Raw genomic sequence first — 57,347 nt, 5'->3', positions numbered from 1 at the left:
CTTGATCCGGGGCTGCAACGGCGAGCGCAGAGCTCATTGCAAGTGCGCTGAGCAATGAAGTTGATAGGCTTATCTGCATGCTTTTCCCTTTGTTTGTTCTGGCAATGAGTCATTGCCAGGCATGATGACCCGTGCACTCCGTCAGAATGATTGCCCCATGATTACCAAGATGTAATGTGCCAAAACGGTCAGTCGCGCTAGTCTATGCCCCAGTTCTGGAGGAAGAGATGCGTATCCTGGTCGTTGAAGATGAAGCGAAAACGGCGGATTACCTCCATAAAGCCCTGACTGAGTCGGGCTATGTGGTTGAGGTCGCCTTGGATGGCCTGGAGGGCCAGTATTTGGCACAGGAAAGTGAGTTCGACCTGATCATCCTGGACGTCATGCTACCGGGCCTGGACGGCTGGCAATTGCTTCAGATTATTCGGCGCAAGTGGCAAACCCCGGTTCTTTTTCTGACCGCCAGGGACTCTGTGGAGGATCGGGTCAAGGGGCTTGAGTCGGGGGCCGATGATTACCTGGTCAAACCTTTTTCCTATGCCGAGTTGTTGGCGCGCGTACGTACCCTGCTGCGCAGGGGGCCGCCGCGTGAGGTCGAGCAGTTCATCGTTGCAGACCTGAGCCTGGATCTGTTGCGGCGTAAAGTTACGCGCAGGGGAGAGCGCCTTACCTTAACCAACAAGGAGTTTGCGCTGTTGCACCTGCTGGTCAGCCGTGAAGGGGAGGTGCTATCACGCTCGTTGATAGCTTCGCAGATCTGGCAGATGAACTTTGACAGTGACACCAATGTGGTCGACGTCGCAATACGACGACTGCGCGCCAAGGTTGACGATCCTTACCCGCTCAAGTTGATACAGACAGTGCGCGGCATCGGCTACATGCTTGAGGTGCAATCCTGAAACTTTTTCCGCGCGCCCTGAGCTTGCGCCTGGCGGTCATGTTCGCGTTGGTCAGTGTGCTGCTGCTGGGCGCCATTGGTTTTTATCTTTATCAGTCGTTACAGCGAGAAATCGCGTGGCGCGATGACCAGGCGCTGCTCGGGCGCCTGGAGCGCATGCAGGCATTGATCTACGACAGCGTCAGCGTCGAGCAACTCAGAAATCGGCCCAAGCTATACGAAAATATGCTGGGCAATCGCGACAACCTGCTGTGGATTATCGATGACACAGGCCAGGTACTGATCGAAATCAACCCTGTGAGCATGAGCTTGCCCACGTTACCGACTGCCGCCCAGGTTCAGTTGGGTGATGGTGACACTTCGGTGCCAGTGCGGCTTGCCTGGCAGCATGTCATGCAGGGGGATCGCGGCTTGACCCTGATTGCTGGCAAGTTGTTGAGCGAGCGCGAGCAGATGCTGGGGGCTTACCGAGTGAAGCTCTGGCTCGCGATGTCCGTCGGCGCATTGCTGGCTTTTGTGCTTGGCGGGTGGGTCAGTCAACGTGGCTTGCGCCCCGTGCGCTTGCTAGCAAAGCGTGCTGCTGCAATTGATGTACACCATCTGAATCTGCGGCTTGACGAGTTCAACGAGTTGAGCGAACTGCAAGTGCTCAGCCATGCGCTCAATCAAATGCTTGCACGTCTTGAGGATGGGTTCGCGCAACTTTCACGATTCTCAGAGGATCTTGCCCACGAGATGCGTACGCCGCTCACGAACCTTATGGGCCACACCCAACAATCCCTGAGGCATGGTCGTTCAATTGAAGACTATCAAAACTTGCTGGTTTCCAACCAGGAAGAGTATGAGCGTCTGGCGCGAATGATCGACAGCATGTTGTTTCTCGCTCGTACCGAGCAGTCGCATGCGTCTGTCAGTGATGAACTCATCAACCTGCATGATCTAGTGGAGCAACTGTGTGAGTATTTTGAAGGCGTGGCGCAGGAGCGTGATGTCACACTGATCAACCAGACCCGTGATCAACTGTGTGCTGATCCTGCGTTGATCCGTCGAGCATTGGCCAACTTATTGGCCAATGCGCTGCGTTACGGTTCTTCTGCAACGCCAGTCACTATCAGCAGTGTGGCATGGGAGGACAGGATTGAAGTCACGGTACACAACCAAGGCCAGCCGATCTCAGCACAACATCTACCTCGACTGTTTGAGCGCTTTTACCGGTGTGACCCGTCACGCAATCAGCCGGACGACTCCGGTGGGCTGGGGTTAGCAATCGTTCGCTCAATCATGCAATTGCATGGCGGTCGGGTAACCGTAGACAGCAGTCAATCAGGGACGAACTTTCGCTTGGAGTTTCCTATTCGAAACGCTTGAGCAGGTTTACTTAACTGCACCAATCGCATCTTCAACCGCACTCCTTGGCAAAGTACGCGGCGGCCTTTTTTAATATGTCTCGCTCTTCAGTGACCCGCTTGAGCTCAGCCCTCAGACGTCGAAGTTCAGCCTGCTGATCATCGCTTTGCTGTCGTTCTCCCTGCGGTTTGCTGTAGCGCTTTATCCACGCATAAAGGCTTAGCTATCCGCCGCAATTGGACGCGTCTTGCTCGCGCCATCGGCCTAAGATGATTCTGTCAAGATGTGTCTACCGGACGGTTACGGATCACTGGCGTAGCAACGAGAAATATGGCATTAATCCAGGCGTCATAGCCTAGATAGGAGCTTTTTGAGGGATTATGGAAGCAACATTAGCTGAAATCGATAGAGATGGCTGGGAGTTGGACGACGCCGAGGCTATCCACAATGAATACCCTACAAGCTTCTGGCTTCCTCCGAGAGATGCTAGAAATAGCCTTCAAGCACAACAGCTAGTTAAGCTGATTTTTAGAATCGTTACCACCGATGAACGTGGAGTAAAAGAAGTCAGCGTCGAGCGCATGTGGGTCGTCGTTAAGGGTCGAGTCGGAAATCTGTATAGCGGGCAGCTGGATAACGATCCTTATTGCACTGATGGGATTAAGGCGGGTATGGAGGTTTACTTTCTACCAAATCACGTTATCGATATTTATGAACAGTGATAGCCATAGGGATAGCTCGCAGGGAGTGCGCGTCCTTTCAAAACGCGATTGGTGCAGTAGGGGGCTCAAGGATCATGATCAGGGCGGTCTGGTGGTTGAGCCAAATACACGATTTAACATAATATACATTATGCGTAATTACATACACGTCCATTAGGGTCGTCGCACGCCAGATTTCAAATCTCACAGAGCCCATTTTCCCTCTGCCAATGGCACCCCCTGAATTTCTCATCTTTACTCGCCTCATGGACGCCACTACCCAATGAGGCTTTGCATGAAGCAACTCACTGCTGTGCTCTTATCTTCGTTGCTGCTATCGGGCTGCGATGTCAGCTTCAACAAGAACCCGCCCAAGGTCATCGCATCCGAACCAGCCACCGAACAACAACAGCGCGATGTGTTTAACGCTACGGTCGAGTTTTTACGGCTGCTTGATTCAGGCAGTGTCGATCAGACTTGGCCGGTTGCCAGTCCGTTGCTCAAGGCGACGACTTCCGAGACGGTCTGGACTGCCGGGATCAAGGCCATGCGTATTGGGCTCGGTACGTTTGTGGCGCGTGATTCCGCACAGATCGGTTTCACTACCCAGATGCCAGATGCTCCGGCTGGAAGTTATGCCGTTGTTGAGTGTGTCACCACGTTCAGCAGCGGGCCCGCAACGGAAAAGGTGGTGCTTCGCGAAGATGATAGTCAATGGCGTGTAGCCGGTTATTCCGTTAACAAGCGTTTGTTCAACCTCGGTGACAGTGACAAGAAAGCCCCCTGACCTATCTGCTCTTATATTCAATATAATTATAACTAAACTAAATAGTCATTTAGTTTAGTTATAATGAGTAAGCCCCGGACCTACAACCGAAACCGATCCACCGACTGCGAAAGCTCCCCCGCCAACGACGACAATTCGTCCGTCGTCGATGCCGTCGCGGCGATCACCCGGCTGTTACTCTCCGACATGCCCGCAATCATCTCCACCTGGTGCGCAATTTCATTGCTGGCCAGGCTTTGCTCGCCGATCGTGCGGGAGATGTCATTCACCAACTCCGTGGTATTCAACGTGGCTTGCAGAATCTCGCGGATCGCCCGTTCGACTTCTGCCGTCACAGCCATGCCTTTGTCCACCTGGGCCACGCCCTCCTCCATGCTGGTGACCGCTTCCCGGGTGTTTTGCTGGATACGCCCGACCATGCTGGCGATTTCCTGGGTCGATGCGCTGGTGCGGCCGGCCAGGCTGCGTACTTCGTCGGCGACCACGGCAAAACCGCGGCCTTGTTCTCCGGCGCGGGCGGCTTCGATTGCGGCGTTAAGGGCCAGCAGGTTGGTTTGGTCGGCGATGCCTTTGATCACCTGGATGATGCTGAAGATCGCTTCTGACTCCTTGTCCAGCGTGCGGATAACCTGTGCCGACTGCTGCGCTGAGCGGGCAATGCCATCCATGTCACTGACGACCTGGTGAATCACCCGGCCGCCGTCCTTGGCCAGGGTTTCAGCCTGGTTGGCCATCGCCAGCGCGCGGCCGGCATGGCGGGTGATTTCCTCGATGCTGGCGGTCATTTCACTGGCTGCCGCGGCCATGGTGCTGGCAGCCGCGCTTTGTTGCTGGCTGCTGCCGGCCACTTCATGGCAGCCGTGGCTCAGTTGCTCACTCTTGCCGTTGACACCGTGGGCGTTGCTGCGCACCACTTCGATCATGCCGCGCAAGTCGCGTTGCATGGTGGCAAGGCTGCGAATCAAGGCACTGGCCTCATCTTTGCGGTTGGGCTCGACAATCGGCTCGCTCAAATTGCCCCGGGCGATACTCGCGGCGATGCGGCTGGCTGACTGCAGCGGGCCCATGATGCTCTGGATTACCCAGCGGCCCTGAGCCAAGAGCAACAACAGGCTGGCGATCAATACCGCGCCCAAGGTGAAGTTGGCGTTCGCAATGGTCTGCCGTGTGCCCGCGCTTGTCTGCTGGGTGTTGCTTTCGATCAGTTCGCTGAGGCTGGCCATTTGATCTTCAAGCCTGCTGAAGGCGGCATTGAAAGTCGCCAGTTGCTCGCGGGCGGCCTCGGGATTGTCCAGGGCCAGGGCAACAATGCGCTCGCCGGTGCTTATATAAGTGTCGAGGCTGGGTTTGATCTTTTCCAGGCTGGACCGGAGCGTATCGCCCAGCGGCAGCTTGAGATTATCCGCCAAGACCTGGCGAAAGTGCTCGGCGTGTTCCTGCAAGGCGCTGTTGACCTCGGCTGGGGTGCTGGTGCTTTTGCCCAGCCCCACCAACATGGCCGACAACACATCGGCGCGCAGGGCGTCGTGCATCATGTCGGCTTCCATGTGGTTGCGCAGTACCGTCATGCTCACTTCGTTTTCTTGCACGGCGTTGCCCATCCGCGCATTTCCCACATAACTGGCCAGGCTCATGATCAAGGCCGTTGCCAACCCTGTCGCAATCAACAACATCAAGCGGAGTTTGATCGTCATGCTGGTATCCCCATGCCTGGCTGCCAATTGGGCTGCGCCTGTACTGTTATCGGCATCAACTGCTTGTTATTGAAGCCCAAGTTTGCGGATCTGCACGAATCCCTTAAGCTGACCGACCCTTGCTCCACGCGGAATCGCCCATGTCTCGAAGCATCGCCCACCTTGCCCTGTTACTGGGCCTGATCACGGCTGTCGGCCCCTTCGCCATCGACATCTACCTGCCCGCCCTCCCCACCCTCGGCGCCAGCCTGCACGCCTCGCCGGCAGCGGTGCAGATGAGCCTGACGGTGTTCTTCATGATCATCGGCGTGTGCCAGCTGTTCTACGGGCCGATCAGTGATGTGTTCGGGCGCAAGCCACCCATTTATGCCGGGCTGGTGATCTTTGCGATAGGCAGTGTGGGCTGCGCGTTGGCGCCGACCATTGAAGTGCTGATCGGCTTTCGCGCCGTACAAGCGTTTGGCGCCTGTGCCGGGATGGTGATTCCCCGGGCGATTGTGCGCGACCTGTACACCGGCCACGAAGCCGCGCGCCTGATGGCGTTGCTGATGCTGGTGATGAGTGTGTCGCCGATTCTGGCACCATTGGCCGGCAGCCTGGTGATTTCGATCTGGAGCTGGCGCGAAGTGTTTGCCGTACTCGCCCTGGTGGCCGTGGCGTGCCTGGTGATGACCGTTGTGCAACTGCCCGAAACCCATCCCGCCGAGCGACGACTGGGGAAAAACCTGGGCAACGCGTTTGGCAGCTACGGCGCGCTGCTGCGTGATCCGGTGTTTACCGGCCTGTCGGTGGTCAGCGGTTTTGGCTTGGCCACGTTCTTTGTGTTTATTGGCAGCGCGCCGTTCGTGTACATCGAGTATTTCGGCCTGACACCTACGCAATTCAGCCTGTGTTTTGCCCTGAACGCGGCGTCGTTCTTTGCCATGAGCCAGCTGACTGCACGTCTCAGCGCGCGCTTTGGCTTGGCGCCGTTGATTCGCGGGTCGGTGATTGCGGTGACGGTGGTGTTGGCCGCATTGGCAGTGACTACGCTGTGGATCGACAGCCTGGCCGTGATGATGGCGCTGCTGTTTATTGGTTTCGGGTTCCTCGGCTTGTTGCTGCCGGCGGCCGGAGTGTTATCCCTGGAGGATCATGGCGCGGTGGCGGGTTCGGCGTCGGCGTTGCTGGGGGCGATCCAGATGATCGTGGCGGCGGTGTCGATGACGGTCGTGGGTGTGTTCGCCGACCATACGCCGGCGCCGATGTTGATTGGCATCGCACTGTGTGCGGTGGCGGCGATGCTCACCACACTGTGGACGTTGCGCCGCTTGCCGGCGCATTTGGCGAGTGCGCCGCCCTCCTCCTGATTCAATGTGGGGATACCATCCCTTGTGGGAGTGGGCTTGCTCGCGAAAGCGGTGGATCAGTTAAAGGTGCATTGACTGACTCACCGCTTTCGCGAGCAAGCCCGCTCCCACATTTGGATCTTCATCCCTCCAGAAAAATGGCGGTGGTTATCTACAAATCAAACCGATCCACCGCCCGCCGCCGCTCGTTGTCCTCGCGTACGTCGTAGCTGGCAGTGGTCTGGATATTGGTGTGGTGTGCCAGTTTCTGCGCAATCGACAGGTCGTGTTCTTCAATCACCCGCGTGATAAACGAACGGCGGAAGTCATGGGGCATGATCTTCACCCCCACTTGCTCACCGCGCTGACGGGCGATGTAGTAGATCGCATGCTTGGTGATGCGCTCCCGGGTGATATGGCTGCCACGGCGAATGCGGTTGAACAGGAAGCTATCGTCCTGCTCGCCTTCCTTGAGGTGCTCGCGACGAAAATCCAGCCAGGCCTGCAACTTGGCAAAGGCCCAGGCCGGTGCGTATTTGATCAGCTCCTTGTTGCCTTTGCCGATCACCCGCAAGCTGCGTTCTTCGAAATTGACCTGCGCCAGGTCTAGGTTGACCGACTCCGACTTGCGCATGCCCGAGCCGTACAGGATGCCGATCACCGCCGCATCGCGCAGGCCCTGGGGGCGTGGGTCGGCGGCGCAGACGTCCATCATTTCGCGGATCAAGGTGCGGCGCAGGTTGCGGCCCTGGCTCAGGCGTGTGCCCGGTGCGGCCTTGACCGTGCGCATGCGCAACAGGTGTTCCTGGCTGATCAGGCTGAGGCGCCAGGCTTCATTCATCACGCCGCGCACGGCGTTCACATACAGCGATGAGGTGTTCGGCGCGTAGCCATCCTCGCGCAGGGCAGCGACCAGGGCGATCACGTGTTCCGGCTGGAGCAGGTGCCAATCGATCTCTTCGAGGTTGATGTCCTCGAAGCCCAGGCGGTCGGCGGCGTCCTGCAGCACGTAGCGCATGGTCAGTTGGCTGGAGGGCGCCAGGCGAGTGAGGTAGAGGGTCAGCGGGTTGCGAATGGACTCAGTCAAAATAGATCAGCCTTTGGATTAAATACCTCGAACAAGCCTTTGTTTAATCGAGATATTTAGTGAATTGGCGAAGGCTGAGTCTAACGCAGGAATGGCGGCGGCACAAAATCAGGGTGCAGTGTCATCGTCCTCTACAGCGTCTTGCGGTTGGGTCTGGGTCTGGCTCCATTCAGTGTCCTGCTTCTGCATCAACGCGAACCAGTGCTGGCGCATAAAGGTCAGGTACGCCTCCGGCGCCTTGGCAAAGTCTTTCTCTTCGCTGTAGCAACCCGGCAACGGCAATTCGGTGCCCTGCTCCTTGTACTGGCTGACCAGCGCCTGCTGCGCGGCGACGCTGCAATCCTTGGGCAGCGGCATGCCACGCAGTGCGCCCGCGTCTTCGTCCCACCAGCTGGCGCCATAACGGTCGACGCCGCGCAGGCGGTATTTCTGTGACTTGCCCACGTGCATGATCAGCTTGAATTCATTGGGGCTGACGTCACTGGTGCAGGTGCGCGAATAGCCCACGGTGGCTTGGGTGATGCCATCGCCAGTCAGGTCGGTGACCTTGGTCGCAGCCCTGTCAAAGCGTAGCGAGGCGTCGAACTCACAATGCTGCACGTCGTCGTAGAGCATCCAGAGGCGCTTGGGACGGTTGCCATCGATCAGGTATTGGGCCGCGTAGACAAACGCGGACTGGGTGCCATCGTCATCGCGCTCGCTGACCTGCTCGGCGAGCACCAGCAGGTTTTTGCCCTGGTGGTCGTCCCAGGTATAAGCGGCGATCTGCTTGCCACGCACTTCCACGCCGTCCGGCACTTGGTCGATGCTGGTGAGCGCTACCCCATCGTCGGCCCGCACCGTGGTGACACACGCCACGGTCATCAACAACCCCATCAACACTGGCCGTAAAAGCTGCACGCTATTCATCCGATTACCCTGGCAAGAGAGTGCTTACTTTACCGGCACTTGCGGGGTCTTGCAGAGAAGATTCTTCAATAAATGGCATTGTGCAGGGTTTGAACGAATGCCCTACTCAAGCGCCGGATCATGTAGCTGAACCCTGGCTGTCTACCTGTCAAATAAACGAGTTTTTCATCCGCCTTTCATATTCGTTCAACATTTTTACGCTTAGTCTTTAAGACAGAACTTCAGAACAAACCGCGCAACACCGGCTAACCTGTTGATTATGCTTTCACTTTGGTACTGCATTGGCCTCGGCCAAATAGATTTTTGCCTGATGATCGCTGCTGTTTTCACGCGCCAACCTGCTCTAACCCCGAGGTCTTGAATCTTTGAAACCCTACCCTATTCATTGCGTGTCGATCGTTATCCCGGTCTACAACGAAGAAGAAAGCCTGCCTGAACTGCTGCGTCGCACCACCGCAGCCTGCAAGCAACTGGCCTACGAATACGAAATCATCCTGGTGGATGACGGTAGCCGCGACCAATCCGCGCAAATGCTCGAAGACGCCGCCGCCGAAGATGGCAGCAACGTGGTGGCGGTGATCCTCAATCGCAACTACGGCCAGCATGCCGCGATCATGGCCGGGTTCGAGCAGTGCCGTGGCGAGGTGGTGATTACCCTCGACGCCGACCTGCAGAACCCGCCGGAAGAAATCCCGCGCCTGGTGGAGCAAGCCGCCCTGGGTTACGACGTGGTCGCCACCGTGCGCAACAACCGCCAGGACTCGGCCTTCCGCCGCTGGCCCTCGCGCCTGATCAACCTGGCCGTGCAACGCTCCACCGGCGTGGCCATGACTGACTACGGCTGCATGCTGCGCGCGTACCGCCGCACCATCGTCGATGCCATGCTCGCCTGCCGTGAGCGCAGCACCTTTATCCCGATCCTGGCCAACGGCTTTGCCCGCCACACTACGGAAATCCTCGTGCACCACGCCGAACGTGAGCACGGCGAATCCAAATACAGCGCCATGCGCCTGATCAGCCTGATGTTCGACCTGCTGACGTGCATGACCACCACCCCGCTGCGCCTGTTGTCCATCGTCGGCTTCAGCCTGGCGGGCCTGGGTGTGCTGTTTGCGTTGGCGTTGATCGTCATGCGCCTGGCCTTTGGCGCTCAATGGGCCGGCGACGGCATGTTTGTGCTGTTTGCGGTGCTGTTTGTGTTCACCGGTGGCCAGTTCATCGGCATGGGCCTGCTGGGTGAATACCTGGGCCGCATGTACAGCGATGTGCGCGCCCGCCCACGCTTCTTTATCGAAAAAGTGCTGCGCAACACCCCGGCAGCACCGGCGCCAGTCGTCATTGTTGACGGCCTGGTGTCCTCCCATACCACTTCTACTTCTCCTTCTGATCAGGTTTCGTCATGAATTCAAGCGCCGTTGTCTTCGCCTACCACGATATTGGCTGTGCAGGTATTGAAGCCCTGCTGACTGCCGGCTACGACATTGCCGCGGTGTTTACCCACGCCGATGATCCCAAGGAAAACAACTTCTACGGTTCCGTCGCCCAACTCTGCGCCCGCAACGGCATCCCGGTGCACGCGCCGGAAGACGCCAACCACCCGCTGTGGATCGAGCGCATCGCCAAGCTGAACCCGGACTACATCTTCTCGTTCTACTACCGCAACCTGCTTAGCGAGCCGCTGCTGGCCACCGCCCGCAAAGGCGCGTTCAACCTGCACGGCTCGCTGCTGCCGAAATACCGTGGCCGCGCGCCGGCCAACTGGGTGCTGGTCAACGGCGAGACCGAAACCGGTGTGACCCTGCACCGCATGGTCAAGCGTGCCGATGCCGGTGCGATCCTCGCGCAGCAAAAGGTCATCATCGACCGCACCGACACCGGCCTGAGCCTGCACGCCAAACTGCGTGACGCGGCCACTCACCTGCTGCGCGACGCACTGCCGCAACTGGCCGCGGGCAAACTGAGCGAGACCGCCCAGGACGAAAGCCAAGCCACCTACTTCGGTCGTCGCACCGCCGCCGATGGCAAGCTGGAGTGGAAAAAGCCGGCTGAAGAACTGTTCAACCTGGTGCGCGCCGTGACCCAACCTTACCCGGGCGCCTTCTGCGCCGTGGGCGAGCACAAGCTGATCGTGTGGCAAGCGGAAGTGGTCAAGGGCAATGAAGGCCTGGCTCCAGGCCGCGTGATCAGCGTCAACCCGCTGCGCATCGCCTGCGGTGCAGACTCCCTGGTGGTCAAGTTCGGCCAGCGCAACGACAACGGCCTGTACCTGGCCGGCCCGTCCCTGGCCAACGAACTGGGCCTGGTGGACGGTTCCGTGCTGCGCGGTGCCGAGTCCGGCCGCAAGCCGCGCCGTACCCGTGTACTGATCCTCGGCGTGAACGGCTTTATCGGTAACCACCTGTCCGAGCGCCTGCTGCGTGACGACCGTTACGAAGTCTACGGCCTGGACATCGGCTCCGACGCCATCGAGCGCCTGCGCAGCCACCCCAACTTCCATTACGTGGAAGGCGACATCAGCATCCACACCGAGTGGATCGAGTACCACATCAAGAAGTGCGACGTGGTCCTGCCGCTCGTGGCCATCGCCACGCCAATCGAATACACCCGCAACCCGCTGCGCGTGTTCGAACTGGACTTCGAGGAAAACCTCAAGCTGGTGCGCTACTGCGTCAAGTACAACAAGCGCGTGATCTTCCCGTCGACCTCCGAAGTCTATGGCATGTGCCAGGACCAGTACTTCGACGAAGACACCTCCAACCTGGTGGTCGGCCCGGTCAACAAACAACGCTGGATCTACTCGGTCTCCAAGCAACTGCTGGACCGCGTGATCTGGGCCTACGGCGCCAAAGGCCTGAACTTCACCCTGTTCCGTCCGTTCAACTGGATGGGCCCACGCCTCGACCGCCTGGACTCGGCGCGTATCGGCAGCTCCCGCGCCATCACCCAGTTGATCCTCAACCTGGTGGAAGGCACGCCGATCCGCCTGTTCGACGGTGGTGAACAGAAGCGTTGCTTCACCGACATCGCCGACGGCATCGAAGCCCTGGCACGCATCATCGATAACGACAATGACGTGTGCAACGGCCAGATCATCAACATCGGCAACCCGGAAAACGAAGCCAGCATCCGCCAGTTGGGCGAAGAGCTGCTGCGTCAGTTCGAAGCGCACCCGCTGCGTGGCAACTTCCCGCCGTTCGCCGGTTTCCGCGACGTGGAAAGCAAGGCGTTCTACGGCACGGGCTACCAGGACGTGGCACACCGCAAGCCAAGCATCGAAAACGCCAAGCGCCTGCTGAACTGGGAGCCGACCGTGGAGATGAGCGAAACCATCGGCAATACGCTCGACTTCTTCTTGCGTGAAGCCATGCTTGAAATAGCGGATAAAAAGTAATGCAGGCAGGTCTTCGCATTGATGTCGATACCTACCGTGGCACCCGTGAAGGTGTGCCACGGCTGCTCGAAACCCTGGATGAAGCTGGGGTGAAGGCAACGTTCTTCTTCAGCGTCGGGCCGGACAATATGGGGCGCCACTTGTGGCGTCTCATCCGCCCGCAATTCCTGTGGAAGATGCTGCGTTCCAATGCCGTCGGCCTGTATGGCCTGGATATCTTGCTCGCCGGCACGGCCTGGCCGGGCAAGCCGATTGGCCGTGACCTGGGGCATCTGATGCGCCAGGCCAAGGCCGCCGGGCATGAAGTCGGCCTGCACGCCTGGGACCACCACGGCTGGCAGGCCAATACCGGGCGCTGGAGCGAGGCACAGCTGGTCGAACAGATCCGCCGTGGCGTCGACACCCTCAGCGACATCCTCGGTGAACGCATCGACTGCTCAGCGGCCGCCGGTTGGCGTGCCGATGAGCGTGTGGTGCAAGCCAAGCAAGGCTTCAACTTTCGCTACAACAGCGATTGCCGGGGCACCAGCCTGTTTCGTCCAACCTTGGCCGATGGCAGCGCGGGCACCCCACAAATTCCGGTAGACCTGCCGACCTTCGACGAAGTCGTCGGGCCGGTGGTGGCTGCCAAAGACTTCAATACGTTCATCCTCGACCGCTTTGCCGAGTCGAAGCTCAACGTCTACACGATCCACGCAGAGGTAGAAGGGATTCTGATGGCCAATGATTTTCGCCAGTTGCTGGCCCAGGCAGGGCAGCGCTGCATCGACTTCAAACCCCTGGGCGATTTGTTGCCAGCGGACCTGACCACCCTGCCCCAGCAACAGTTGGTACGTGGCGCCTTGCCCGGGCGCGAGGGTTGGCTTGGAGTGCAGCAGGCATGATCCGGCGTCTGGCGTTGCCTCTGCTGCTGTTGGCCTTCGGCGTGTTTTACCTGTTGCCGCTGGCCACCCATGGCCTGTGGATCCCCGATGAAACCCGCTACGCGCAGATCAGCCAGGAAATGCTGCTGACCGGCAAGTGGGCCTCGCCGCACTTCATGGGCATCCGCTACTTTGAAAAACCGGCGGCGGGTTACTGGATGATTGCGCTGGGCCAGGCGATCTTCGGGCAGAACCTGTTTGGCGTGCGCTTTGCCTCGGCCTTGAGCACCGGCTTGAGCATCCTGTTGGTGTACCTGGTGTCGCGCCGGTTGTGGAATGACCCGCAAAAAAGCCTGATCAGCACCGTGCTGTACATGAGCTTTGTCAGCGTCGCGGCCTTGGGCGGTTACGCCAACCTCGATCCGCAGTTCACCTTCTGGGTCAACCTGACCGGCGTGGCCTTGTGGTTCTGCTTCGACAGCACCACCCGCAACGGCCGCCTGGCCTCCTGGGCGCTGTTGGGTTTTGCCTGTGGCATGGGCTTCATGACCAAGGGTTTCCTCGCCTGGCTGTTGCCGGTGCTGATCGCCCTGCCCTACGCCATTTGGCAAAAGCGTTTCCGTGAACTGCTGGGCTATGGCCTGGTGGCCGTCGTCGTCGCGATTGTGGTCAGCCTGCCGTGGGCATTGGCCGTGCACCTGCAAGAGCCGGATTACTGGAACTTCTTCTTCTGGCACGAACATATCCAGCGTTTTGCCGGTGACGATGCCCAGCATGCCGAACCGTTCTGGTACTACCTGCCGCTGCTGGTGGCGTTCTCGCTGCCGTGGGTGGCGCTGCTGCCGTCCACCGTCAAGCAGGCGTGGCTGGATAAGCGCCTGCCGAAAACCGCATTCCTGCTGTTGTGGCTGCTGATGCCCCTGGCGTTTTTCAGCCTGGCCAAAGGCAAACTGCCCTCCTACATCATGCCGTGCCTGCTGCCGCTGGCGTTGTTGATGGGTTCGACCCTGGCCGACACACTCGCCGCGGGCCGCAGCCGTGCGCTGCGTATCAACGGTGGGTTGAACCTGGTAGTGGGCATCGTCGCGTTGCTGGCACTCACCTGGTTCCAATTGAAAAAGCCGGTGTACGAGCCGGGCCAGGAAACCTTCAGCCTGGTGCTGGTTTTCATCTTCCTGTTCGGCTGGATCATCGCCAACCTGCTGCAGGCCGCGCGCCCGTTGAAACTGTGGGCGGCGCCAGTGATTGGCAGCTGGTTGCTGGTGGCGCTGGTACCGGCCGCGCTGCCTCATTCGGTGGTCTACAACAAGACCCCGGACCAATTCATCATCGACCACCTGCAAGCCCTGCGCCCGGCCACGGCGTTGCTGAGCAACGACCTCGGTGCGGCGTCAGCGCTGTCCTGGCGCCTGGCGCGTCCGGACGTGACGCTTTACAACACCGTCGGTGAAGTCAAATACGGCCTGGCCTTCCCCGACAGCGCTGCGCGCAAGATCGACACCACCCAAGTGCAGCAGTGGATGAGCGATGCGCGCAAAAAAGGCCCGGTCGGTGTGGTGATGCGGGTTAAAGGTGACGATGAAATGGCCGAAGTTGCCTTGCTGCCCAATGACGGCCAGCGCTTTGAACAAGGCAACATCGTGATTCTGATCTTCCCGCAGGCTGCGCCATGATCACCCTGCTCCTGTTATTGGCCGCCTGCCTGCTGACGTGCATGGGCCAGGTCGCGCAGAAATTCGCTGTGGAAAGCTGGCGCGACCTGCCGCACGGCTGGGGACTGAAACTGCGCTCGCCGTGGCTGTGGGCCGCCTTGGTGTGCCTGGGCCTGGGCCTGCTGGTGTGGTTGCTGGTGTTGCAGCGCCTGGAAGTCGGCATCGCCTACCCCATGCTCAGCCTCAACTTTGTGCTGGTCACACTGGTGGCGCGGTTTGTCTTTCATGAACCCATCGATGGCCGCCACTGGCTGGGCGTGGCGCTGGTGATTGCCGGTGTCGTGCTGCTGGGGCGTCAGGTATGAGCCGCGTGCAAGGTTTTGCCCTGGCGTTGGGCAGCGTTGGTTTGGTCAGTGTGGCCCAGTTGGGCATGCGCTGGAGCATGACGCGCCTGCCGCTGCCCCACGAATGGCTGAGTGCGTTCAGCAACAACAGCATCGACCTCGGCGCCCTTGGCGCGGTGCTGCTGGCGATCTTCGCTTATGCGCTGTCGATGCTCTGCTGGCTGGGCGCGCTCAAGCACCTGCCGCTGGGCCGGGCCTATTCGCTGCTGAGCATCAGCTACGCGCTGGTGTACCTGCTGGCCGCCAGCCTGCCGGTGTTCAACGAACATTTTTCGCTTTCAAAAACCCTGGGGGTGGCGTTGGTCATCCTTGGAGTTCTGGTTATCAACTCTCGTCGTGCTAGCACCACAAGTCCCAGGAATGTCCCATGAAAATCAGTGTATTTGGTAGTGGTTACGTCGGTCTGGTGCAGGCCACCGTATTAGCCGAAGTCGGTCACGATGTCATCTGCATGGACGTAGACAAGAACAAGGTCGAGTCGCTGCAAAAAGGCCATGTGACGATCTTTGAGCCGGGGCTGGCTGCGATGGTCAAGGAAAACCTGGAAAGCGGGCGACTGCACTTTACCCATGACGAAAAACTCGCGGTCGAACACGGTGAAGTGCTGTTTATCGCCGTGGGCACGCCGTCGGACGAAGACGGTTCGGCCGATCTGAAATACGTATTGTCAGTGGGCGACGCCGTGGCCCGTCACCGTGTGGCCCCAGTGATCCTCGTGGAGAAATCCACCGTGCCCGTGGGCACCGGCGACACCCTGCGTGCCCATATCGAAAAGGCCCTGCACGTGGCCGGCCGTCACCTGGAGTTCGATATCGTCTCCAACCCGGAATTCCTCAAGGAAGGCTCGGCAGTTGCCGACTGCCGCCGCCCGGACCGTATCGTCATCGGCTGCGAGCGTGAAGAAGTGCGTGAAGTGATGCGTGACCTCTACGCCCCCTTCAACCGCAACCACGACCGCATCATCTTTATGGACCTGCGCAGCGCCGAGCTGACCAAGTACGCCGCCAACTGCATGCTGGCGACCAAGATCAGCTTTATCAACCAGATCGCCGAACTGGCCGAACACCTGGGTGCGGACATCGAGGCCGTACGCCTGGGTATCGGCGCCGACTCGCGCATTGGTTACCACTTTATCTACCCGGGTTGCGGTTACGGCGGCTCGTGTTTCCCCAAAGACATGCGCGCCCTGATCCACAGCGCCAAGCAGGCCAACTGCTCCAGCGACCTTTTGGAAGCCGTGGAAGCGATCAACCAGCGGCAGAAGAGCAAGCTGTTCGAGCGCGTCAACGCGTTCTTCAAAGGCGATCTCAAAGGCAAGACCTTTGCCGTGTGGGGCCTGGCATTCAAGCCCAACACCGACGACATGCGCGATGCGCCGAGCCGTGTGCTGATGGAAGCCTTGTGGGCGGCCGGCGCCAACGTGCGTGCCTTCGACCCTGAAGCCATGCAGGAAACCCAGCGCATCTACGGCGATGACCCACGACTGATGCTGATGGGCACCCCGGAATCGACCTTGGGCGGCGCCGATGGCCTGATCGTCTGCACCGAATGGCAGCAATTCAAGGCGCCGGACTTCGACCTGATCCACTCGCGCCTGAAAACCCCGGTGATCTTCGACGGCCGCAACCTGTACGACGGCGAGCGTCTGGCGCGCAAAGGCTTCCAGTACTTCCCGATCGGCCGTGGCGATTCCTGCCAACTGCCAATGCCGCAGCAACAGTGGGTGGCGCAATCGGCAGATCAATCGGCCTATCAGGTCGTGGAAGCCTGAGACGTGAACAAAGCGCCCTTCATAGACGCCACGGTGCGCCGCCAGTCCCTGCTGTTGGGGCTGCTGGCGCTGCTGCTGTTTATCGCCGGCAACTGGCACCAGGCGATCATCGGGTTTGACTCGCGCTTCGTGCTGTTTGCCCAGGAGATGCTGCGCCATGGCCCGAGCTTTTTCCCCACCACCTACGGCCAGCCGTATGCTGATTACCTGGCGACCTCGACGCTGCTGACCTGGTTGTTCTCGTTGCCGCTGGGCCAGGTCACCAGCTTGACGGCGTGGTTGCCTACGGCGATTGCCTCGGCGCTGATCGTGATCCTGGTGTACCGCCTCACGGCGCCCTACTCCCCGCGCTGGGGCCTGCTGAGCGTGGCGATGCTGTTGCTCAGCAGCACCTTCGTCAGCGAAACCCGTGCCGTGTCCCTGGACCAGATGCTCGCCGCCGTGACCCTGGCGGTGTTTTACCTAGGCTATGCCCATGATCACTTCGGCGCTGGCAAACGGCTGCACTGGGTGTACCTGCTGCTGATTGCAGGCTTTGCGATCCGTGGGCCGATTGGCCTGGTAATCCCTACCGGCGTGCTGTGCAGCTACTACCTGATCAACCGGCAGTGGCGGCAACTGTTCAGCGTCGGCTTGCTCGCACTGGCGCTGCTGATGGCCTGTGTCGGGGTGTTGTTGCTGCTGGCCAAGCTCAGTGGTGGCGAGGTGTTCATGCAGGACGTGATCCGCATGCAATTCCTCGGGCGCATGGACGGCAGCGAAGGCTCCAGCGGCGTGCTGTATTACTTCACCAGTTCCATGGGCAACTACGCGCTGGCGTATCCGATGGCCTTGTTGGTGCTGCTGGCGGTGGCCTTCGGTGGCAAACGCGCGCCGGAGCCGGCCTTGCAGCTGGTGTTGTACTGCGCGGCTGCGGGCTTGCTGGTGATGCTTGGCCTGTCGATCCCCCAGGCGAAGAAAGCGCGTTACGTGCTGCCGATGCTGCCGATGGCGGCAATCATTGCGGCGTACCCGTTCCAGGTCACCCAAGGACGCGTGTATGCCTGGCTGCGCGGTGTGCTGCTGGGCCTCTGGACCCTGTTGCCATCGCTGCTGATCATTGGCCTGCTGGTGGCGCGCCGCCGCTACGCCGAGCAGGTGGGCGACTTGCGCCTGATCTTTGGCATGCTGGGTGCGTTGCAGCTACTGGCGTTGCTGGCGTGGTTCAAGCCACGGCTGCGTCCGGCAGGGCCGGCATTGGCGGCGGTACTGGCGTTATGGACGACCTACATCGTGGTGGTCGAACCGCTGGCGCGCACGCTCTACGACACGCGCACCTTCAGCCTGGCGGTCAAGGCGCAGATCAACCAGCAACCGGCGCCCGTGGTGCTGCACGGCCTGGGCAAAGACGCCAAGGCGATCAAGTTGATGGTCAATCTCGAGTGCGACCGTGTGCCGTTGTTCACCCAGTCAACCACCGACCTGGCACCATTGCAGGCCCCCGCCTGGTTGGTGATGAGCGAGGACGACTACGCCGGCTTGAAAGACCCCCGCCTGCGCGCGCTCACCCCGACACTGGTGGGTGAATTCGACAAGAATCCCTATGTGCTGCTGCATCTGGCAGCCACGTCACAGCCCTGATCCAGCCGGCTTCGGCCGGCCCCTCACGAAAGCTCCTACACAGCTATACGTAATGACTGGTGCCTTTTGCCATTCCCGCTCATGGATCCAAAATGTAAACTCGGTCGCCAATTGCGGTAACTATTTACTACCAACGGAACATGCCAAGGACGCTTCCCGCCGTGCACTCAAACGCGGCGGGCTTTATTGAAAGGACCACGCCGTGACCAATGACTTATTGCCTGCCCCCTCCTCACTACCGGTGCCCGACCCGGTGCATGCCGGCCTGCACCGCCTGATGGGCTTGCGTGACGCGGTTGTCGCGTTGAATGGCCCCCTGTCCGATGACCCGGGGCTGCGCGACAACCTGCACAAGCAGCTGCTGAGCGAAGAGAACCATGATCGCATCTTGGGAGTCGTCAGCCACTCGTCTGCGCCTATCACCTATTAAACTTCAATTTTATTGCATTTAACCTGCATTAATATGCAGTGGCGTCGCTCCATCGAGGTGGGCACACTGCGCGGGTTCCTCCCCCAAATGTGGAACTTTCAAGGGCTTTTCCGGGAAACCAGGCAAGCCTTTTTTTTCGCCTGTTGTTTATGGATCTATCGCAATGCTCGCTCGCTGGTTACCTGCTGCCATCAACACCCGTCCCGCCGAATGGAGCCGTGCCGCCATCGGCATGGCCTTGGGCACCCTGCTCAGTGTATGGGCGTGCGCCCAGGTATTTGGCATGGAGGTCGCGCTGCACCTGCTCGGCCCTTTGGGGGCGTCGGCGGTATTGTTGTTTGCGGTGTCGTCCGGTGCGTTGGCCCAACCCTGGTCGATTGTCGGCAGCTACCTATGTGCTGGTGTCGTCGCGCTGCTGGTCGCCCGTGTACTGGGGCGAACGCTGGGCAGTGCGTGCCTCGCCGCGGGCATGACGGTGATCTTGATCTGCTGGCTGCGCTGCCTGCACCCACCTGCGGGTGGGCTGGCCATGACGTTGGTGCTGGCGGACCCCGCCTCTATCGCCCTCGGCTGGCAGGAACTGGGCGCGGTGATGCTCGGCGCCGGCGCATTGCTAGGCTGCGCGCTGGCTTACAACAACGCCACACGCACGCGATATCCCAAAGGTTTGCTGGTGCCGCCTCCAGCGGTGGTGGGCAGCACAGCGACGGTCATCGACCCCGAGGTCACGGCGGCCGACCTGAAGCTGGCCCTGGCGGAAATGGAACAGTTCTACGATGTGCAACCGTCCGAGCTGGAGGCGTTGATCCACGCGGCGCAGGGCCATGCACGGCGGCGTAGCATTGGTGAAGTGCTCAGCCGCCGTGCATAAATGCAACAACGACCTGCATGATTCCCCGGTGTACTGGGCAAATTTGCACTGGTAGGATCGCAAGAAGGTTCGTCCCCGAACATCTTGATAAAGAACAATAAAAGCAGGGAGTTAGCGATGACTGCTCAGGTTTCATCCGAGGCAAGCCACACCGACCATCTTCAAGCCGACATACACGCCGAAGTCCGCAACCATATCGGCCACCTGACCCTCAACCGCCCCGCCGGCTTGAATGCCATTACCCTGGACATGGTCCGCAGCCTGAGCCACCACCTGCACGCCTGGGCCGACGATCCCTCGGTGTATGCGGTAGTCCTGCGCGGCGCCGGTGAAAAAGCCTTCTGCGCGGGGGGCGACATCCGCTCCTTGTATGACAGCTTCAAAAGCGGCGACACCCTGCACGAAGACTTCTTCGTCGAGGAATACGCCCTCGACCTCGCCATCCACCACTACCGCAAACCCGTCCTCGCCCTGATGGACGGCTTTGTCCTGGGCGGCGGCATGGGCCTGGTGCAAGGCGCCGACCTGCGCGTGGTCACCGAGCGCAGCCGCCTGGCCATGCCGGAAGTGGCCATCGGTTACTTCCCGGACGTTGGCGGCAGCTACTTCCTGCCGCGTATTCCCGGCGAGCTGGGGGTTTACCTCGGGGTCACCGGCGTGCAGATCCGTGCCGCCGATGCACTGTATTGCGGTTTGGCCGACTGGTACCTGGACAGCGCCAAGTTGGCTGACCTCGACCAGAAGCTGGACCGCCTGCACTGGCACGAATCGCCCCTCAAGGACCTGCAAGGCCTGCTCGCCAAGCTCGGCGTACAGCACTTGCCGGATGCGCCGCTGGCCGCGTTGCGCCCGGCCATCGACCACTTCTTCGCCTTGCCGGACGTGCCGAGCATCGTCGAGCAGCTCCAGCAAGTCACCGTCGCCGACAGCCATGAATGGGCACTGACCACCGCAGCCCTGATGCAAACCCGCTCGCCGCTGGCAATGGCCGTGACCCTCGAGATGCTGCGCCGTGGCCGCCACCTGCCACTGGAACAATGCTTCGCCCTGGAACTCCATCTGGATCGTCAATGGTTCGAGCGCGGCGACCTGATCGAAGGCGTTCGCGCATTGATCATCGACAAGGACAAAGCGCCACGCTGGAACCCTGCCACGGTGACTGAGCTGGATGCGCACCATGTCGACAGCTTCTTCGGTGACTTCAAGTTGGTTGGGAGATAAGCCATGCAAGATATTGAATACACAGAAGAACAAGTGATGATCCGCGACATGGCGCGCGACTTCGCCCGGGGTGAAATCGCGCCCCACGCCCAAGCCTGGGAGAAAGCCGGCTGGATCGATGATGCCTTGGTCGCCAAGATGGGCGAGCTTGGTTTGCTGGGCATGGTGGTCCCGGAAGAATGGGGCGGCACCTACGTGGATTACGTCGCCTACGCCCTCGCCGTCGAGGAGATTTCTGCGGGTGACGGCGCTACAGGGGCGCTGATGAGTATCCATAATTCAGTGGGTTGCGGCCCAATTCTCAACTACGGCTCCGATGAACAGAAACAGACCTGGCTGGCCGATCTGGCCAGTGGCCGGGCGATTGGCTGCTTCTGCCTGACCGAACCCCAGGCCGGTTCCGAGGCGCACAACCTGCGCACCCGTGCCGAACTGCGCGATGGCCAGTGGGTAATCAATGGCGCCAAGCAGTTTGTCAGCAACGGCAAGCGCGCCAAGCTGGCCATCGTGTTTGCGGTGACCGATCCCGACCTCGGCAAAAAAGGTATCTCCGCGTTCCTGGTGCCCACCGACACACCCGGTTTTGTGGTGGATCGCACGGAACACAAGATGGGCATCCGCGCCTCGGACACCTGCGCCGTCACCCTCAACCAATGCAGCGTGCCGGAGGCCAACCTGCTGGGCGAACGTGGCAAGGGCCTGGCCATCGCCCTGTCAAACCTCGAAGGCGGCCGCATCGGCATTGCCGCCCAGGCTCTGGGCATCGCCCGCGCGGCGTTTGAAGCGGCATTGGCCTACGCCCGTGATCGGGTGCAGTTCGACAAGGCGATCATCGAGCACCAGAGCGTGGCCAACCTGCTCGCCGACATGCAAACCCGTTTGAATGCCGCGCGCTTGCTGATCCTGCACGCCGCGCGCCTGCGCAGCGCCGGCAAGCCGTGCCTGTCGGAAGCCTCCCAGGCCAAGCTGTTTGCCTCGGAAATGGCGGAAAAGGTCTGCTCGTCAGCGATGCAGATTCATGGCGGCTATGGGTACTTGGAGGATTACCCGGTGGAGCGTTACTACCGGGATGCGCGGATCACGCAGATTTATGAGGGGACGAGCGAGATTCAGCGGATGGTGATTGCTCGCGAACTGAAGAACTATCAGCTGTAACTGACACACCGCAAAACAGTCAGATAAATGATCGTTCCCACGCTCTGCGTGGGAATGCATCCCCGTACGCTCTGCGTCCGTTCTTGCAGGCGTGACGCAGAGCGTCATCGGCGGCATTCCCACGCAGAGCGTGGGAACGATCAAGCTGGGTTACTTGTCCTTGAACTCGGGCGCGCGCTTGGCCACAAACGCTGCCATGCCTTCCTTCTGATCCTGCGTCGCAAACGCCGCATGGAACACCCGACGCTCAAAGCGCACGCCTTCCGACAGGCTGACTTCAAACGCACGGTTCACGCTTTCCTTGACCATCATGCTGATGGGCACCGATTTGCCGGCGATCAGCGTGGCGACTTTCAGCGCTTCTTCCAGCAGTTCATCGGCCGGCACGATACGCGCGACGATGCCGCAACGCTCGGCTTCCACCGCGTCGATAAAACGCCCGGTCAGGCACATTTCCATGGCCTTGGCCTTGCCCACGGCGCGGGTCAGGCGCTGGGTGCCGCCCATGCCCGGCAACACGCCGAGGTTGATTTCCGGCTGGCCGAACTTGGCGCCATCGCCGGCCAGGATGAAGTCGCACATCAACGCCAGTTCACAGCCGCCACCGAGGGCGAAGCCGTTCACGGCAGCGATGATCGGCTTGCGGCGGTTGGCCACGCGGTCGCTGTCGCTGAACAGGTCGTCGAGGTAGATCTGCGGGTAGGTCAGCTCGGCCATTTCCTTGATATCGGCGCCGGCGGCGAAGGCTTTTTTCGAGCCGGTCAGCACGATGCAGCCGATTTCAGGGTTGGCTTCCAGGCCGTCCAGCGCCTGGTTCAGTTCGCTGACCAGTTGCGCATTCAGCGCGTTCAGGGCTTGTGGGCGATTGAGCGTAATCAGCCCGACGCGGCCCTGGACTTCGAGCAGGATGGTTTCGTAACTCATGTATCGGCTCCTTAGAGATTGCGTGAGATGACCATGCGTTGAATATCGCTGGTGCCTTCGTAAATCTGGCAGACCCGCACATCGCGGTAGATGCGCTCCAGGGGGAAGTCGCTCAGGTAACCGTAACCGCCCAGGGTTTGCAAGGCGGCCGAGCAGACTTTCTCGGCCATTTCCGAGGCGAACAGCTTGGCCATCGAGGCTTCCACCAGCGCCGGCTTGCCGCTGTCACGCAGGGCGGCGGCGTAATGCACCATCTGCCGGGCGACGGCGATTTGCGTGGCCATGTCCGCCAGGCGGAACGCCACGGCCTGGTGTTCGATCAGCGCCTTGCCGAAGCTTTCGCGCTCACGGGCGTAGTCTCGCGCGGCTTCAAAGGCAGCACGGGCCATGCCCACCGATTGCGAGGCGATGCCCACGCGCCCGCCTTCGAGGTTGGCCAGGGCGATCTTGTAGCCTTCGCCCTCCTCGCCCAACCGGTTGGCCACCGGCACCTTGACGTCTTCAAAGAGGATCTGGCAGGTGTCGGACGCATGCTGGCCGAGCTTGTCCTCGACCCGCGCCACGGTGTAGCCGGGGGAATCCGTGGGCACGATAAACGCGCTGATCCCACGCTTGCCCGCCGCCGGGTCGGTGACGGCAAACACAATCACGATCCCGGCGTTTTGCCCGGAGGTGATGAACTGTTTGCAGCCGTTCAGCACGTAGTGGTCACCTTCCAGGCGCGCACGGGTTTTCAGGCTGCTGGCGTCGGAACCGGCCTGCGGCTCGGTCAACGCAAACGCACCGAGCATGGCGCCGCTGGCCAGGGGCGTGAGGAATTGTGCTTTCTGCTGATCGTTGCCGAACTTGAGGATCGGCACGCAACCCACCGAGTTGTGCACGCTCATGATGGTCGAGCACGCGCCGTCGCCGGCAGCGATCTCTTCCAGGGCCATGGCGTAGGCCAGGTAGCCGGTGTCGCAACCGCCCCACTGTTCCGGCACGAGCATGCCGAAAAAGCCCAGTTCAGCCATTTCGCCGATGGCTTCCTTGGGAAAGCGATGCTCGCGGTCCCACTCGGCGGCGAAAGGTTTCAGGCGCTCCTGGGCAAATTGCCGGGCCGCGTCGCTGATTTGCAGTTGTTCGTTATTGGGCAACATGGGGTTATGTCCTTAATACAGGCATTCGACGGCCATGGCCGTGGCTTCACCACCGCCGATGCAAATCGCGGCGACGCCACGCTTGAGGCCTTTTTGGCGCAGGGCCGCGAGCAAGGTCACCAGGATGCGCGCACCGGACGCGCCAATCGGGTGGCCCAGGGCGCAGGCGCCGCCGTGGATATTCACCTTGCTGTGGGGGATTTCCAGCTTGCTCATGGTCACCAGGCTGACCACGGCGAAGGCTTCGTTGATTTCGAACAGGTCCACCTCGTCGAGGTTCCAGCCGGTCTTGCTCATCAGCTTGCGAATCGCCCCCACCGGAGCCACCGGGAACAGCCCCGGCTCGTCGGCAAACGCCGCGTGCCCGTGGATCACCGCCAAGGGCTTGAGGCCGCGTTTGTGCGCCTCGGATTGACGCATCAGCAGCAACGCCGCTGCACCATCGGAAATCGAACTGGAGTTCGCCGCCGTGACCGTGCCGCCGTCGCGAAACGCCGGTTTCAGGCTGGCAATCTTGTCCAGCTTGGCTTTCGGCGGTTGTTCGTCGTGCTGGATGGTTTTCTGTTCCTTGCCCACGGTGACCTGCACCGGGACGATTTCCGCGTCAAAGCTGCCGTCGCTGATCGCTTGTTGTGCGCGGGTCAGGGAGGCGATGGCGAACGCGTCCTGGGCTTCACGGGTGAAACCGTTGTGCTCGGCGCAGTCTTCGGCAAAGGTGCCCATCAGGCGGCCTTTGTCATACGCATCTTCGAGGCCGTCGAGGAACATATGGTCAAGTACGCGGCCATGGCCCATGCGGTAGCCGCTGCGCGCACGGTCCAGAAGGTATGGCGCGTTGGACATGCTTTCCATGCCCCCGGCGATTGCCACCCCAATGCTGCCGGCCAGCAGCGAGTCATGGGCCAGGATCGTCGCTTCCATGCCCGAGCCGCACATCTTGTTGAGGGTGGTGCAGCGGGTGGACTTGTCCAGCCCGGCGCCCAGCGCCGCTTGCCGCGCGGGCGCCTGGCCGAGGCCAGCCGGCAGTACGCAGCCGAACAGCACTTCATCCACGGCATCGTGGGCGATACCGGCGCGTTCTACCGCCGCACGAATCGCGGCGGCACCCAGTTGTGGCGCGGTCAGGCCCTTGAGGTCGCCCTGGAAGCCGCCCATGGGCGTGCGCACGGCGCTGACAATTACGATGGGATCAGTCATGGTTCAAACTCCTTACTTCGCGGCCATGCGCAAGGCACCGTCGAGACGGATCACCTCGCCGTTGAGCATGCTGTTTTCAATGATGTGACGCACCAGCGCGGCGTATTCGACCGGTTTGCCCAGGCGCGGCGGGAATGGCACGCCGGCGGCCAGGGAGTCGCGCACTTCCGGGGTCATGCCGGCCATCATCGGCGTTTCGAAAATGCCCGGGGCAATGGTCATCACGCGGATACCAAAGCGCGCCAGTTCGCGGGCGGCGGGCAAGGTGAGGCTGGCAATCGCGCCTTTGGAGGCGGAATACGCCGCCTGGCCGATCTGCCCGTCGAAAGCGGCCACCGAGGCAGTGTTGATGATCACGCCGCGCTCGCCATCGGCATTCGCTTCGGTTTCGGCGATGGCCGCAGCCGCCAGGCGCAGCAGGTTGAAGCTGCCGATCAGGTTGACGTTGATCACCTGGGCAAAGCTGGCCAAGGCGTGGGGGCCGTTCTTGCCGAGGATCTTTTCGCCACGCACCACACCGGCGCAGTTGACCAGGCCGTGCAAACCGCCAAACGCGGTAACGGCAGCTTGCACCGCTGCTTCGGCGGCGGCTTCCTGGCTGATGTCGGCCACGGCGCTGCGCGCGTTTTCACCCAGCTGCTTGGCCTTGGCCGCGACGGCGTCGGCGTTGAGGTCCACCAGCATGACCTTGGCGCCAGCGGCGACCAGCATCTCGGCGGTGGCCGCGCCGAGGCCCGAAGCGCCGCCGCTGACCAGGAATACCTTGTTTTCAATCTGCATCATTGTTTCCTTAAAAGTGGATCAGGCCACCGCCGCCTTGGCGATTTCCTGGTTACGCAAGATAAAACGTTGCAGCTTGCCGCTCGGGGTCTTGGGCAAGTCGCTGACAAATTCGATTTCCCGCGGGTAGGCATGGGCGGCGAGGCGTTTGCGCACATGCAGGCGCAGTTCCTCGGCCAGTTCCGGGGTGGCGCGGTATTGGCTGTTGATCACCACGAAGGCTTTCACCAGTTCGGTGCGCTCGGGGTCCGGTTTGCCCACCACCGCCGCTTCGATCACCGCCGGGTGTTCCACCAGCGCGCTTTCCACGTCGAACGGGCCGACGCGGTAGCCTGAGGTGGTGATCACATCGTCACTGCGCCCGACAAAACTGATGCTGCCGTTGGGGTTCAACTCCACCGTGTCGCCGCTCAGGTAGTACTTGCCGACAAACGCCTTGGTCTTCACGCCGTCATACCCAGCGAACCAGCACATCGGCGACTGTTCGCGGTCGATGGCGAGAATGCCCGGCTGGCCCGCTGGCAACTCCTGATAGTCATCGTCCAGCACCACGATGCGGTGGCCTGGCGAGGCAAAGCCGGCCGAGCCGACATGCACCGGATGCTCCAGGCCATGGTGGTTGCACAGCACCATGCCCAGTTCGGTCTGGCCGTAGTGGTCATGGATGGTCACGCCCAGGTTGTCGGCGAACCAGCGGATCACTTCCGGGTTCAGCGGCTCGCCGGCGCTGCTGACGATGCGCAGCTTGCCCTTGATCGAATGGGCAAACTGCTCGCCGCCGGCAATCAACAGGCGGTAGGCGGTGGGCGAACCGGTGAGGTTGGTGATCCCGTATTTGTTGATCACCCGGCAGGTGCTTTCCAGGGTGAAGGGGCCATCGTAGAAGGTGATCGGGTGGCCCATGGACAACGGGCCGGTCACGCCGAAGTAGATGCCATAGGCCCAGCCTGGGTCGGCGACGTTCCAGAACGCGTCGTCGGGGCGCAGGTCCACGGCGTCGCGGGTGTAACTCTGGAACGCGACGATGGCCTTGAGCGGCACCGACAGCGCTTTCGACGGGCCGGTGGTGCCCGAGGTGAACATCAGCAGGAACGGGTCGTCAGCGCCCAGCAGCACCGGCTCACACGCATTGGAATAGTTGGCCAGCTCGGCCCAGAAACTGAAATCGCCGCGTACCAGGCCTTCGCCCTTGGCGCCGGTGACCGTGACGATGGTCGGGCAGCCTTCGACTTCCGCCAGTTTGGGCCGGTTCACCGCGTCGGTGACCACCAGCGCCGCGCCGGAGCTGTTCAGGCGATGCTCGATGGCCTTGGGCCCAAAGGCGGTGAACAACGGTTGATAGACCGCGCCGATGCGCCAGGTGGCGAACACCACCACCAGCAATTCCGCGGTGCGCGGCAGCAGCCCCGCGACTTTATCGCCGCGCTTGACGCCCTGGGCCAGAAGGAAATTGGCGAAGCGTGCGGCCTGGTCCTGCAAGTCGGTAAAGGTCGAGGTGGCGCTGCGGCCGTCCTTGCCCTCCCAGAACAACGCGATGCGCCCGGGCAGCGCGTGGCGGTCACAGCATTCCACGCAGGCATTGAGGCCTTGCAGGGTGCCGGCCAGTGCGGCGGCAACGGTATGCGGGTAGTCAAATCCGGTGGTGGCAGCCAAGTAGTCACGCATCGCTTCAAATCCTTCTGTGTTTTTTATTTTCAGGACGTAAACCACGGAAATAGTCGCTCTAGCGCGCGCCAGCAGCAATGGTCAAAGCCATCAACATGGCTGACTGGTTTGGCCAGTCATCGACCCCGCCGATCAACCGGTCAGCCCAAGCGATTGGACGCGTTGGCAGCGAGCTTCTAACCTGAGGGCCTGCGCCACCAAAGAAGCTCCCCAGCCGATGATTGTCCGTCCCAAGCCCAACCTCGTGGGCATCCTGTTTTCCCTCAAGGGTTCGATTGCCAAGCGCATTGCCTTGCGCAGCCTGCTGGTGACGTTGCTGGCATCGGTGATCGTGCTGGTGGAAACCTGGCACCCGGCCTACTTTTCCAAGGTCAATGCCACGCCCTTTACGTTGCTGGGCCTGTCGCTGTCGATCTTCATGAGCTTTCGCAACAACGCCTGCTACGACCGCTGGTGGGAAGGCCGCAAGCAATTGGGGCAGATGATCATTGATGTACGTTCGCTGATCCGCGAAACCCAGGTGCTGGGGGATTCGCCTGAACGTGCCGGGCTATTGCGCGGCTTGTGTGGTTTTGCCCATGGACTGGTTGCGCGTTTGCGCCATGAAGATGAAGCCTTGGCGATCAAGCCCTGGGCGGCGGTGGCGGCGACGCACCCGAACCTGCCGGACAGCGTGCTGCAACAATTGGGCGCACGTTTTTCCGAATTGGCCGAGCGCGGGGTGATCAGCGAGTGGCGCTATACCCAGCTGGAAACCCGCCTGGTCAGCCTGAGCCAGGTGCAGGCGTCGTGCGAGCGGATCAAGAGCACGCCGCTGCCCTTCCCCTACACCCTGCTGCTGCACCGCACCATCTACCTGTTCTGTATCCTGCTGCCGTTTGCCATGGCTGAGCCGCTGGGTTGGTTGACGCCAGTGTTCACCGCCATCGTCAGCTACACCTTCTTTGGCCTCGACGAAATCGGCGATGACCTGGAAGACCCGTTCGGTTTCGACGAAAACGACCTGCCGTGCAACGCCATCCTGCGCACCCTGGAGCGCGAGGTCCGCGCCGCCCTCGGTGAAACCGACTTGCCGGCGCCCCTGGAACCGGTGGAATACGTGCTGACCTGACGCAGGTTTGACACCTGCCCTGCTCTGGCCGAAGCTGACGGCTTTGTAATACTTGCGGACGCCTGCATGTCTAAGTCACGCCGTTACTCCATCGTCGGCCTGTGCGCCCTGCTGTTGATTGTGCTGATCACTTGGTATTTCTCCCGTTCCAGCCAGGTGGCCGTGCCGCCGGCGATTGCCCATGGTTACTCCAAAGCCCTGAAACAGGCGCGCAACGGCGAGCCTGGGGCGGCGCGCGTGTTGTATCAGCAATTGGGCCGGCCGGACCTGTCCCCGGAGCGCCGCGCCGCGCTGCACGCAGAGTTGCCCAATTATCCTAGCCCGCAAGCCTTGAAGCTGGCCGACAAGGACCTGGCGAGCGATTCGCCGCAGGTGCGTGAAGCGGCAATCCACAGCATTGTCGGCCTGGTGCCCAGCGGCCAGCGCACGCTGTTGCTCGGTCCGGCACTCGACGACCCGGAACAAAGCGTGCGCTTTGCTGCGGCCAACGCCCTGCTTGGCCTGTCGCCCGACACCCTGGGCCTGTACTTCGGCCCGTTGCAGCAAGTGCTCGACGAGTTCGTCAAATACCTCAAGGCCCAGCCCGAAACCGCCGAGGGCTGGATTCAACTGGCGCAGCTGTACATCCACAGCGCCCTGCTGACCGATGCACAAAACGCCCTGGAACAGGCCATGCGCTTGCAACCCGACAACCTGCAAGCGGTGGTCGCACAGATCGAGTTGCTGGATAAACAAGGCAAGAGCGAGGAATCCCGCCAACTGCTGGCGCGGCAACTGGCGGCGCACCCGGACTCGGCCTATCTGCAACATGCCCTGGGGCTGTGGCTGCTGCACCATGGCGAACGCCCGTACGCGTTGCTCGGCCTGTCCAAGGCCGTGGAGCTGGAGCCGGACAACCAGGATTATCGCTACGACCTGGCCACCACCCTCCACGCCCAGAACGAACTGGAAGCCGCGCAACGTCAGTTGGAAGAGATCCTGCAACGCCATCCGGCCAATCGCAAAGCGCGGGTGCTGCTGGTCAATTACTGGAAGGAAAGCGGCCAGTTGCAGAACGTTCAAGTGTTGCTCGCCCAATTGGAACAGCAAAATCCCGACGACCCGGCCTTGCAGCAAGGCCTGTAGCGCTCTCGAAAAAAATCGTTGAACGGCTACGGGCCATCACGGTCAAGTAAATATGGCGCGCCCAAGGCGGCGCGTTCCTCTATTGATCCGTGACCCGAGGGCACTTCTTGTCTACATCCAACGAGCTGTTCAGTGAAAAGGCGGCCACCGGTATCGAAGGTCTGGATGACATTCTTTCCGGCGGGCTATCGCGCAGCCACCTGTTCTTGCTGGAAGGTGAACCCGGCACCGGCAAAACCACCGTCGCCCTGCATTTTTTGCAGGCTGGTGCGAAAAACGGTGAAAAGTCGCTGTACATCACCCTGTCCGAGACCGAGCGCGAATTGCGCCAGGGTGCCAAGTCCCACGGCTGGGACCTGGACGACAACATCCATATCTTCGAACTGACCCCACCCGAAAGCCTGCTCAACGCCGAGCACCAACAAAGCCTGCTGTATTCGTCCGACCTGGAGTTGGGCGAAGCGACGCGGCAGATATTCGAGGTAGTGGAGCGGGTCAAGCCGACCCGCGTGGTGGTCGACAGCCTGTCGGAGATTCGCCTGCTGGCGCAAAGCTCCCTGCGGTATCGCCGGCAGATTCTCGCGATCAAGCACTATTTCGTGCGTTATGACGCCACCGTGCTGCTGCTGGACGACCTGACCACCGAATCCCTCGACAAGACCGTGCACAGCGTCGCCCACGGCGTGATCCGCCTGGAAGAACTGACCCCCAACTACGGCGCGGAACGTCGCCGGGTGCGGGTGGTGAAGTACCGCGGGCAGAAATACCGCGGCGGTTTCCATGACTTCACCATCATGCAGGACGGCGTGCATGTGTTCCCGCGCCTGGTGGCGGCTGAACACCGGGGCGGTTACAACCGCCAGACCCTGACCAGCGGCATCAAAGAGTTGGATTCGTTACTCGGCGGCGGTATCGAGACCGGCTCCAGCAGCCTGATCCTCGGCCCGGCCGGTACCGGCAAATCGCTGATCTCGATGATCTTCGCCGCCTCGGCCGTGGCCCGAGGCGAAAAAGCTGCGCTGTTCATCTTCGACGAAGAACTGGGCCTGCTGTTTGAACGCATGAAAAACATGGGGATCGACCTGGAGGCGCTGCAAGCCACGGGTAACCTGCTGATTGAACAAGTGGACGCGGCCGAGCTGTCTCCCGGTGAGTTCTCCCACCGCGTACGGCGCTGCGTCGATGACAGCGGTATCAAAACCGTGGTGATCGACAGTATCAACGGCTACACCGCTGCGATGCCGGAAGAAAACGCGCTGATCCTGCACATGCACGAATTGCTGCTGTACCTCAACCGCCGCGGTGCAGCGACCTTTATGACGGTCGCCCAGCACGGGCTGGTGGGCGATATGCAGGCGCCGGTGGATATCACTTACCTGGCCGACACCGTGATCCTGTTGCGTTACTTCGAAGCGATCGGTGAGGTGCGCCGGGCGATTTCGATCATCAAGAAAAGGACCGGCTCCCATGAATCCACCATTCGCGAATACCGCATCGGCAGTCGCGGCATGACCGTGGGCGAGCCACTGAACAACTTCCAGGGCGTGCTGCGCGGGATTCCCACGTATATGGGCGCTGGCTCGCCCTTGCTCAAGGACATGGGCTGATGCCGGGCCTTTCGCCCTTCTCCGAGCGCGCAATCATCCTGGCGCCGATGGGTCGCGACGGCTCATTGGCGCTGATGATGCTCAAGGAAGCCGGTTACGGTGGCATCGTCGCCAGCGACCTGGGGGCGCTGTGCGGTGCGCTGGAACAAGGCGCCGGTTTGGTGATCGTGGCGGCCGAAGCGTTGCTTGGGGTGGAGCTGGAACCGTTGCTGGAGATCCTGCACCAGCAGCCGGCGTGGTCGGACTTGCCGATTGTGTTGATGACCCATCACGGCGGCAGCGGACAGAACGGTTCCTCGCAACTGAGCCCCTTGCTGGGCAACGTGACGTTCCTGGAGCGGCCTTTTCACCCGGTCACTCTGATCAGCCAGGTGAGCACGGCCTTGCGTGGTCGGCGCCGCCAATACGAAGCCCGCGACCGCTTGATCGACCTGAGTGAAAGCGAGCTGCGCCTGCAACGCACCCTGGAAACCCTCGAACAGCAGGTAGAAGAGCGCACCGCGCAGTTGCGCCACAACGAAGACGCCTTGCGCCAATCGCAAAAGATGGAAGCGGTTGGCCAGTTGACCGGTGGCATCGCCCACGACTTCAACAATATGCTCACCGGTATTATCGGCAGCCTGGAGCTGCTGCGCCGGCGGGTATCGCGGGGCAAGCTGGATGACCTCGACAGCTTGATCGACCTCGGCGTGACCTCCGCCAACCGCGCGGCGGGCCTGACCCATCGACTATTGGCGTTTTCACGGCGCCAATCCCTGGACTCCAAGCCCGTGGAAATCAACCAATTGGTCACGGCCATGGGCGAGTTGCTGCAACGCAGCATCAACGAAAGCATCGCCCTGGATATGAGCCTTACCGATGCACTGTGGACCGCCGAAGCCGACCCCAACCAACTGGAGAGCGCCCTGCTCAACCTGGTGATCAACGCACGGGACGCTATGCCCAATGGCGGCAACCTTACTGTCGAAACCAGCAACCGCCACCTCGACAGCGTGTTCACTGCCGCTTACGGCACCTTGAAGCCGGGTGACTACGTGGAACTGAGCGTCAGCGACACGGGCTGTGGCATTCCCGAGAGCGTGATGGGGCGGGTCTTCGATCCGTTCTTTACCACCAAGCCAATCGGTCAAGGCACGGGCCTGGGCCTGTCGATGATCTACGGGTTTGCCCGCCAGTCCCATGGCCATGTGACGATCCATAGCGTGGTCGGCAAGGGCACCACCGTCAGCTTGTTCCTGCCGCGTTTTGTCGGTGAAATCGTCGCGAACCAGACGGCTGATCCGACATTGCTGCCCCTGGCCGTTGCGGGCGAGACGGTGTTGATTGTCGAGGACGACCCGGCGGTGAGAATACTGGTCAGCGCCGTGCTCAAGGAGTTGGGGTATGCCTTTGTCGAAGCCGGTGATGCCAACACGGCGGTGCCGATCATCGAATCCGAGCAGCGTATCGACCTGTTGATCAGCGACGTCGGCTTGCCCGGCATGAATGGCCGGCAGCTTGCGGAAATCGGCCGGCAGATCCGCCCGGAACTCAAGGTGTTGTTTATCACCGGCTACGCAGAGCATGCGGCGGTGCGCGGTGGTTTCCTTGATCCGGGGATGCAGTTGATCACCAAGCCGTTCACCTTTGACCTGCTGACGGCAAAAGTGCGGGAGATGATCAGGCAGTAGGCGCCTGGGCACGTTGCTGCACATGGCGCAGCGGCACACACCTTACCGTCAGGGTTGCGCCAACCCTGACGGTCCTCACACTCAGGCCAGCAGCCGCTGGATATGCTCGTGCAGCGTATCCAGGTCAAACGGCTTGGCCAGGATCGGCGCATTGCGCGTGATCGGGCTGTTGCAGTCGAGGATTTCCTGCGGGTACCCACTGATGAAAATGACCTTCAATTCCGGGCGCAGCTTGATCGCCGGTTCCGCGATCTGCACCCCGGAAATGCCGCCGGGCAGGCGGTAGTCGGTGACCATCAGGTCCAGGTGTGGCTTGGACGCGAGGATTTCAAAGGCCTGCTCCCCATCGATGGCCTTCAACACGCGATAGCCCAGGCCGGCCAGGTACTCACCCAGCACAAACATAATCGATTCGTCGTCCTCGACGATCAGTACAACATCTTGTGCATCTTCACTCATGGGAAGCCTTTGTCCGGTCAATTGCTGCAATTACGACCATGGGGTCACGCAGAGGTTGCGTCGAGCTGACGATTGATTTCATTGCGCAGCCTCAAGGGGCAGGCACACGCGAAACAAAGCGCCCTCGCCTATCTGGCTTTCGACCTCGATGGTACCGCCGTGGGCCGAAACGATCTGCTCGGAAATAAACAGCCCAAGCCCCAGGCCTGCCGCCACTTGGCTGGCGGACACACGCTCGAACTGCTGGAAAATACGCTTCTGGTTGTCTTCGCTGATGCCGATACCACGGTCGCGCACTTCTACTCGCGCTTCCCCGTGCTCGCTGTAGACCCGCACGTCCACCGGGCTTTTGGCCCCGTAGCGCAATGCGTTGGTCAACAGGTTGGTGACCACTTGCTCGATACGGAACTCATCCCAGTGCCCCTCCACCGGCCCCACGGCATCCAGTTGCATGGAGGAGCCGGCCGCTGCCACTTGCTGGGCGAAATTTTCCACGAGGTTGCGCACCAGCTGTGCGAGGTCGAAGCGCGCCGGGCGGATCGACAGTTTGCCGGTACGGATACGTGACACGTCGAGCATGTCCTCGATCAAGCGGATCAGGCTCTGGATCTGGCGTTCATCGCGGTCAACCATGGCGTGCATCTTGTCCAGGGTAAACGCCGCGGCGTTATCCCGAGCCAGATGCATCTTGCGCAGCTGGGTTTCGAGGATCAGCCCGTTCAGGGGCGTACGCACTTCATGGGCAACGATCGACATAAAGTCGTCACGCATACGCACCGCTTGCTCCAGCTCGGCCTGGGTGGCCTGCAGGCGCGTGAGCAACAGCTCTTGCTCACGCCGGCTGCGCTCCAGGGCTTCGACCTGTTGCTTCATTGCTTTGCTCTGGCGGTACAGGTCGACAAAGATGTTGACCTTGCTCTTCACCGCATGGATATCCAGCGGCTTGTGCAGGAAGTCCACGGCACCGCTTTCATAGCCTTTGAAGGCGTAGTTGAGTTCGCGGCCTGCGGCGCTGACGAACACAATCGGGATGTTCTTGGTCTTTTCGGTGCCGCGCATCAACTCGGCCAGCTCAAAGCCATTCATGCCGGGCATCTGCACGTCGAGGATCGCCATGGCGAACTCGTGCTCCAGCAACAGCGACAAGGCCTCGTCGGCACTCAATGCCTTGAACACCTGGCGATCCTCACGCTTGATCAGCGCTTCGAGGGCCAGCAGGTTTTCCGGCAGATCATCGACGATCAGCAGTTTGGCCTGGACAGTACTTAACATGGGGAATATTCCAGGGAAGCCAACAATGAGCCAATCTGGCTCAGCGAAAGAATGTGGTCAGGAGTATGCAGTGCCAGGGCCGCGCGAGGCATGACGGCCACGCGTGCTTCTGTGGGGTCTTGCACCACAGTGGTTCCACCTTGTTGCTTGACGTGGGCCAGGCCCCGGGCGCCGTCTTGGTTGGCGCCGGTCAACAGGATGGCCAACAAGCTGCTGCCATAGGTATCGGCGGCGGACGCGAACAGAAAGTCGATCGCGGGTCGCGAGTGATGCACGCGGTCTTCCTGGCTCAGGGACAGGCTATGATCGTGCTCTACCGACAGGTGATAGCCAGGTCCGGCAAAGTACAGGGTGCCGGGCTTTATCAGCTCTTTGTCGCGCGCTTCTAGCACCGGCATGCTGATACGCCGGTCAAACACCTCGGCCAGTTGGCTGCGACGTTCGTCAGGCAGGTGCAGTACGGCAATGATCGGCACGCCAAAGCCCTGTGGCAGGTCGCCGAAAATACTCAGCAACGCCTCTACGCCGCCGGCAGAAGCGCCGACGACGATGGCTTCAATCCCGCGAATCGGGCCTGTTGCAGCGTCGTTCATGATTTTCGGTAGATCCGTTCTTGCTTGACCAAGGGCTCGAATTGCTTGCTGTAGGCGGAAAAGTCCAGGGTCTCTTTGCTGCCCAGTACCAGGAAGCCGCGATGACACAGCGACTCATGAAACAATCCAAAGGCGCGATCCTGCAATTTTTTATTGAAGTAAATCAGTACATTACGACACGATATTAATTGAGTTTCTGAGAAGACGCTGTCGGTCGCCAGGCTGTGATCAGCGAAGGTCACGTTCTCGCGCAGGGTCTTGTCAAAGATCGCGTAATCGTAAGCCGCCGTGTAGTAGTCGGCAAATGAACGTTGCCCTCCGGCCTGCTGGTAATTGGCGGTGTAGGCGCGCACGTTCTCCAGGGAAAAGATGCCCTGCTTGGCTTTGTCCAGGGACGCCGGGTTGATGTCCGTGGCATAGATGATCGTACGCTCCAGCAAGCCCTCTTCGCGCAGCAGGATGGCCATGGAGTACACCTCCTCCCCCGTGCTGCAACCGGCGATCCAGATCTTGATTGACGGGTAGGTCTTGAGCAGCGGCACCACTTCCTGGCGGATGGCGAGGAAGTGCGACGGGTCGCGAAACATCTCGCTCACCGGGATCGTCAGGAATTGCAGCAACTGCATGAACGCCGCCGGGTCGTGCAGCACCCGCTCCTGCAACGCCGAGATGGTCGCACAGTCGAACTGGCGCAACGCATGGGCCACGCGCCGTTTTACCGACGCGCCAGAATAGTCGCGAAAGTCATAGCTGTACTTGAGGTAAATCGCCTCGATCAACAGGCGCAGCTCGATATCGCTGCTTTTATCCAAAAAACTTCGCTCCACTTAAATGCGTTCCATCTTCGGTAGCCATACGCGAATCAGTGAGAACAGACGGTCCAGATCAATCGGCTTGGCCAGGTAATCGTTGGAGCCCGCCGCGAGGCAGCGCTCCTGATCGTCCTTCATGGCCTTGGCCGTCACCGCGATGATCGGCAGCTTCTTCCAGCGCGGGTCCTGGCGGATCAAGGCGGTGGCCTCGTAACCGTCCATCTCCGGCATCATCACGTCCATCAGCACCAGGTCGATATCGTCCACTTCATTGAGTTTGTCGATGGCTTCACGGCCGTTCCGCCCGATCACCACCACGGCGCCTTTGTGCTCCAGGGCGCTGGTCAGGGCGAAGATGTTGCGTACATCGTCGTCCACCAACAGGATCTTGCGCCCTTCAAAGACCTTGTCGCGGCTGCGGGCGGTCTTGAGCATCGTCTGGCGATCATGGGACAGCTGGGATTCGACTTTGTGCAAAAAGAGTGTGACTTCGTCCAACAGGCGCTCCGGTGAACGGGCGCCCTTGATGATGATCGAGCGCGAATACTTGCGCAGCTCGGCCTCTTCGTCGCGGGTCAGGTTGCGCCCGGTGTAGACGATCACCGGCGGGAACGAGCAGATGTCCTCGGTGGCCATGCGCTTGAGCAGCTCGTTGCCGAGCATGTCCGGCAATTTGAGGTCGATGATCATGCAGTCGTAGACATTGCTGCGCAGCAGGTCCAGCGCGGCCTGGGCGTAGCCAACATCGGTGATTTCAATGTCATCGTCGCCGATCAGGCGGGCAATGCTGTCGCGTTGCAGGTCATCGTCTTCCACCAGCAGCACGCGCTTGACCTTCTGGGTCAGCTTGGCTTCCAGGCGGGCGAACACGTCCTTGAGCTCTTCGCGGGTGGTAGGTTTCACCGCATAACCGATGGCGCCCATGTGCATGGCGGCTTCGACGCGGTCCTCAACGGAGATCACGTGCACCGGGATGTGTCGGGTATTGGCGTGTTCCTTGAGGCGTTGCAGCACCGTCAAGCCGGAATGGTCCGGCAGGCGCATGTCCAGCAGGATCGCGTCGGGAATATATTCTTCGGCCAGGCTGTAGCCTTCATCCGCGCCGTGGGCCACCAGGCAGTTGTAACCCAGCTCGTGGGCCAGGTCGAAGAGGATGCGGGCGAAGTTCGGCTCGTCTTCCACCACCAGGATGCAGCGGGTGGTGAACGGTGCCTTGTCACGGTCATCGGCGAAGCGCGGGATCAGGTTGGCATCGGCTACCGGCAGCGGTGAAATCTTCGCCGGCGTCGGTGCGGGGGCCACGACGACCTGGCGTGGCTGCTCGACCGGCTCAGCGTCTTCGCCGCGCTCGACGTACTGCTCCGGCAGCACCAGGGTAAACAGGCTGCCCTTGCCGGGCTCGCTGGTCACGCTGATGTAGCCGCCGAGCAGGTTGGCCAGGTCGCGGGAAATCGACAGGCCCAGGCCGGTGCCGCCATAACGGCGGTTGGTGGTGCCGTCGGCCTGGCGGAAGGCTTCAAAGATACTTTCCTGCTGGTCTGGCGCAATGCCAATCCCCGAATCACGCACGGTAAAGGCTATGCCCTCCCCCGGCGCGCGGGAGACGGACAAGCTGACCTCGCCCTGTTCGGTGAACTTGACGGCGTTGGACAGCAAGTTCTTGAGGATCTGCTCCAGGCGTTGGCGGTCGGTATACAGCATGACCGGTGTACCGGCCTGTACCTCGACCTGGAAGCCCAGCTTGCGGTCGGCCGCCAGCGGTTCGAACATGCCGCGCAGGCCATCCACCAGGCGCGCGACGCTGGAGTTCTCCGGACGCACTTCCAGTTTGCCGGCCTCGACCTTGGAAATATCCAGGATGTCATTGATCAGGTTCAGCAGGTCATTGCCGGCGGAATAGATCGACTCGGCAAACTTGACCTGCTCGGCGCTGAGATTGTCCTGGGGGTTTTCCGCCAGCAGCTTGGCCAGGATCAGCGAACTGTTCAGCGGCGTGCGCAGTTCGTGGGACATGTTGGCGAGGAATTCGGATTTGTATTTGCTGGAGCGCTGCAGCTCGTCGGCGCGATCTTCGAGGTCGTGCTGGGCCTGGCTGAGTTCAACGTTCTTGCGGTCCATGGCGTCGCGTTGGTCGGCCAGGGTCTGGGTCTGCTCGGCCAATTGTTCGTTGGTCTGCTCCAGCTCCGCCTGCTGGGTTTCCAGGTGAGCCTGGGATTCCTTGAGGATGCGCGACTGCTCTTCCAGCTCTTCGTTGGCGGTCTTGAGTTCTTCCTGCTGCACTTGCAGCTCTTCGTTGAGCTGCTGGGTCTCGGCCAGCACTTCCTGCAAGCGTTGGCGATAGCGGGCGGCCTCGATGGAGGTGCCGATATTGCCCGCGATCAATTCCAGCAATTCGACGTCACGTTCATCCAGCGGGCGCAGGAAACCCAGCTCGATCACCCCGTTGACGCGCCCATCGTCGCTGGTCGGCACCACCAGCACACTGCGGGTCGAGCCTTCGCCGAGGCCGGAGCTGACTTTGAAGTAGTCCACCGGCACATCGTCCAGGCGAATCAGGCGATCCAGCTGGGCGGCCTGCCCAACAATGCCTTCGTCGTTGTAAATCGCTTGCTCCAGCTGCTCCTGTTCGCGGGAGAAACCGTACGTCGCAACGCGCTTGAGGCCCCCATGTTCTTCACGCACGTACAGCGCAGCCACTGCCGAGCCCATGTACTGGGCAAAGAATTGCAGGATATTGCGACCCAGCATGTTCAGGGTCAGTTGGCCAAGCACCTGTTCTGCCAGTTCGGTCTGGCCATTGCGCAGCCAAGCCTGCTGTTCCAGGCGCCGAGCGATCTTCTGCTGCGACGCGAGGTTGTCGCCATAACTCTTTGATAGTGAAATTAAATTCTTCCTGCCGGTATACGCCAGAACACCACTTAGCCCCAGTACAAACGCCAGGTACAGGATGACGCTGATAGTGGTCGTGCGGGTGACTTCCTCGTTACGGGTGATGCGGAACTGCTGCTCCATCGCCACCGCGTCGTCGTACTCCTTGCGAATCTCATCGGTGAGGCGCTTGCCTCGGCCGGCTTTTACCGCACCGCGGTAGTCGCCGCTGGTGCGCTGCATCTCGATCATCGACTCGGCGTACTTGTTCCACTCGGTCTGCAAGGCTTCCAGACGCTTGAGGCGATCCACCTGCTGGGGGTTGTCCGCGACCAGATCCTGCAAATTGCGCAAATCGGCAATGATCCGTGGCTTGGCGACTTCATACGGGTCGAGAAAATGCTCGTCCCCCGTGATCAGGAAACCGCGCATGCCGGTTTCCAGGTCCACCGTCAGTTTTGAGGACTCGTTGAGGTTATTGATGACTCTATCGGTGTGCTCCACCCACTGGATCACTGTCAGCAGATACGTAATCAGGCAGCCGAAAAACACGGCGCTGAGCACGCCCACGCCCAAGGGCAGCGCCACATTTCGGCTCAATAGGTTACGGAAGCTTTTTTCATCGACGGACGACGCAGGTGTCATGGGCATGCCTTGGCCAAGAGCGGAAAAACCGGGAGTTTGCCGCAAAGATCGCCCATAGACTACGTTTGCTGCAGATATTTGCCGCAATTGTTTTTCTTCCTTACATACAGCATATGGCCGGAATGGAACGCGGGAGCCCTGGCGAGCGACCCAAAAAATAGCGTCTAAGGAACAGGGAACCTCCTTTTGGAAAGACGCAATCGTTCCATAAAAAAGGTACCCGCATATGCTAAATCCTATTGCACAAACATCGACATCCAGCACTTTCCCTACGCCGATGCTGGCGTCAAACCGACACACCCGGTCCGCCAACGACGCAACAGACAACCCTACCCAAACCTCACCGCTGAAGACCGCGCTGGGACACAAGGAAAACCTTAAAGCCCTGGGCCTCAAGCTGACTGAAATCGCTGCCAGGCTGGGCGACAGCGCCACTGCCGAGGCTGTACTGGCTGCGCTGACCAAAACCGTCATGGCGGTACACGCTGACTCGTCTTACTCCAATACGGCCGGTAGCCAGGTTGACCTGGCCACTTTTATTCGCAGCCTTGGGCTACCGCTGCCCACCGACCACTTCTCGCTGTCCGGGCTTGGCACAGCGGTGGCGCACCGTGCGATGGAGCACCCGCTCGGCAACCTGGGTGGTGCGCTGTCCTGGCCAGTGCCCTTGAGCGTGGACGAGCAGCGCCGGTTGCAGGGTTTTGTCCAGAAAGAGGCGGCCGGCGGGGTTGGCAAGGGCATCCTCGAGCGTCTGTATCACCCACTGTCTCTGTCCGCCGAAACCCTGGGCGATCCGGCCAAACTCCTGGATACCCTGCTGGACAGCCCGCAAGCGCAGGCGTTGGGCAAAACCCTACAGGTGCAGATGCAGGGCGTCGCCAACGACAGCAGTCAAACCGACTACTTGCTCGCGGCTATCAACCTGGAACTGGACCCTGAATCCATGACCAGTCCTGACCGCAACAAGGTCGCCGGCTTTGACCTGTCCGGTCCTGCATTAATCGGTAAGCCGACAACTACCTTGATGCTGCAACTGGCTGAGCATCTGGTCCGTCAGGGCAAAACCAGCCCGCAGATGGCGCATGCGGCGGTCAAATTACTGCTGGCAAGCCGTGCGCCAGCCTGGCTGGTCAAAAACATTCCCCAGAGCGTGACCTATGGCAGCCTGGCCTGGGTCAACCTGGCCATTGCGGCGACCACCATCGAAGCCCAGACCCCGGGCAAAGTGGCCAACATGACCTATGCCCAGGTCATGTTGGAAGCCCGCAATGTCGAGGTGGCTGATCCTGCGATTACCCAGCGTGCCCAGCTGGAGGCGCTGGTGGACTGGGGGGTGGCCAACGGCGTCCTGAGCAGAAAAAGCGATCACCTCTACAGCGCCGATGAATTGAACGCGCTGACCGAGCAATTCAATGCACGTAAACAACAAATGACGGTTGCCTCTGAGGCGCTGGACAGAGAACTGCCGTCGCGCAAGGAGCTGGCGCTGGCCAAGCTCAAGGAGCGCTTTGGCGACCTGGGCTCGCTGTTTGAAGAAAAACTCATTGATATAAAGCGCAGAGTTCGTTGGCTGGATGACGGCAAGGGCTTCAATTCCGATGCTTCAAACCCCCATTCAATGCTGGATGTGGCGATGATGGAGCTGGAGGATCCGGACGCGGTGTTTTTTTCCCAAGATAGCCGCATCCCTATCGACGCCCTGAATGCCAATCGCACATTTGGCGTCGTCGCGACCTTCAATCGTCAATTCGACCAGGCGATCAGTGACAAAAAAGCGGCGATTGCCACCTATATCAAACAGTTGGTTGCCCAGTTGCCAGTGGAGGACCGGCAACACCTGGAGCAAGGTCAACTGCAGCTGTTCCAGACGTCCTCGTACACCCAAGGCACTGGCGTTTCCAGCAGGGTCGATCACCCGAAGCAGGAAAAACTGCTGATCAAAGTCACGCACAAAGGCGCCTCCCGTGCGTACGAGATCGACTTCAATCAGGGCCGTATCAAACAGACCCATCCGTGGAAAGTCGGGGAGAAAAAGACCAAGGTCGCGAATGATGTAACGGTCACTAAGTCGTTCGACCCCGCAGGTAGCGAATCCTTGCGCACAGCGAACCCGTCGTCGAATCAGGCGCCGCACGATAGCTTCTCGTCCACCCGAACGCATGTGTTGGCCCAGGCGTTTGTCAAACATCTGGATCTGGACAACCCCGCCATCAAGGCCCAGGCGCGAGGGCTTACGACCCAGGATAAACATGACAATAAAATTGAGGTCGTCACCGAGTTCGCGCTGAACCTGGTGCCTTTTCGCTCGGCGATCGTCAACTTCCAAAAGGGCAACTACGCCGAGGGCGCACTGGATCTGGCACTCGACGTCTTCGGCTTCCTGACAGCTGGCGCAGGGGCCGCCAGTAAAGTGATCAAAGTGGCAGGTAGCGGGCTGTCCACTGCGAGCAAGCTGCTGAGGGCGGCAAAAGTCATCGGTTCGGCCACCATCGGCGCGCTGAACCCGCTGAGTGGCCTGGGCGATTTGCTGGTGGGCGGGTCCAGGTTTGCAGCAAAGGGTATAGGGTTTGTTACATCAAAAGGCATCGAGTACGTCAATTCTTTGCGTGGCGCCACCGGCAGTTATGACCTGCTGAAAACCATCAGCAAGGAGCACGGGCCGACACTGATCGGTGCTTATAAAGTCGGTGACGTGGAGACACAGGGGCTTGCGGTTCTCAGAAATGATCAATGGTTTAAATATGACCATGTGCTCAAGAAGCCCTATGGCCCGCCCATCGCTGATTTCTCGCCACGGGGGGCTCCGCTGAACCGCAACGTACTCAGCGGTTCGGCGGAAGTTGAGAGTGTAAAACTCTACAACAACCTTACCCATGCGCGGAACGCGGCAAACCGACCGGCCTTCGACCGTGGCTACTTGTACGGGCTTCTGGAGTCTTTGCCAGGGTACCGCCCGGGCATGAGCAGCGAACAACTGCGGGCGCTGGCAATCGCGAGCAATCGACGCCCTGATGAAATGGGCATCCTGGCCAGGGAACTGAAGAAAGCCTACGTCGAAGATGGCAAGTACACCTCGGCGCTGCTCGTCCAGGACGTGGCGGGACCCGGTGTGAAGGTAACGCCGGTGTCGCAAATGCATTTCAACGCATGCGTTGACCTGCCTTCGATAGGTGAGTGCGCTGGTATGTCATATGCCATGGCAATGGCGATCCACGCCGGCAAGGAGGATCAGTTCATCAAGAACATGCTCAAGGTCGCGGGTGAACGGAAAACCCCTGGGGCCGACAAGTTCGTCCACGACTTGCGCGAGCTTCAAGCCAGGGTACAAAACCCCGCAAACTTCCATTACGGGGTGCGTCCCATCACTGCAGGTTACCAGGAGATCATCTCTAGATTGGCCAGGTTCCAGACCTCCACCACCGTGAGAATCGGTACTCGCGACCATGCGATGCTGGCAGGTGTCAGAGTGGAAAACGGCAAGAAAGAATGGTTTTTCTATGACCCCAACTCAGGCCTGGTGAAATTCAACAACTCGATGGCGATGCAAGAAGGCATGGAGAAAGTGCTGAACAGCGGCAACCTCGCTGCTACCAACAACACGCTCAGGTCACCTGCGGGAGGCCGACAATACAGCGTGAGCATCTTCGATCCGTCTGATGTGAATCGCCCGGGTATCGACGCCAACGCTGTCGCAGATCTTTCAGGCATCGAGCTGTAACCCTTAAACACCCGGGACATTCTCGTCCGTGCCAGTCACAATGCCAGCAATTGTTTCGGAACTTGCTGGCATTCTCACCACTCACTACAGAGTTGCCTTCCACCCCATCAAGACCAGCACCTTCATTTTTCAGGAATTTTCACTATGCCCGCTGCCTCCACCATCCTTGTAGTCGAAGACGACGCCATCGTGCGCATGCTGATCGTCGATGTACTTGAAGAGCTGGAGTTCAACGTGCTTGAAGCCGCCGATGCGGAAGAAGCATTGACGGTGGTCCAGAACGCCGCCCAGGTGATCGACCTGATGATGACCGACGTTGGTCTGCCCGACATGGACGGCAAGCAGCTGGCCGTCAAGGTGCGCGAGCTGCGTCCAGCCCTGCCCATCCTGTTCGCCAGCGGCTATGCAGAAAACATCGACGTGCCGCGCGGCATGCAGGTGATTGGCAAGCCGTTCTCCATCGACCAACTGCGCGACAAAGTCAAATCGATGCTGCCCGCCTGAAAACCGTGATATCGCCCACACCAACGACCTGTTGCTGCGCGGGACATTGCCCGTCGCGCCGAGGGATTTAATCGGCGTGCCGCAGTTGCTGCGCGCCACCCTAGGTCGCGCAGCAATGGACATGGGCGCGCAAAGGTGACGGCTTGTCGCAGTTCACGTTGTTCGCAGGGATTAACGTGACGTTCGGCAAATAAACCGGTTAACTCGGCGCCTTCATCCCACGCCCTTAAAAAGATCTCTGGAAGGACGCAACAACATGATTGGAAAACCGACGCGCCTGCTGTTGGCGAGCCTCTCGATACTCATGAGCACCGGCGCCCTGGCCGACTTCACCGCCTCCCCGGCCGAGGCGCGGGCGATTGCCAAGGAAGCCTACCTGTACGGCTACCCGGTGGTGGCGATGTACAAGACCCTGTACACCCAGGCCGTGGACAAAGGCGGGGCCAATTTCAAGGCGCCGTTCAACCGTATTGGCAATACCGCCCAGGTGTTCAGCCCCAAGGACACCGCGTTCGTCACCCCGAACTCGGACACCCCCTATTCGTTCGTGTGGATGGACCTGCGCAGGGAGCCGCAAGTACTGACGCTGCCGAAGATCGAGGACAACCGTTATTACTCGGTGCAGTTGATCGACCTGTACACACAGAACTTCGCCTACCTGGGCACCCGCAGTACCGGCAACAACGGCGGCCACTACATGGTTGCCGGCCCGGACTGGAAAGGCCAGCAGCCGGTAGACATCGACCGCGTGGTGTACAGCGAAAGCAACATCGCCTACGCCCTCTATCGCACCCAGCTGTTCGATGAAAAAGACTTGGGCAAGGTCAAGCAGATCCAGGCCGGCTACAAGGTGCAGCCCCTGAGCAGCTACGTGAAACAGCCAGCCCCGGCTGCCGTGCCGAAGATCGAATGGCCCAAGCCCACGGCCACCATGACCGAAGGCCCGCAGCTGTTTCGCTACCTGAACTTCATGCTCGCTTTTGCCCAGCCCCAGGACAGTGAAAAAGACCTGCTGGCCCGTTTTGCCAAGATCGGCATTGCACCGGGTGCGCCGTTCAAGACCCATCAGTTGACGGCTGAACAACGCAAGGCCCTGGAAGACGGAATCGCCGATGGCCGCGCCGAGTTTGCCGCGTTCAAGAAAGACAAGATCGACACCCATCAGGTGAGCAGCGGCGACCTGTTCGGCAGCCGTGACCGCCTGAAAAACAACTACCTGTACCGCTACGCCGGCGCCGACCTGGGTATTTTCGGCAACTCCACCGACGAAGCGATCTACCTGAGCTACTTCGTCGACAGCGAAGGCAAACCGGCCAATGGCGCGCGCCACAGCTATACCGTGCACTTCGCCAAGGACCAATTGCCACCCGCCGAAGCGTTCTGGTCGCTGACCATGTACGACGCCAAGACCAAGCTGCTGGTGCCCAACCACAAGAAACGCTACCTGATCAATTCGCGGATGCTGCCAGACCTCAAGCTGGACGCCGATGGCGGCCTGACCCTGGCCTTGCAACACCACGAGCCGCCGAAAGCCGAACAGAGCAACTGGTTGCCGGCCCCGCCGGGGCCGTTTTATGCCGTGCTGCGTATTTACCTGCCCAAGCCTGAGGTGGGTAACGGTCAATGGAAGCTGCCGCCGTTGACACCGCTCAAGTAACACCACGCGCCCGGCGGCACCAGGCCCTCGCCGCCGAACGGCAGGACAGCAGCAATCCGACTACCGCTGGTTTATAGCAGGGCGACAACGCCCTGCTAATTGAGTGGGTCCTAGTGTTTTTTCAGCTTCACATAGGACTGATGCAAGTCCGACGCCCACCCGTCGATAACGCCTTTCACATCGTCGGCCTTCATCACCTGGGCTTCATTGGCCAGCGGCTTGCCAGTGCCTTTGCGCACCACTTGAGCGATTACCTTCCCGCTGGCACCGTCAAGGAACTGGGCCTCGGTGCCCAAAGTGGTTTCCTGGTCACGGTGTCCAGAAGCGGTACTGGCTGCCGCCACTACCAGCGCTACGGGGATGTATTCGTACGGTGCGAGGGCCTCAGTCTTGCTGCTCACGGCGGTGATCGCCGCACGCACTACAATCACACCTGGGCCAGGCGCGTTGGCCAGTGGCAGTGATTTCTCCAATTCACGCTTGAGTGCCTGGTTGTAATAGGTGTTTATGCCGTTGAGTGTGCTTTGCGGGATCTTCGCGGTGGCCTGAGGTTTGGGATAGAACTGGGTCGGTTCGACGTAGACGGCGGTGTAGCGGCTCAGGTCCAGCTTGGGATCGATCCAGCGCATCACCTCGGCACCTGACGGAGACTTGGCTTCCTTGAGGTGGCTGTAGTCCGAGAGAAAGCCGGAATACTCGTCCGGTTGGGTCACTTTGCTGGCACAGCCTGTCAGTCCGAGCGAGGCGACACACAGCGTGCTGATCACTAGCCTTAGTTTCATCATTGAACTCCTTGGCGGTCATCACTGAAACATTGAGCTGTAGGTATAGCCAACTCTGGCGAAATAGCCGTTATTTCACGCCCCGGCGCCACACAGGTTGCTCCTCGCCGGATCTCGTGGGCTGCCTGAACCCTACACACGTTCGCGTGGAATCAGGCTCTGCAACTGCGACGCCAGGAAGTTCGCGTCAAAACCAAAGGTGTCCGGGTCCTTGAGGCCATTGGTCTTCTTCCACAGCCAATCATTCTTGTCCGCCGGCAGCACCAGCGACACGCTGCCGTGGCGGGCGGCGGTCAGGCCCATCACCGACACCGAGATCAGCCCGCCTGCGCCCATCACTTCCGGCACGAACTCGACGCTCTTGCCGGTGATCTGCACGTTGAGCTTCTCGGTCTTGAAGGTCGAGGTTTCCAGCGGCACGCTGGGGCCACTGGCGACGTAGGCTTCACGGTGCACCTCCAGCAATCCTACGGTCTTGACCGGTTCCAGCCACAACTCGATCTGCCCGAACAACTCGCCGAGCTTTTGCGCCCAACGGGCAGACTGCACGTCGAATTGCTGCTTTTTGTGCGCTTCGCTGTCGGCGTAATGACGAAGCATCTCGCCCAGTTGTTGTACGTCGTCCATTGCGGATCTCCTTGGGTGAGCCAGGTTGCGAAGGCTGATCATGGCAGATGCCGCCGCAGGCCGTACGACTAAAGCCTGCAGCCGGTGCAGTGCAGCGCGATAAAGGCTCAGGTTCAACGGCAAACAGCAGATCAGTGCCATTGGCGGCCTTGATTTCAGGCGTAATCAACTGATCCGCATTAATGATCTTTTACTGAGGCTGTTTTGTTTTGCCCGCCCTTCCTACAGTGCCCGCCACTTGGAACCGTGGGAGGACTGAGCATGAGCACAGCAACAATCGGGCAGGCCTATAACTATAAAGTCGTCCGTCAATTCGTCATCGCAACCATTGTTTGGGGCGTCGTCGGCATGGCCATGGGCGTATGGATCGCCTCGCAACTGGTCTGGCCCGAGATGAACCTGGACCTGCCCTGGACCACCTTTGGCCGCTTGCGACCCTTGCACACTAGTCTGGTGATTTTCGGTTTTGCCGGCAGCGCCCAGTTTGCCGCCAGTTATTACGCGGTGCAGCGCACGTGCCAGGTGCGGTTGTATTCGGATCGCCTCGCCGCATTTACCTTCTGGGGGTGGCAGTCGGTGATCGTGATCATGTTGATCAGCCTGCCGCTGGGTTACACCACCACCAAGGAATACGCCGAGATCGAGTTCTCCGGCGCGGTGTGGATGGCGGTAGTGTGGGTGGCTTACGCGGTGGTGTTCTTCACCACCGTGGTGCGGCGCAAGGCCAGGCACATCTACGTGGGCAACTGGTTTTTTGGCGCGTTTATCCTTGTGATCGCCATGTTGCACGTGGTCAATCACTTGGCGATTCCGGTGGATTGGTTCAAGTCCTACCCGGTGTATGCCGGGGCGACCGATGCGATGGTGCAGTGGTGGTATGGACACAACGCCGTGGGGTTTTTCCTGACGACGGGCTTTTTGGGGATGATGTACTACTTCGTGCCGAAACAAGTCGGGCGGCCGGTGTATTCCTATCGCTTGTCCATCGTGCACTTCTGGGCGCTGATTACCCTGTATATCTGGGCCGGCCCCCACCATTTGCACTACACCGCGCTACCGGATTGGGCGCAGTCACTGGGCATGGCGATGTCGCTGATCCTGCTGGCACCCAGCTGGGGCGGGATGATCAACGGCATGATGACCCTGTCCGGTGGCTGGCATCAGTTGCGCACCGACCCGATCCTGCGTTTTCTGGTGCTGTCATTGGCGTTCTACGGCATGTCCACCTTTGAAGGGCCGATGATGGCGATCAAGACTGTCAACGCCCTCTCCCACTACACCGACTGGACCATCGGCCATGTCCACGCCGGGGCGCTTGGCTGGGTGGCAATGATCACGTTCGGCGCGCTGTACCACATGATCCCCAAGGTGTTCGGCCGCGAGCAGATGCACAGCGTGCCGCTGATCAACCTGCACTTCTGGCTCGCCACCATCGGCACGGTGCTGTACATCGCATCGATGTGGGTCAACGGCATCACCCAGGGCTTGATGTGGCGGGCAGTGAACGATGACGGCACCCTCACCTACTCGTTTGTCGAGGCGTTGCAGGCCAGCCATCCAGGGTTTGTGGTGCGTTTCGCCGGGGGCGTATTTTTCCTCACGGGCATGCTGCTGATGGCCTACAACACCTGGCGCACGGTACGTGTAGCGGATGTGCGCATGGCGCAACTCGACGCGCGGATCGCCTGATGTGGGGCTGGCTGATGCTGCTGTGCCTGTATGGCGCCGTGGAATATTGCTTGCGCGGGCAATCCGAAAAGAGCCTGGACGACGCCAGCCTGATCCCCTTCGCCGACGACCCTGAAGTGGCGCGGCGGGTGGAACAGGCCACCGGCAAACAGGTCAATGCCGTCGCGCCGGAGCAGGCCAAACCGGGTTGGATCAACCTGGATATGTAAACTGCTCCGGTGATTTGCTGGGCAACTGCGTATGACTATTCGGCGGCCGATGGGTAAGGTGAAGCGACTTTCCTTGTAAGGAGCATCGCATGCGCACCATCGGCCTGATCGGCGGCATGAGCTGGGAATCCAGCGCCGAGTATTACCGCATCATCAATCAGCGCGTACGCGACCAACTCGGCCCACTGCGCTCGGCGCAACTGTTGATGTACAGCGTGGACTTCGGCCCGGTGGAGCAAGCCCAGCATGCCGGGCGCTGGGACGACACCGCGCTGATCCTTGAAGACGCCGCTCGCCGCCTGCAAGCCGGTGGTGCCGATTGCGTGGTGCTGTGTACCAACACCATGCATTTGGTGGCGCCAAGTATCGAAGCGGCGGTGGCGATTCCGTTCCTGCATATTGCCGATGCTGCCGGCTTGGCAGCGGTGGAGGCTGGTACGCTGACGGTCGGCCTGCTGGGCACGGCGTTCACCATGGAGCAGGACTTTCTCAAGGCGCGCCTGGCCGCGCACGGTTTGACCGTGCTGGTGCCCGAAGCGCAGGAACGCCAGGCCGTACACCGGATCATTTACGAGGAATTGTGTGTCGGCGTGATCAGCGACGCGTCGCGCCAGGTCTACCAGCGGGTGATCGAGTCCCTGGCCGCGCGAGGCGCCCAGGCGATCATTCTCGGTTGTACGGAAATCGGCCTGCTGATCAAGCCGGAGCACAGCGACCTGCCCCTGCTGGACACCACCGAGCTGCATGCGCAGGCTGCGGTGGCGTTTGCGTTGCAGGACTAAGCCGATTGGCGCAGGCGCGCCATGCTCACGGTATCGACGAACACGCCGTCGCGCAGGGCGAAATCGCGCATGCGCCCTTCAACCTCAAAGCCGAATTTGCGGTACAGCTGCTGCGCGGCTTCGTTGTCGGCGTACACCGTCAGCTCCACGCGGCGCAGGTTCATCCAGTTGTCGGCCACGTCCAGCGCGGCCGCCAACAGTCGCGAGCCTACACCCTTGCCCTGCCAGGCCGGCGCCACGCCCATGCCGAACGAGCCGACATGGCTGCGGCGCACGCGCAGCATCTGCTCCAGGCCCAGTTGGCCGATCACCTCGCCGCCATGCACCGCCACCAGCTGTAGGCGCCGCTCGTTGTCCAGCTCCAGCTTGTTGCGCCACGCCTCCACCGACTGGAAAGGCATTTGCAGCACCTGTCGGCATACCGCCGGTTCGTTATAGAGCGCGGCGACGCCCTCAAGGTGGGCCTCGGTAAAGCGCTGGATGACGATATGGGGTTCAGGCGTGTGCATGGTGTTTCATCCTTTGAAAGACACGTGGCCGACCAGTGTAGAGGCCGCGCCTGCCCGATGGCTAGGGGGCCGGAACCGTGGACCACAACGACGGCCAATCACCGTAGAACACGCCCGTGCAGCGCGGCATCATGTAAAACTCGCTGAGGCGGAAGGACTTGCCGTCGAATACCCAGACGCCACCACCACCACAATCACCCATCCCACGCTGTTTGTAGAAATAACTCAGGGTGCCGGTGGCTTCGTCATAGCCGACCGAGCCTTGTAGCGCCGCACCGTCCAAGGGCAACGGTTCGAGGTCAAGCAGGGTTTCTGTGTAGGGCGCTTGCCGTTGCCGGCTGCTGACGGCGTACTCGCAGTTGTAGGCCGCGCAGTCATAACGCACCACTGTCATCGCCTGCTCCGCTGTCAAGGCACCAACGTTGGCCTCGGGTTCACCCTCTTCTGGTGTGACCGCCTTCAGTGCGGCGGCTACCAGCCCGGCCTGCTCTTGTGCGGTCAAAGGCGGCGCTACGGCGAACTTACGCAACACCGGCGTCGGCAAGCGCGACGGCACAGCACTGGCGGCGCCCTTGCCCGGTCGGGCGAGCGCGGTGACGTTATTCACCCGCCCCTGCACGGCATCCATCAACAGCAACGACGCACTTAGCCCGCTCAGTGAAACGTGCGCTTGCTCATCGCCCGGCACCTGCAAGCGCTGGCCGTTGCGCAGCCGCTGCAACCAGCGCCGTGCCGCCGCCTCGTCGACCACCCCGAAGGACTGCGCTTCGGGGTCATTGCCTTGATCGTCCAGCTCAACCTGCAAATCGCGGGTCAGCTCCAGCCCTAGAGGCTGACCGTCCAGCTGCAAAGTAGAAAGGTCTACGCCCTCGCCACGATGATCGAAGCGCAAGCGCAGAAACCCCTTGGGACCCGCTTGGTGCCAGATATGCAGGGTCAGCGAGCTGTAGTCCTCTTCATCCACACCACTGGGCGCGCTGAGAGCGTGGCAATTGCGCAGGTTGTCGCAACCGACGACCCACTGCTTGATCTCCCGCAGCAGTGGCACGGTTTCAGCGGGTGGTTGAGCGAAGGCTTGGGTGGTGGCACCTGTCAAGAATAGGGCCAGGAATGCGGGGCGCAGCATGGGGACTCTCCGTGTCGAAAAATGGCGCGGATTGTCCCATGCTCAGCGTGAGTGGGGGTAGGCCTTCAGGGCCGCGCCTGGCCGCGCACACGGGCGGCACGTTTCTCTAGCTGCAACGCGTGGCGTTCTGCCTGTTGCTTGAGTGCCTGGCAGTATTCGGGAAGGCAGTGCTGGGCGTCTGGAGTGTCGACTTCGTCAGCAAGTCGTCGGGCGGTGGCGGCAGAAATAGATATGCCGCGTGGTTTCAGCCGGCCTTTGATGACCGCGGCACGATCATTGACGAGTGTTGGGTGATTGAGTTTGAGAACGTCGACAGTTGCAACGGCCTCGGGCGTCAGGCCTTCGACGTAGCCATCGCTGGTGTACCGAAAATAGCCTTCGATATTGGCGGTCAGCGGAGAAACGAATGGCTGCCTGGCTGAATCGTAGTCATCTTTTTGCACTGCGCCATAACCGCACGCAACCTTGGCTTGGCTGGACGGGTAGCACGCGACCAGATTGGTGTAGGCAATGCTTTCAGTCTTGTGGTGTTTTTGTGGGAGGACATGCTCTATGTGGCAACTGAATTGCGTGCCCTGATCCTTTCCCCGGCATTGCGCCGTTGTCGGCAATCGACGCAGGGTATAGGCACACAAATGAAACTGCTCCTTCAAGAGCGCCTGACGCACCTCCTCACTAGGAAAGCTGCTGCCCTTGCCGTAAAACAGGTTTTGCGGTGTGTCGCGGTTTTCCCTGCGCCATTCAATCAAGGCCCGTGGCTCAGCCCCCTTTTTGATCGACCTCACGCCTCGCCCTCTTCCAATGACCTCAGGGAGTCGATGTTGGCTTGGGCCTCCAAGACATCAGGGATTTTCCCGACCCGCTCACGTAATTGCACAAGGTTGGCTTGGGCAGATTCAAGATTGTCGTCGTCCAGGTCGCGATAGATTTTTCTGAGCTGCTGGCTGACGGCTTGGTTTTGGGCATACCCGCCCATCAGTTCTTCGATCACTTCGCCGCTGCGCAGGCCCAGCGAGCGCTCTGGATGGCCCAGATACTGACCATCTTTCAAAAGAATGATGGACTCGGCCGGCAGTTCACCCAGGATCTGTGGGGAATGGGTGGTAATGATGAATTGGCAGTTGGGGAAGGTTTTTTCCAGGTTGGCGACGACGGTGCGTTGCCAGCCTGGATGGAGGTGCAGGTCGAGTTCGTCGATGAGGACGACGCCCTTTCCTTCCAACGGGTCAAATACTGCGCGATTCAGCAGTGTGAGTCTTCGCGCCAGATCGCCAACCATTGCCAGCAGGCACTTCTCACCATCAGAAAGCTGCAAGACGTTGAATTCAAGCTCGCCTTTTAGAACGGTCATTCTCAATGCGGGTTTACGACGCACCCGAACATCTCTGAATCCGGTAAAAGTCTCAATTGCTTTGCGCACAGCGGATAGTTCAGGGTCTCGATAGCCCGGAGTATCCCGGCGATTTTCGTTTTCGAGATCTTCTTGATTTCGGAACCATATGAAGAATCGCTTGAAGTCTGCACCGCCATGGCCAAGCGCTTCGTCATAGCCCTCAGCAATGGCGTTCACCAGATTTTCGCGAACGCGTAGAGGGACATCCAACACAGCACGGTGTACATCGTAGTAAACCGCTAGAGGCAGGGCTATTCCGATATCAAATCCTGATTCGTAATGTCGGATTCCATACTCAAGTTCGTCAGCCTTGAAGTTCAACGCCAAAAGATCGCTGCTACGCTCTGCTGGGTGCTTCCCTGCCTTTTTGTTCAAGGCAATTGCCCAGCGTAAATCCTCAGTGCGTGGCTGATTTAGCAAGCTCGTAGTGATTTCTAACCTTGTGTAATCAGAGGTCGCACGGATGTCATCTTTTGATAACGCTCTGGACTTTGAAGCCTTGCCCACGATCCGTGAAGTCAAATTCGACAACGTTATCGCCAACGCATCCAGAATCGAAGACTTGCCCACCCCATTGACGCCCACCAAAGCGACAGTCTGCTTACCCTCGAAATCGAGCTCCATCTTCTCGATACCGCGGAAATTGACGAGGGTAAAACGCTTGATCTGCATGATCGGCTTCCAACGTGCCCGGCCAGGTCGGCCGGGATTCAAAGTAAGCACGGATCATAGTAATTATCGACAGATCTGTCACGGCGCTGGCGGTTGCCTCTATCAGCCCCGCGCAGCCACCCGCCACACCCGCGCAATATCCGCCGCGCGCTCGCGCAACAACCGCGGCGCCTCGCGGCACGCCTGCTCCAGGCTCATCGGCCCGGAAGGCAAGGCGAACGCTGCATCCACGCCGTGGGCGTACATCTGTTCGTAGCCATCGCCCAGGGTGCCAGCGATGACGATCACGGGCACGCCGTGCTGCTTCGCGATGCGAGCCACGCCAAATGGCGTCTTGCCACGCAGGGTCTGCGCGTCGAAGCGGCCTTCGCCGGTGATCACCAGGTCGGCGCCTTGCACGGCGGCATCCAGGCCGACCAGGTCGGCGACAACTTCGACGCCGGGGCGAAATTGCGCGCCAAGGAAGGCTTTGGCCGCAAACCCAAGGCCACCGGCTGCGCCGCTGCCGGGCTCGTCGCGTACGTCTTTGCCCAGGGCCTGGGCACAGTGGTCGGCGAAGTGGCTGAGGGCGGCGTCCAGTTGTTGGACTTGCTCGGGATTGGCGCCCTTCTGCGGGCCGAAAATGGCGGAAGCGCCGTGAGGGCCGCACAACGGGTTGTTGACGTCGGCGGCGATTTCAAAACGCACGTCGGCCAGGCGCGGGTCCAAGCCTTCAAGATCAATCCGGGCCAGGCGCGACAGGGCCAGTCCGCCGGGGGGCAAGGCGTGTCCTTCGGCGTCGAACAACTGCACGCCGAGCGCCTGCATCGCACCGGCGCCGCCGTCGTTGGTGGCGCTGCCGCCAATCGCGAGGATGATGCGCTGGGCGCCCAGGTCGAGGGCGGCGCGGATCAGTTCGCCGGTGCCAAATGTGGTGCTGGCACAGGCGTCGCGCAGCCCTGGCGGCACCAGCTGCAGGCCGCTGGCTTCGGCCATCTCGATAATTGCCGTGTGGCTGTCGGCCAACCAGCCCCAACGGGCTTCAACCGTGCCGGCCAGCGGAGCCAGTACCTTCTGGCTGCGCAACTCGCCGTTGCACGCCGCGAGCACCGACTCAACCGTGCCTTCACCACCGTCCGCCATGGGGCATTGCACCAACTGCGCATCCGGCCAGACCTCGGCCAAGCCTGCCGCAATGGCTTGGGCGACGCCTTCAGCGCTCAGGCTGTCCTTGAACGAGTCGGGGGCGATGATGATTTTCATGGGCTTTCTCCGGTTTTTATAACGCCCATGCTGCCAGTTGGCAGCGACAATAACGCCGGTCGGATGCACAAGTGCGCTTTGGCTTTGTTGTTCATTCCTACAAAGCCTGGGGCAAGAGTTGCACGCCGAGATAGAGGGCGAGCATGCCATCGAGGGTCAGCGGATCGACGCCGCTGAGTTCGGCGATGCGCTCCATGCGATAGCGCAGGCTGTTGCGGTGGATACCCAGCGCGTCGGCACAGGCCTGGCTTTGCCCGTCGTGTTCGCACCAACTGCGCAGGGTCGCCTGCAATTGACCGTTGCTGTCCTTGGCCAGCACTTTGCGCAGGGGGTTGAGCAACTCGTCCAGGGCGTCATCGTTGCGATGGCGCCAGAGCATCACCGGCAGTCGAAATCGGTTGAGGGTGAGCAGGCGGGAGTGCGGCAGTACATCGCGGCCGTAGGCGAGCAAGTCGCCGACCCTACGGTAGCAACGGCGCAGGCCGGCCAGGCCATCCGCCTGCCCGCCGACGGCGACACGCAGGATATTCCAGCCTGCGCCTTCGAGCTTTTCCAACAACCGTGGGTTGTCCACCTGCGCCGCCGCTGGCCGGCACCAGAGCAGGGAAAACTGCGCCGAGCTGACACACCAGCTGTCCGGGTAACGCGCGGTCAGCCAGGCACTCAGGGCTTCTGCCGATTGGCCCGGGCCCAGTTCAAACAGGTAAGGCGTGCGCGCCAGCTGAGGCTTGAGCCCCAGTTGTTGGGCTTCGTCCACCAGGCGCGGGGAGTCGCCGGTTTCGGCCAGCAGCAACGCCAGCAGGTCATCGCAACGCTGGCGCCGCCATTGTTGTTCGACTTGCTGGTGACGGTGGCTGACAAGCATTTCAGCCGTCATGCGCACCAGTTCGGCGTAGGTGCGCAGCCCTTCCGGTTCGCCGGTGATGCCCAGCACCCCGATCAGGCGTTGGTCGTGCAGCAGCGGCAGGTTGATGCCCGGTTGCACGCCCTTGAGGTGCTTGGCGGTCTGGCCGTCGATCTCCACCACGCGCCCATTGGCCAGTACCAATTGCGCGCCCTCGTGGCGGGTGTTGATGCGCTCTGGCTCGCCGCTGCCGAGAATCAGGCCCTGACTGTCCATGACATTGACGTTATAGGGCAGGATGGCCATGGTGCGATCGACAATATCCTGCGCCAAGTCATGATCGAGCTCGAACATGGGGCTAACTTCCTGAAAGGTGGTTGTTCACTGGCACAGCGCAAAGGGTCCTTCGCTGTGCGTGGGCACAAAGACAGTACCCCATCACGTCGCCGAGACTGTTTGGGCGATCAACGTTAACCTCGCATCGCAAAAAATCATAATAAAGAGAGATTGCCATGTCACAGAGCGCCACTGCCGCACTGGCCACCGATGACGATAAAAACGCCATCTACAAGCGCATCACCCTGCGCCTGATCCCCTTCATTTTTATCTGCTATCTGTTCAATTACCTCGACCGGGTAAACGTTGGCTTTGCCAAGTTGCAGATGCTCGATGCCTTGAAGTTCAGCGAAACCGTCTACGGCCTGGGAGCCGGGATCTTCTTTATCGGCTACGTGCTGTGTGGCGTGCCGAGCAACCTGGCGCTGACCAAATTCGGCCCACGTCGCTGGATTGCGCTGATGATGATCGTGTGGGGGACGTTGTCCACGTGCCTGCTGTTCGTCACCACGCCCACACACTTCTACACCCTGCGCCTGTTTACCGGTGCCGCCGAAGCGGGCTTCTTCCCCGGTGTGGTGCTGTACCTCTCGCAGTGGTTCCCCACGTTCCGCCGTGGGCGGATCATGGCGCTGTTCATGTCGGCTATCCCGGTGTCCGGCTTGCTGGGCAGCCCGTTCTCCGGCTGGATCCTCAACCACTTCGCCGCCGGCCAAGGTGGCCTCGCGGGCTGGCAGTGGATGTTCCTGTTGCAAGGCGTGCCGACGGTGATCCTTGGTGGTCTCGCCTACTTCCTGCTCAGCGATAGCTTCGCCAATGCCAAATGGCTCAAGCCCCACGAGCGTGCCGTGCTGGAAGCCGACCAGGCCACCGACCTGGCCAACAAACCGAAAACCACTACTGACTCCCTCGCTGAAGTATTCAAGAACCCGGCGATCTGGGCCTTCGGCCTGATCTACTTCTGCATCCAGAGCGGTGTGTACGCGATCAACTTCTGGCTGCCGTCGATCATCAAGAACCTGGGCTTCAGCGATAACCTGGTGATCGGCTGGCTGAGCGCGATCCCGTATCTGCTGGCGGCGGTGTTCATGTTGCTGGTGGGCCGCTCTGCCGACTTGCGCAAGGAGCGTCGCTGGCACTTGGTGGTGCCGATGCTGATGGGCGCCGTGGGCCTGTTGATCGCGGTGAATTTCGCCACCACACCGGCCATCGCCATTCTGGGCCTGACCATCGCGACGATGGGCGCCCTGACCGGCCTGCC

50 protein-coding genes and 2 pseudogenes (2 of these 52 cut by a window edge) are annotated in these 57,347 nt (G+C 60.6%); 28 read left to right on the top strand and 24 right to left on the bottom strand.

The window, feature by feature from the left end:
• Positions 1–79: the start of a GlcG/HbpS family heme-binding protein gene (locus ACZRMO_RS09545; RefSeq protein ID WP_463972699.1), read on the bottom strand. It extends 425 nt beyond the left edge of the window; only the first 79 of its 504 coding nucleotides appear in the window; it begins with the start codon at positions 77–79; the stop codon falls past the left edge of the window.
• A 148-nt stretch (positions 80–227) separates the two neighbouring features.
• On the opposite strand from ACZRMO_RS09545, the gene ACZRMO_RS09540 reads away from it, so the two are divergent.
• Together ACZRMO_RS09540 and ACZRMO_RS09535 are read left to right on the top strand one after the other, a co-directional pair.
• A complete protein-coding gene (locus ACZRMO_RS09540; protein ID WP_463972698.1) occupies positions 228–899 on the top strand; it encodes a heavy metal response regulator transcription factor in 672 nt (223 codons plus the stop codon).
• The gene (locus ACZRMO_RS09535) at positions 896–2,266 is read left to right on the top strand and encodes a heavy metal sensor histidine kinase (RefSeq protein WP_463972847.1); all 1,371 of its coding nucleotides are present in this window, start codon (positions 896–898) and stop codon (positions 2,264–2,266) included. The genes ACZRMO_RS09540 and ACZRMO_RS09535 overlap by 4 nt, the downstream gene beginning before the upstream one ends.
• A 14-nt stretch (positions 2,267–2,280) precedes the next feature.
• On the opposite strand, the pseudogene ACZRMO_RS09530 reads toward ACZRMO_RS09535, so the two are convergent.
• Positions 2,281–2,465 (bottom strand): annotated as a pseudogene (locus ACZRMO_RS09530) (transposase); the annotation flags it as partial.
• 160 nt (positions 2,466–2,625) lie between these two features.
• Between ACZRMO_RS09530 and ACZRMO_RS09525 the strand changes: the two are divergent.
• Positions 2,626–2,967, top strand: a complete 342-nt coding sequence (locus tag ACZRMO_RS09525; RefSeq protein ID WP_463972697.1) for a DUF2314 domain-containing protein — start codon at positions 2,626–2,628, stop codon at positions 2,965–2,967.
• Between the two features lie 274 nt (positions 2,968–3,241).
• Complete coding sequence (locus ACZRMO_RS09520) at positions 3,242–3,733, top strand: DUF4019 domain-containing protein (protein ID WP_463972696.1); 492 nt, start codon at positions 3,242–3,244, stop codon at positions 3,731–3,733.
• 80 nt (positions 3,734–3,813) lie between these two features.
• On the opposite strand, the gene ACZRMO_RS09515 is transcribed toward ACZRMO_RS09520, so the two are convergent.
• The gene (locus ACZRMO_RS09515) at positions 3,814–4,539 is read right to left on the bottom strand and encodes a methyl-accepting chemotaxis protein (RefSeq protein ID WP_371105909.1); all 726 of its coding nucleotides are present in this window, start codon (positions 4,537–4,539) and stop codon (positions 3,814–3,816) included.
• Between the two features lie 132 nt (positions 4,540–4,671).
• A pseudogene (locus ACZRMO_RS09510) lies at positions 4,672–5,427 on the bottom strand (MCP four helix bundle domain-containing protein); the annotation flags it as partial.
• 140 nt (positions 5,428–5,567) lie between these two features.
• On the opposite strand from ACZRMO_RS09510, the gene ACZRMO_RS09505 reads away from it, so the two are divergent.
• Positions 5,568–6,776 (top strand): multidrug effflux MFS transporter, encoded by a 1,209-nt coding sequence (locus ACZRMO_RS09505; protein WP_463972695.1) that lies wholly within the window; start codon positions 5,568–5,570, stop codon positions 6,774–6,776.
• A 151-nt stretch (positions 6,777–6,927) separates the two neighbouring features.
• On the opposite strand, the gene ACZRMO_RS09500 is transcribed toward ACZRMO_RS09505, so the two are convergent.
• Both ACZRMO_RS09500 and ACZRMO_RS09495 read right to left on the bottom strand, forming a co-directional pair.
• Positions 6,928–7,842, bottom strand: a complete 915-nt coding sequence (locus ACZRMO_RS09500; RefSeq protein WP_124524761.1) for a site-specific integrase — start codon at positions 7,840–7,842, stop codon at positions 6,928–6,930.
• A gap of 108 nt (positions 7,843–7,950) precedes the next feature.
• Positions 7,951–8,751, bottom strand: a complete 801-nt coding sequence (locus ACZRMO_RS09495) for a M949_RS01915 family surface polysaccharide biosynthesis protein (RefSeq protein ID WP_124524760.1) — start codon at positions 8,749–8,751, stop codon at positions 7,951–7,953.
• Between the two features lie 365 nt (positions 8,752–9,116).
• Between ACZRMO_RS09495 and arnC the strand changes: the two genes are divergently transcribed.
• From arnC to ACZRMO_RS09435, 12 genes are all read left to right on the top strand, one after another.
• Positions 9,117–10,154, top strand: coding sequence for an undecaprenyl-phosphate 4-deoxy-4-formamido-L-arabinose transferase (gene arnC, locus ACZRMO_RS09490; RefSeq protein ID WP_124524759.1), 1,038 nt, complete (start codon positions 9,117–9,119; stop codon positions 10,152–10,154).
• Entirely contained in the window at positions 10,151–12,142 is a 1,992-nt protein-coding gene (arnA, locus tag ACZRMO_RS09485; RefSeq protein ID WP_463972694.1) for a bifunctional UDP-4-amino-4-deoxy-L-arabinose formyltransferase/UDP-glucuronic acid oxidase ArnA, read from the top strand. The genes arnC and arnA overlap by 4 nt, the downstream gene beginning before the upstream one ends.
• On the top strand, positions 12,142–13,026 hold the full coding sequence (gene arnD / locus ACZRMO_RS09480; RefSeq protein ID WP_463972693.1) for a 4-deoxy-4-formamido-L-arabinose-phosphoundecaprenol deformylase: 885 nt from the start codon (positions 12,142–12,144) through the stop codon (positions 13,024–13,026). Before arnA ends, arnD begins: the two co-directional genes overlap by 1 nt.
• On the top strand, positions 13,023–14,678 hold the full coding sequence (gene arnT, locus ACZRMO_RS09475; protein WP_463972692.1) for a lipid IV(A) 4-amino-4-deoxy-L-arabinosyltransferase: 1,656 nt from the start codon (positions 13,023–13,025) through the stop codon (positions 14,676–14,678). The genes arnD and arnT overlap by 4 nt, the downstream gene beginning before the upstream one ends.
• On the top strand, positions 14,675–15,022 hold the full coding sequence (gene arnE / locus ACZRMO_RS09470) for a 4-amino-4-deoxy-L-arabinose-phosphoundecaprenol flippase subunit ArnE (protein WP_463972691.1): 348 nt from the start codon (positions 14,675–14,677) through the stop codon (positions 15,020–15,022). Before arnT ends, arnE begins: the two co-directional genes overlap by 4 nt.
• Positions 15,019–15,432 (top strand): 4-amino-4-deoxy-L-arabinose-phosphoundecaprenol flippase subunit ArnF, encoded by a 414-nt coding sequence (gene arnF / locus ACZRMO_RS09465; protein ID WP_463972690.1) that lies wholly within the window; start codon positions 15,019–15,021, stop codon positions 15,430–15,432. Before arnE ends, arnF begins: the two co-directional genes overlap by 4 nt.
• Positions 15,429–16,832 (top strand): UDP-glucose dehydrogenase family protein, encoded by a 1,404-nt coding sequence (locus ACZRMO_RS09460; protein ID WP_124524753.1) that lies wholly within the window; start codon positions 15,429–15,431, stop codon positions 16,830–16,832. Before arnF ends, ACZRMO_RS09460 begins: the two co-directional genes overlap by 4 nt.
• 3 nt (positions 16,833–16,835) lie before the next feature.
• On the top strand, positions 16,836–18,452 hold the full coding sequence (locus ACZRMO_RS09455; RefSeq protein WP_463972689.1) for an ArnT family glycosyltransferase: 1,617 nt from the start codon (positions 16,836–16,838) through the stop codon (positions 18,450–18,452).
• Positions 18,453–18,654: 202 nt separating this feature from the next.
• A complete protein-coding gene (locus ACZRMO_RS09450; protein WP_463972688.1) occupies positions 18,655–18,882 on the top strand; it encodes a hypothetical protein in 228 nt (75 codons plus the stop codon).
• Positions 18,883–19,045: 163 nt separating this feature from the next.
• The gene (locus ACZRMO_RS09445) at positions 19,046–19,753 is read left to right on the top strand and encodes an HPP family protein (RefSeq protein ID WP_463972687.1); all 708 of its coding nucleotides are present in this window, start codon (positions 19,046–19,048) and stop codon (positions 19,751–19,753) included.
• 117 nt (positions 19,754–19,870) lie between these two features.
• Positions 19,871–20,974: an enoyl-CoA hydratase/isomerase family protein gene (locus ACZRMO_RS09440; RefSeq protein WP_463972686.1), complete on the top strand. Its 1,104-nt coding sequence runs from the start codon at positions 19,871–19,873 to the stop codon at positions 20,972–20,974.
• A gap of 3 nt (positions 20,975–20,977) precedes the next feature.
• Positions 20,978–22,129 carry an acyl-CoA dehydrogenase family protein gene (locus ACZRMO_RS09435; protein ID WP_463972685.1) on the top strand — a complete coding sequence of 384 codons (1,152 nt, stop codon included), beginning with the start codon at positions 20,978–20,980 and terminating at the stop codon, positions 22,127–22,129.
• Between the two features lie 150 nt (positions 22,130–22,279).
• On the opposite strand, the gene ACZRMO_RS09430 is transcribed toward ACZRMO_RS09435, so the two are convergent.
• Genes ACZRMO_RS09430 through ACZRMO_RS09410 form a run of 5 tightly spaced genes read right to left on the bottom strand, consistent with a single transcriptional unit; the run spans position 22,280 to position 27,834 of the window.
• Positions 22,280–23,053, bottom strand: coding sequence for an enoyl-CoA hydratase (locus tag ACZRMO_RS09430; protein ID WP_017738134.1), 774 nt, complete (start codon positions 23,051–23,053; stop codon positions 22,280–22,282).
• 11 nt (positions 23,054–23,064) lie between these two features.
• Complete coding sequence (locus ACZRMO_RS09425) at positions 23,065–24,192, bottom strand: acyl-CoA dehydrogenase (protein WP_463972684.1); 1,128 nt, start codon at positions 24,190–24,192, stop codon at positions 23,065–23,067.
• A gap of 12 nt (positions 24,193–24,204) precedes the next feature.
• Positions 24,205–25,389, bottom strand: coding sequence for an acetyl-CoA C-acyltransferase (locus ACZRMO_RS09420; protein ID WP_124524747.1), 1,185 nt, complete (start codon positions 25,387–25,389; stop codon positions 24,205–24,207).
• A 12-nt stretch (positions 25,390–25,401) separates the two neighbouring features.
• Positions 25,402–26,169 (bottom strand): SDR family NAD(P)-dependent oxidoreductase, encoded by a 768-nt coding sequence (locus ACZRMO_RS09415; protein ID WP_463972683.1) that lies wholly within the window; start codon positions 26,167–26,169, stop codon positions 25,402–25,404.
• 21 nt (positions 26,170–26,190) lie between these two features.
• On the bottom strand, positions 26,191–27,834 hold the full coding sequence (locus ACZRMO_RS09410) for an AMP-binding protein (protein ID WP_463972682.1): 1,644 nt from the start codon (positions 27,832–27,834) through the stop codon (positions 26,191–26,193).
• A 217-nt stretch (positions 27,835–28,051) separates the two neighbouring features.
• On the opposite strand from ACZRMO_RS09410, the gene ACZRMO_RS09405 reads away from it, so the two are divergent.
• From ACZRMO_RS09405 to ACZRMO_RS09390, 4 genes are all read left to right on the top strand, one after another.
• Positions 28,052–28,945, top strand: coding sequence for a bestrophin family protein (locus tag ACZRMO_RS09405; protein ID WP_463972681.1), 894 nt, complete (start codon positions 28,052–28,054; stop codon positions 28,943–28,945).
• A 66-nt stretch (positions 28,946–29,011) separates the two neighbouring features.
• Positions 29,012–30,070, top strand: coding sequence for a tetratricopeptide repeat protein (locus ACZRMO_RS09400; RefSeq protein ID WP_463972680.1), 1,059 nt, complete (start codon positions 29,012–29,014; stop codon positions 30,068–30,070).
• Between the two features lie 107 nt (positions 30,071–30,177).
• Positions 30,178–31,677 carry an ATPase domain-containing protein gene (locus ACZRMO_RS09395; protein WP_124524742.1) on the top strand — a complete coding sequence of 500 codons (1,500 nt, stop codon included), beginning with the start codon at positions 30,178–30,180 and terminating at the stop codon, positions 31,675–31,677.
• Positions 31,677–33,347, top strand: coding sequence for an ATP-binding protein (locus tag ACZRMO_RS09390; protein ID WP_463972679.1), 1,671 nt, complete (start codon positions 31,677–31,679; stop codon positions 33,345–33,347). The genes ACZRMO_RS09395 and ACZRMO_RS09390 overlap by 1 nt, the downstream gene beginning before the upstream one ends.
• Before the next feature lie 81 nt (positions 33,348–33,428).
• Here the strand turns inward: ACZRMO_RS09390 and ACZRMO_RS09385 are convergent, their stop codons facing one another.
• The 5 genes from ACZRMO_RS09385 to ACZRMO_RS09365 all read right to left on the bottom strand — a co-directional run bounded on the left by ACZRMO_RS09385 (position 33,429) and on the right by ACZRMO_RS09365 (position 39,996).
• On the bottom strand, positions 33,429–33,806 hold the full coding sequence (locus ACZRMO_RS09385) for a response regulator (protein WP_029290496.1): 378 nt from the start codon (positions 33,804–33,806) through the stop codon (positions 33,429–33,431).
• 78 nt (positions 33,807–33,884) lie between these two features.
• Positions 33,885–35,078: a hybrid sensor histidine kinase/response regulator gene (locus tag ACZRMO_RS09380; RefSeq protein WP_124524739.1), complete on the bottom strand. Its 1,194-nt coding sequence runs from the start codon at positions 35,076–35,078 to the stop codon at positions 33,885–33,887.
• Entirely contained in the window at positions 35,072–35,671 is a 600-nt protein-coding gene (locus tag ACZRMO_RS09375) for a chemotaxis protein CheB (protein ID WP_463972678.1), read from the bottom strand. The genes ACZRMO_RS09380 and ACZRMO_RS09375 overlap by 7 nt, the downstream gene beginning before the upstream one ends.
• The gene (locus ACZRMO_RS09370) at positions 35,668–36,498 is read right to left on the bottom strand and encodes a CheR family methyltransferase (RefSeq protein ID WP_016974439.1); all 831 of its coding nucleotides are present in this window, start codon (positions 36,496–36,498) and stop codon (positions 35,668–35,670) included. The genes ACZRMO_RS09375 and ACZRMO_RS09370 overlap by 4 nt, the downstream gene beginning before the upstream one ends.
• Positions 36,499–39,996, bottom strand: a complete 3,498-nt coding sequence (locus tag ACZRMO_RS09365) for a response regulator (RefSeq protein ID WP_463972677.1) — start codon at positions 39,994–39,996, stop codon at positions 36,499–36,501.
• Between the two features lie 226 nt (positions 39,997–40,222).
• On the opposite strand from ACZRMO_RS09365, the gene ACZRMO_RS09360 reads away from it, so the two are divergent.
• The 3 genes from ACZRMO_RS09360 to ACZRMO_RS09350 all read left to right on the top strand — a co-directional run bounded on the left by ACZRMO_RS09360 (position 40,223) and on the right by ACZRMO_RS09350 (position 45,875).
• A complete protein-coding gene (locus tag ACZRMO_RS09360; protein ID WP_463972676.1) occupies positions 40,223–43,714 on the top strand; it encodes a hypothetical protein in 3,492 nt (1,163 codons plus the stop codon).
• A gap of 144 nt (positions 43,715–43,858) precedes the next feature.
• The gene (locus ACZRMO_RS09355; protein WP_463972675.1) at positions 43,859–44,218 is read left to right on the top strand and encodes a response regulator; all 360 of its coding nucleotides are present in this window, start codon (positions 43,859–43,861) and stop codon (positions 44,216–44,218) included.
• A 256-nt stretch (positions 44,219–44,474) separates the two neighbouring features.
• Positions 44,475–45,875 carry a DUF1254 domain-containing protein gene (locus ACZRMO_RS09350; protein ID WP_463972674.1) on the top strand — a complete coding sequence of 467 codons (1,401 nt, stop codon included), beginning with the start codon at positions 44,475–44,477 and terminating at the stop codon, positions 45,873–45,875.
• A gap of 110 nt (positions 45,876–45,985) precedes the next feature.
• On the opposite strand, the gene ACZRMO_RS09345 is transcribed toward ACZRMO_RS09350, so the two are convergent.
• Together ACZRMO_RS09345 and ACZRMO_RS09340 are read right to left on the bottom strand one after the other, a co-directional pair.
• Positions 45,986–46,657 carry a DUF3313 domain-containing protein gene (locus ACZRMO_RS09345; RefSeq protein WP_463972673.1) on the bottom strand — a complete coding sequence of 224 codons (672 nt, stop codon included), beginning with the start codon at positions 46,655–46,657 and terminating at the stop codon, positions 45,986–45,988.
• A gap of 132 nt (positions 46,658–46,789) precedes the next feature.
• A complete protein-coding gene (locus tag ACZRMO_RS09340) occupies positions 46,790–47,284 on the bottom strand; it encodes a hypothetical protein (RefSeq protein WP_463972672.1) in 495 nt (164 codons plus the stop codon).
• A 261-nt stretch (positions 47,285–47,545) separates the two neighbouring features.
• Here ACZRMO_RS09340 and ccoN point away from each other — a divergent pair, with 261 nt between their 5' ends.
• From ccoN to ACZRMO_RS09325, 3 genes are all read left to right on the top strand, one after another.
• Entirely contained in the window at positions 47,546–48,973 is a 1,428-nt protein-coding gene (ccoN, locus tag ACZRMO_RS09335) for a cytochrome-c oxidase, cbb3-type subunit I (RefSeq protein WP_463972671.1), read from the top strand.
• Entirely contained in the window at positions 48,973–49,182 is a 210-nt protein-coding gene (locus tag ACZRMO_RS09330) for a cbb3-type cytochrome c oxidase subunit 3 (RefSeq protein ID WP_463972670.1), read from the top strand. Before ccoN ends, ACZRMO_RS09330 begins: the two co-directional genes overlap by 1 nt.
• A gap of 89 nt (positions 49,183–49,271) precedes the next feature.
• Positions 49,272–49,964, top strand: coding sequence for an aspartate/glutamate racemase family protein (locus ACZRMO_RS09325; RefSeq protein ID WP_463972669.1), 693 nt, complete (start codon positions 49,272–49,274; stop codon positions 49,962–49,964).
• On the opposite strand, the gene ACZRMO_RS09320 is transcribed toward ACZRMO_RS09325, so the two are convergent.
• From ACZRMO_RS09320 to ACZRMO_RS09295, 6 genes are all read right to left on the bottom strand, one after another.
• Positions 49,961–50,473, bottom strand: a complete 513-nt coding sequence (locus ACZRMO_RS09320) for a GNAT family N-acetyltransferase (protein WP_463972668.1) — start codon at positions 50,471–50,473, stop codon at positions 49,961–49,963. The two genes, ACZRMO_RS09325 and ACZRMO_RS09320, sit on opposite strands and share 4 nt — an antisense overlap.
• Positions 50,474–50,534: 61 nt before the next feature.
• Positions 50,535–51,599 (bottom strand): DUF1176 domain-containing protein, encoded by a 1,065-nt coding sequence (locus ACZRMO_RS09315; RefSeq protein WP_463972667.1) that lies wholly within the window; start codon positions 51,597–51,599, stop codon positions 50,535–50,537.
• Positions 51,600–51,664: 65 nt separating this feature from the next.
• Entirely contained in the window at positions 51,665–52,384 is a 720-nt protein-coding gene (locus tag ACZRMO_RS09310; protein WP_463972666.1) for an HNH endonuclease family protein, read from the bottom strand.
• Complete coding sequence (locus ACZRMO_RS09305) at positions 52,381–53,664, bottom strand: AAA family ATPase (RefSeq protein ID WP_463972665.1); 1,284 nt, start codon at positions 53,662–53,664, stop codon at positions 52,381–52,383. The genes ACZRMO_RS09310 and ACZRMO_RS09305 overlap by 4 nt, the downstream gene beginning before the upstream one ends.
• Before the next feature lie 102 nt (positions 53,665–53,766).
• Positions 53,767–54,906, bottom strand: a complete 1,140-nt coding sequence (locus tag ACZRMO_RS09300) for a glycerate kinase (protein WP_463972664.1) — start codon at positions 54,904–54,906, stop codon at positions 53,767–53,769.
• Between the two features lie 97 nt (positions 54,907–55,003).
• Entirely contained in the window at positions 55,004–56,104 is a 1,101-nt protein-coding gene (locus ACZRMO_RS09295; RefSeq protein ID WP_463972663.1) for a sugar diacid recognition domain-containing protein, read from the bottom strand.
• A 158-nt stretch (positions 56,105–56,262) separates the two neighbouring features.
• On the opposite strand from ACZRMO_RS09295, the gene ACZRMO_RS09290 reads away from it, so the two are divergent.
• Positions 56,263–57,347, top strand: partial view of an MFS transporter gene (locus tag ACZRMO_RS09290; protein ID WP_463972662.1) — the 5' portion only. 226 nt of this gene lie beyond the right edge of the window; 1,085 of the gene's 1,311 nt are visible here — the first part of the coding sequence; its start codon is at positions 56,263–56,265; the stop codon falls past the right edge of the window.

It is taken from the genome of Pseudomonas sp. B611, from assembly GCF_055407965.1.
The sequence above is the reverse complement of the archived record's forward strand: the minus strand, read 5'-3'. Positions and strand labels throughout refer to the sequence as shown.

Coding starts and splice junctions, on each gene's coding strand:
- ACZRMO_RS09400 (WP_463972680.1), top strand. CDS start 29,012: ATGTCTAAGTCACGCCGTTACTCCATCGTCGGCCTGTGCGCCCTGCTG.
- ACZRMO_RS09350 (WP_463972674.1), top strand. CDS start 44,475: ATGATTGGAAAACCGACGCGCCTGCTGTTGGCGAGCCTCTCGATACTC.
- ACZRMO_RS09405 (WP_463972681.1), top strand. CDS start 28,052: ATGATTGTCCGTCCCAAGCCCAACCTCGTGGGCATCCTGTTTTCCCTC.
- ACZRMO_RS09385 (WP_029290496.1), bottom strand. CDS start 33,806: ATGAGTGAAGATGCACAAGATGTTGTACTGATCGTCGAGGACGACGAA.
- ACZRMO_RS09505 (WP_463972695.1), top strand. CDS start 5,568: ATGTCTCGAAGCATCGCCCACCTTGCCCTGTTACTGGGCCTGATCACG.
- ACZRMO_RS09295 (WP_463972663.1), bottom strand. CDS start 56,104: ATGTTCGAGCTCGATCATGACTTGGCGCAGGATATTGTCGATCGCACC.
- arnA (WP_463972694.1), top strand. CDS start 10,151: ATGAATTCAAGCGCCGTTGTCTTCGCCTACCACGATATTGGCTGTGCA.
- ACZRMO_RS09345 (WP_463972673.1), bottom strand. CDS start 46,657: ATGAAACTAAGGCTAGTGATCAGCACGCTGTGTGTCGCCTCGCTCGGA.
- ACZRMO_RS09340 (WP_463972672.1), bottom strand. CDS start 47,284: ATGGACGACGTACAACAACTGGGCGAGATGCTTCGTCATTACGCCGAC.
- arnE (WP_463972691.1), top strand. CDS start 14,675: ATGATCACCCTGCTCCTGTTATTGGCCGCCTGCCTGCTGACGTGCATG.
- arnF (WP_463972690.1), top strand. CDS start 15,019: ATGAGCCGCGTGCAAGGTTTTGCCCTGGCGTTGGGCAGCGTTGGTTTG.
- ACZRMO_RS09520 (WP_463972696.1), top strand. CDS start 3,242: ATGAAGCAACTCACTGCTGTGCTCTTATCTTCGTTGCTGCTATCGGGC.
- ACZRMO_RS09300 (WP_463972664.1), bottom strand. CDS start 54,906: ATGAAAATCATCATCGCCCCCGACTCGTTCAAGGACAGCCTGAGCGCT.
- arnT (WP_463972692.1), top strand. CDS start 13,023: ATGATCCGGCGTCTGGCGTTGCCTCTGCTGCTGTTGGCCTTCGGCGTG.
- ACZRMO_RS09440 (WP_463972686.1), top strand. CDS start 19,871: ATGACTGCTCAGGTTTCATCCGAGGCAAGCCACACCGACCATCTTCAA.
- ACZRMO_RS09330 (WP_463972670.1), top strand. CDS start 48,973: ATGTGGGGCTGGCTGATGCTGCTGTGCCTGTATGGCGCCGTGGAATAT.
- ACZRMO_RS09375 (WP_463972678.1), bottom strand. CDS start 35,671: ATGAACGACGCTGCAACAGGCCCGATTCGCGGGATTGAAGCCATCGTC.
- ccoN (WP_463972671.1), top strand. CDS start 47,546: ATGAGCACAGCAACAATCGGGCAGGCCTATAACTATAAAGTCGTCCGT.
- ACZRMO_RS09305 (WP_463972665.1), bottom strand. CDS start 53,664: ATGCAGATCAAGCGTTTTACCCTCGTCAATTTCCGCGGTATCGAGAAG.
- ACZRMO_RS09325 (WP_463972669.1), top strand. CDS start 49,272: ATGCGCACCATCGGCCTGATCGGCGGCATGAGCTGGGAATCCAGCGCC.
- ACZRMO_RS09415 (WP_463972683.1), bottom strand. CDS start 26,169: ATGCAGATTGAAAACAAGGTATTCCTGGTCAGCGGCGGCGCTTCGGGC.
- ACZRMO_RS09495 (WP_124524760.1), bottom strand. CDS start 8,751: ATGAATAGCGTGCAGCTTTTACGGCCAGTGTTGATGGGGTTGTTGATG.
- ACZRMO_RS09525 (WP_463972697.1), top strand. CDS start 2,626: ATGGAAGCAACATTAGCTGAAATCGATAGAGATGGCTGGGAGTTGGAC.
- ACZRMO_RS09320 (WP_463972668.1), bottom strand. CDS start 50,473: ATGCACACGCCTGAACCCCATATCGTCATCCAGCGCTTTACCGAGGCC.
- ACZRMO_RS09515 (WP_371105909.1), bottom strand. CDS start 4,539: ATGGCCGCGGCAGCCAGTGAAATGACCGCCAGCATCGAGGAAATCACC.
- arnD (WP_463972693.1), top strand. CDS start 12,142: ATGCAGGCAGGTCTTCGCATTGATGTCGATACCTACCGTGGCACCCGT.
- ACZRMO_RS09390 (WP_463972679.1), top strand. CDS start 31,677: ATGCCGGGCCTTTCGCCCTTCTCCGAGCGCGCAATCATCCTGGCGCCG.
- ACZRMO_RS09420 (WP_124524747.1), bottom strand. CDS start 25,389: ATGACTGATCCCATCGTAATTGTCAGCGCCGTGCGCACGCCCATGGGC.
- ACZRMO_RS09355 (WP_463972675.1), top strand. CDS start 43,859: ATGCCCGCTGCCTCCACCATCCTTGTAGTCGAAGACGACGCCATCGTG.
- ACZRMO_RS09410 (WP_463972682.1), bottom strand. CDS start 27,834: ATGCGTGACTACTTGGCTGCCACCACCGGATTTGACTACCCGCATACC.
- ACZRMO_RS09430 (WP_017738134.1), bottom strand. CDS start 23,053: ATGAGTTACGAAACCATCCTGCTCGAAGTCCAGGGCCGCGTCGGGCTG.
- ACZRMO_RS09425 (WP_463972684.1), bottom strand. CDS start 24,192: ATGTTGCCCAATAACGAACAACTGCAAATCAGCGACGCGGCCCGGCAA.
- ACZRMO_RS09445 (WP_463972687.1), top strand. CDS start 19,046: ATGCTCGCTCGCTGGTTACCTGCTGCCATCAACACCCGTCCCGCCGAA.
- ACZRMO_RS09315 (WP_463972667.1), bottom strand. CDS start 51,599: ATGCTGCGCCCCGCATTCCTGGCCCTATTCTTGACAGGTGCCACCACC.
- ACZRMO_RS09380 (WP_124524739.1), bottom strand. CDS start 35,078: ATGTTAAGTACTGTCCAGGCCAAACTGCTGATCGTCGATGATCTGCCG.
- ACZRMO_RS09540 (WP_463972698.1), top strand. CDS start 228: ATGCGTATCCTGGTCGTTGAAGATGAAGCGAAAACGGCGGATTACCTC.
- ACZRMO_RS09360 (WP_463972676.1), top strand. CDS start 40,223: ATGCTAAATCCTATTGCACAAACATCGACATCCAGCACTTTCCCTACG.
- ACZRMO_RS09365 (WP_463972677.1), bottom strand. CDS start 39,996: ATGACACCTGCGTCGTCCGTCGATGAAAAAAGCTTCCGTAACCTATTG.
- ACZRMO_RS09435 (WP_463972685.1), top strand. CDS start 20,978: ATGCAAGATATTGAATACACAGAAGAACAAGTGATGATCCGCGACATG.
- ACZRMO_RS09460 (WP_124524753.1), top strand. CDS start 15,429: ATGAAAATCAGTGTATTTGGTAGTGGTTACGTCGGTCTGGTGCAGGCC.